Origin of the sequence: Clostridium disporicum, assembly GCF_001405015.1 — a bacterium.
Lineage (GTDB): Bacteria > Bacillota > Clostridia > Clostridiales > Clostridiaceae > Clostridium > Clostridium disporicum_B.
In genome coordinates, this window is record NZ_CYZX01000020.1 from 1 (window position 1) to 57,671 (window position 57,671).

Consider the following 57,671-nt stretch of genomic DNA (forward strand, 5'->3'; position numbering starts at 1 on the left):
ATCCTATTTGTTGCATAGGAATCACATTTTTTGTGAAGTTTTTCATATTATTACTATGCGCAAAAAAGGAAGTTCAAATTCGAACTTCCTTTTCTTTATCGGCAAATATCAAATTTTTTTTGATACAGCCCCTTTTTATTTCAAAAAATATTAATCAATAACTTTAATGAAAAAGGTTATATATTTGAATCCATAAAGACCATTTACTTTTAGATTCGCTTAATAATATTGAATTAAAGAATAAACCTCTCATACAAAACATCCTTTCAAACATCTTTATATTTATAGTATATAGGAAAGGATAAAAATATAATATTCACATCAATGTTTAAGTTAAATGTACAATGAGGTTATTCTTACTTAATGGTTATATATAGAAAAGACAAAAATAACATAAAAATAAAGTTTTAATGTGTTATTTTATATTTTTTAATAATATAAGTTTAGCACCGTACCCCTTTAATTCTGTAATTATATTTAAAACTAAACTCTTTTTACTATATTTGAATTCAATTTTAGGATATGAAGCTTTATATAAAATCTCTTTTTCTTCTTTGTTTAGCCTATCTGGAGATCCCATAGATAACCAATAATTATAAGATGAACCTATTTTTTCATTTATCTCATAGGTTGTAATTCTTGTATCGTTTTTTAAGTTTACTATGTTAAGAGAAAATTTCTTTTCAAATGATTTTTTTAAGCCCTTGCTTGAGTAAATATCCTCATAATTAGCTAAATCATCAACATCATTTCCGTGAGAATATAAAAGTATCGCGTATTCATCGTCATTCTTAGTTACAATATAACCATCATCAAATGATACAATCTCCTTGCCTAATTTGCTTAATAAGTAATATGCATAGTAAGATGGTTTTTTTATGGCCATATCATTAATAAGTCCTGGTGCACCAATAAATACCTCATTAGTTATATTCATAGCTTTTTCAAGAACATCAAAAGCTCTTAAAAAATCTAGGGATTTCTCTTTAATAACTGTATTATGAATAATATAAGGTAACATATATGCAGTATCATAAATAGGGTTTAAAGAGTTAACTGAAAAAAATGTTTCTTCTAAAATCTCAATATCAAAATTATCATTTATAAATGATTTCAAACTATCTTTAATTTCGCAGGATAAATCAGATGCAAATTGGAAACAAAAATCAGTTATATTAAAATAATCAATTTGAGAAAAATAATCAATAAAGCTTGTAAGTATATTTTGATATTTTTCTAGTGAATACTCTGTTGAATCTAAAAGTATTAGAGGTTTAAGCGAGATATCTGTTAAAAATTCTAATACTGCTTTAGCCTTATTCCAATTGTAAAATTCTGAATCTATGAATACGCCCATATCATTATGGAACATTTTTTCAAGTCTACCATAATCGAAATGTATTTCATCTTGTATTTCCTCTAAAATATCTTTATTATCTTCTATTAATAAATCAAAAGCTTCACCTATATTAATTATATGACCAAAGTCTGGATTAAAAGTTTTTAGAGTTTCATCCATATCAATATGAATATTCCATAGTTTGTTTTCAAAGTTATATCTATTATACTTCTCTAAAGTATGAGATAAAAATTCTAAAGATTCCTCTAATGGTAAAGGATAAAGAACCTTTTCAAGTTCAAATTCTTTTTCAGTAAGAGAGAATTTCTTTCTATATTGAAGAGGAGTGCAATTATAATATTCTTTGAAATTTTTATTGTAATATCGTACATGTGAGAATCCTACTTCATCAGAAATTTCTGAAATACTTATATCACTATCTAACAAAAGTTTTATGGACTCTTCAACACGAGTTTGATTAATTAAATCTGTAAAGCTAGACCCGGTTGCATACTTTATTTCATGAGAAAGATAGTGAGGACTTAAAAATTCTTTTTTTGCTATATCTTTTAATGTTATGTTGTTATTATAATTATTAAAAATATATTTTGAAATTCTATGATATCTATCAAGCTGTTCTGTTTTCTCTTTAAGCTCTTCTTTTTCAGTAGTTAGATAGTGAAAGTTATTTATTAAATGATATAGTAAATGAATTAAAATATCTTCAATTTCTTCATCATAATCTTCAAGTTTTTGAACGTACTCACATAGTAGTTTAGCTAAAAATGCTTTAAGATCATCATATTCTTCACCTACTTGAGTGGAGTTAGAGGTAGTATAGAAAAATACATTTTTAATATCTTTATAATATTTCTCAAAAAAACTTGGATCTATATTAAAGATTAAAATTTTATTGTCTTCTTTACTATAAAATTTATGTGCTTCATCTACGTTTATAATTTCTACTTCCTTTTCATTAAGAGTAAAGGAGTCAGAATCAATAGTTATATCTATGGAACCTTTTATCACATATACGATTTCGATAGAATTATGCCAATGTATTGGATAATTTCTAATATTAAAATATGATATTTTAATTGGTAAATCTAATGGATAATTTATAAATTCCCTTCTCAAATTCTCACCTCAGATTCTTATAAGTTTACGCCTATAATATTTATTATACCAATAAGTAGGTATAAAAACAAAAGGATAAGGAATATTAATGAAATAGTTGCAAAATTATATATTAATCAATATTAAGCTTTTATTTGGTAAATAATAAAATGAAAAAAATAATAAATTTACTTTGACTTTCTTTGACTTTTGTATTATTATTTTATTAAAGATAAAAACATTAAATGAGGTGAATAGAGTATGAACGTTGAAAAAATGACATTAAGAGTACAACAAGCATTAAATGATGCTAATTTAACAGCTGTTAAGCACAATCATCAACAAATTGAAATAATTCATCTGTTTTCTGCTCTAGTAGAACAAGAAGATGGATTAATACCAAACATCTTTACAAAGATGGGAATAAATATAAAAATGATGAAGTATGATATAGATCAGGCTTTAAACAATATGCCTAAAGTAACAGGTGAAGGGGCTAATAATTCATCAGTTTATATAACAAGACAACTAGAGGAAGTTTTGGTAAAAGCAGATTCAATAGCTAAAGATTTCAAGGATTCTTATATAAGTGTAGAACATTTAATGTTAGCTATTATGGACGTAGATAAAAATGGACCAACAAAGAAAATATTAGATAAATATAATGTAAACAAAGATAGTTTTATGAAGGTTCTATCGGGAGTAAGAGGAAGTCAAAGAGTAGATACACAAGATCCAGAGGGTACTTATGATGCATTAGCAAAGTATGGTACAAATTTGGTAGAACTTGCAAGAAAACATAAACTAGATCCTGTGATAGGAAGAGATGAAGAAATAAGAAGGGCAGTTAGAATACTTTCTAGAAGAACTAAGAATAATCCTGTATTAATTGGAGAGCCTGGTGTAGGTAAAACTGCTATAGTTGAAGGATTGGCTAATAGAATAGTAAATGGAGATGTACCTGATGGATTAAAAGATAAGATTATTTTCTCATTGGATATGGGTGCATTGATAGCCGGAGCAAAATATAGAGGTGAATTCGAAGAAAGACTAAAAGCTGTTCTTAAAGAAGTTCAAAGTAGTGAAGGAAGAATAATTCTATTTATAGATGAAATTCATACTATAGTTGGAGCAGGAAAAACTGATGGCGCAATGGATGCAGGTAACTTAATTAAGCCTTTACTTGCAAGAGGAGAATTACACTGTATAGGGGCAACAACTTTTGATGAGTATAGACAATATATTGAAAAAGATAAAGCGCTTGAAAGAAGATTCCAACCTGTTATAGTTAATGAACCAACTGTTGAAGATGCTATATCAATTTTAAGAGGATTAAAAGAGAGATTTGAAATTCATCATGGTGTAAGAATTCAAGACTCAGCTATAGTTGCAGCAGCAAAACTTTCAGATAGATATATTTCTGATAGATATTTACCAGATAAAGCTATAGACTTAATTGATGAAGCAGGAGCAATGATAAGAACTGAAATTGATTCCTTACCTGCCGAATTAGATGAGGTTAGAAGAAAGCTTATACAACTAGAAATAGAAAAAGAAGCATTATCAAAAGAGAAAGATGAAGGGTCAAAGAAAAAACTTAATGCATTAGAAAAAGAGTATGCAGAGCTTAAAGCTAAAAATGATGAAATGACTGCTAAGTTCGAAAGAGAAAAAGGAGCTATTGAAAAGTTAAAAGACTTAAAGTCTAAACTTGATATTGCTAGAGGTGAGCTTGAAGCAGCTCAAAGGGCTTATGATTATAATAAAGCAGCGCAAATACAATATAGTGAAATTCCTTCATTAGAAGAATCTATTAAGCAAATGGAAATAGAAGTTAAGGAAAATTATGAAGGAGCATTATTAAAAGAAGAAGTTACTGAAGAGGAAGTATCACAAATACTTTCTAAATGGACTGGAATTCCTGTAACTAATCTATTAGAAGGTGAAAGAGAAAAACTTCTAAGATTAGAAGATGAGATGAGCAAGAGAGTAATAGGGCAAGAAGAAGCTGTAACTTCTGTAACATCTGCTATTTTAAGAGCAAGGGCAGGACTTAAAGATGAAAATAGACCAATAGGTTCATTTATATTCTTAGGACCAACTGGGGTTGGTAAGACAGAACTTGCAAAAACATTAGCTAGAAACCTATTTGATTCTGAAGATAATATTATAAGAATTGATATGTCTGAATATATGGAAAAGCATACTGTATCTAGATTAGTTGGAGCGCCTCCAGGATATGTAGGATATGATGAAGGTGGTCAATTAACAGAGGCTGTTAGAAGAAAACCATATAGTGTTATTCTGTTTGATGAGATTGAAAAAGCTCATGAAGATGTATTTAATATATTCTTACAAATCTTAGATGATGGTAGATTAACAGACAATAAAGGTAAAACTGTAGATTTTAAAAATACTATAATTATAATGACATCTAATATAGGAAGTAACTATCTTCTAGAAAATACATCAGAAGATTATATAGAACCTTCTATAAGAGATTCTGTAATGAATGAAATGAAGATGAGATTTAAACCAGAATTCTTAAACAGAGTTGATGATATAATTATGTTTAAGCCTTTAAGTGAAACTGGTATAACTAAAATTATTGATATATTCTTAAAAGAAGTGTCTACAAGATTAAAGGATAGAAATATTACTTTAGAAATTACACCGGAAGCTAAACATGTTATGGCTACAGAAGGATATGATCCTGTTTATGGTGCAAGACCACTTAAGAGATATATTCAAAATACTCTTGAAAATAAACTTGCTAGAAAGATAATAGCTGGTGAAATAACTTATGGTTCTAATGTTATTATAGATGGCGAGAATGAAGAAATTGTAATAAGAACGAATTAGTATTATGTAGGGAGCTGATGAATAAATCAGCTCCTTATTTATTTGCGATGAAATATATTTATGAAAAAGAGGTTGTTATTATATTCTAGAATAAAATCATGACAATAAATTAAAATAGAAATATGCAAAATTAGTATACACTGTAGAAATACTATATGTTAAAATGATTTTTAGATTAAATCACTTGAGAAGAATTATTAAGTTGGGGGATGCGATGGTTAAGAATGAAAAAGTAGAAAATTTAAAAAAATATGGAACTATAGTAGCAGGGGCATTTCTTTTTTGTTTAGGAATAAATTTGTTTATTGTACCTGTAGGATTATATAATGGAGGAGTAGTAGGAATATCTCAAATTATACGTACTTTAGTTAATGATTATTTGTCATTACCAGCAAATTTCGATATATCAGGTATTATAAATTTTCTTTTAAATGTACCTCTGCTATTTTTAGCTTATAAAAGTATATCAAGAAAGTTTTTTACTGGAACGGTAGTCAGTATAGTATTTCAGACTATATTCTTTTCTATTATAGCTATTCCTAATGTACCTATAATAGATGATAGATTAGCAGCTTGCTTAATCGGCGGTATTATTACTGGGACAGGTATAGGTATAACTCTAAAAGCTGGTGGTTCTGGTGGCGGAATAGATATATTAGGCGTATACTTTGCTAAAAAATATTCTGATTTTAGTGTTGGAAAATTAGGAATTATTATTAATGCATTTATTTATGGGGGATGTGCAATATTATTTGAATTACCAATAGCTATATACTCTATTATTTATACAGCATTTTTTGGTTTAATAGTGGACAGGATACATTATCAAAATATTAATACAACAGCTACGATTTTTACTAAGAAGCAAAACATAGAAAAAAGTATTATGTCTGAAATGGGAAGAGGGGTTACTTGCTGGAAGGGATATGGTGCTTATACTGGAGAGGATACATTAGTATTAGTTACTGTAATATCTAAATATGAAATAAACCAATTAAAGAAAATAGTATATGATATTGATGATAAGGCATTTGTTATATTTAATGAAGGGATGAATGTTACAGGAAATTTTGAAAAGAGATTATAGAGAAGAGTGATTTGATTACTTGTATAAGGCATTGTTAAGCTTGAATGTTTAACAATGCCTTATTTATATGAAAATATTTAATTATTATTATGAAACTTATTGATATTATTGCATATTATGTACTATGAAGTAACAGATGGTGTGAACTTTTATGAAGAAATTTACAAAAGATTATTTTGATTAGTTATGAAGTGGCTTTGAAAGAAGTGTGCATCATCAATTAAAAATATAAAATACGGAGGATAAATTTATGAGTAATTCATGTAATGAATATTATAGTGAAGAGTATAATGAAAATAACAATGATAATTGTAACGAAAATTATAATGATAATTGTAACGAAAATTATAATGATAAACACGTACACGAATTTACAGGAAGTGTGAAATTGGCAGAAACAGGAGATGATAGGCATAATCATCGTACTGCAGGAATTACAAGTGAGCCTAGATATTGTGAAAATGGACGTCATTATCACTTAATAAAAGCACAAACTGATTCAGCTCCAGATGATCATCATCATCCTATAATTATTAGAACAGGATTAGATATAAAAATTAGAGGAACTAATAAACACGTTCATGCTATAAAAGGAGCAACTAGGGTTGTGGATCAACATTGTCATAATTTTGAGTTTGCTACTTTAACTGAAAGACCTTTGAAATAGTAAAATTGGGAGTTATATCCACGTTATTTTAATTACTGGTGGAGGTAACTCCTTTGAGTAAAAAGTCTAATATAGAGTTACATCTATATTAGACTTTTTTATATTAGCAGTTCAGTTATAGTTTTATAAATAAAAAAATATAAAAAAATGTTGACAAATGATGATAAAGATAATATACTAAATGACGTGGTCGAGAGGTGGACAAATTTACTACACTTAATCACGATGAGGTTACTATGTTAAGTAGATTGTTTAATTAGAATCTTATAACATTATTTATGCGGGTATCGTATATCGGTAATACTCCAGCCTTCCAAGCTGGAAAGGTGGGTTCGATTCCCACTACCCGCTCCATTATGCGTGTTTAGCTCAGCTGGATAGAGCAACGCCCTTCTAAGGCGTGGGCCAGGAGTTCGAATCTCTTAACACGCACCAGATGTAGGGATATCGCCAAGCGGTAAGGCACCGCACTTTGACTGCGGTATTCGTAGGTTCAAATCCTGCTATCCCTGCCACTTATGGTTTACTAGCTCAGTCGGTAGAGCACTTGACTTTTAATCAAGGTGTCCGGGGTTCGATTCCCCGGTAAGCCACCAAGTATTTTGGAAAAACTTAAAGGATGATATCATATGATATCATCCTTTAATTATTTTGAGAAAGTATTTGTTATTTCATACCTTGTTCATATTGTTGAACCATTCTCTTAACCATTTCTCCGCCGACGCTTCCGTTTTGTTTTGCTGTTAAGTCGCCGTTATAATCGCTTAGTGGAACTCCTAGTTCACTTGCTACTTCTTTTTTGAATTGAGCTAATCCGTTTTTTGCTTCTGGAACTAATTTTTGTGCCATAATATTATCTCCTTTTATTTTTATTATTTGTAAAGTGTATCTTCACTTTACAGTATTATTTTACGTAGTTTAGTTGTTAATAAACTATAATATTAAAGGGAAAAAAGGCAAAAGAAATAAGAAAGGGTACAATATGGCAATGAGTTATATTATAAAAAAATAAGATATCCTTTTTGGGGATATCTTATTTTTTTATTATTTAGTTTTTTTACTTCATGCCTTGTTCGAATTGTTCAACCATTCTCTTAACCATTTCTCCACCAACGCTACCGCATTGTTTTGAAGTAAGATCACCGTTGTAATCTGTAAAAGGAACGCCCATTTCATTTGCTACTTCGTTCTTAAATTTTGCTAATCCGTTTTTTGCTTCTGGAACTAATTTTTGTGCCATATTAGACCCTCCTTAATAAATTAAAAGTTTATTTATGTAAAGCTTCTTTGCTTTACAATAGTATTTTGCGTAGAAAAGGTTTTAATAAACTATAAAAATGAGACCAAAATAGGAAAAATAAATATCGAAATGAATAAAATTACTTATAATCTAATTGTTCCAAGAAGAGGATAAGCTAGTAAATTTATTTTAGTTGTAAAAATAAATTTGTAGTATTTCGTTATTGAAAAAATATAAATGCTGTTATATATTTTATATAACAAATAAATTGAGAGGTGAAGTAATGCTACTTAAAATAGATTTCGATTCTGATATACCTATATATAATCAGATAAAGACAGAAATAATAAAAGGAATTGCTAGAGGAGAAATAGAAGAAGGTGAGATATTACCTTCGGTAAGAGGTTTAGCTTCAGATATAGAAGTTAATATGCATACTGTTAATAAGACTTATAGTATCTTAAAAGATGAGGGCTATATAAAGATTGATAGGAGAAAAGGAGCTTTTATAAGTTTAAATTTAGATGAATCAAATAATAAGTTTAGAAGAAGTTTTGAAGAAGAGTTAGAGTATTATATAGCAGAGTGCTGTAATAGAGGTATATCAAAAGATGAAGTGTATAAAATCATAGAGAAAAAATATAGTTTATTTAAGGAGAAAGAATAAAATGGAGGAATTAGTTAAATATTTTATATTCCCGTTTATTACAATTATATTATATATTCAAGTATTTAATTTAAATAGATTTTCTAATAATGGAATATATTTCGGTATTAGAGTGCCGTTAGAATATAAAGATGATAAAGATATATTAGAATTAGAAAAAATATATAAGAAGCAAAATATTATCTTAATATTGCCGATAATAATATTAGTAAATATAATATACTTTTTAAATATGAAGATGTGGCTATTTTTAACATACATATTTATATTGATTGGGATCATTAATATACTACCTATAATTTATTGGATAAAGATGAGAAATCTTAAAAATAAAAAAGGTTGGAAAGTTTTAAGTAAAAATGTTGTTATTGTAGAAACCGGGTTAAGACAACCACAGAAGAATTCAAGAGTTAAGGCTGTAGATACAAGATATTATTTAATTCTTTTGATTATACCATTAATTATATCTATATTAACGTTGATTAATTATAATATTATACCACAATTAATTCCTGTTCATTATAATGTTTCAGGAGTTGTAGATAAAGTAGTAGAAAAAGGGACAATTGCTGCTTATATGAATTTAGCAGGGATACCTTTCATGCTTGTTTTAATGATATTTTTCTTTATGTTTATAAACAATATTACAGTAAAATCTAAATCAGATTTATTTAGTGGAAAGATTAAAGAAACAATTGAGAAGAAGTTGTTATTTAAAAAGTATGTTTCAATATTTACATGGATTTTAGCCTTAGAAACATTAATTATAATGGCTATTCCGCAAATTTGTATAATTTTTAATTTAAGTATAGAAATAATGACTATTCCGATGATAATATTGTTTATTAGCATAGTAATATTTTTAGTGATGAGCTATTATTTGGGTCAAGGTGGACGAAATATAAAAACAAATGAAGAGGGGGAAGAGAATTATAGAGATGATGATGATAAGTATATTCTTGGAGCATTATACTATAATAAAAAAGATCCTGCGTTGATGGTTGAAAAACGTATAGGAGTTGGATGGACAGTAAATTTAGCGCATCCGTTAGGCAAAATAGTAATGATATTACCATTTATAATAATAGTAGGTATGATAATATTTATGTACTTTTACGAGAAGACTAATCCGATATTTTAAAATATTAAGCTATGAGCATGCATAGCTTTTATTTATAGAGAAAAAACAAAAATATCTTGATGAAAAATAAGGAAATGATATACAATTAAAAAGAACAAAAGAGAAAAAGGAGAAATGAAGTATGGAATTGTTTAAAATTAAAGATTTAGAATTTAAAAGTGAGGAATTTTTAGATAATATTGACGAATATGAAGATTTAATACCTATAATACAAGATTTGCAAGAAAGTTTAAGTTATGAAGAGATTAATTGTGTAGGTGAAAATGATTGCTGTAATAGTACTGATAAAAATTATATTGTAGAAATTCAAGGGTACTTAGATAGCGAAGATGAATTTTACACAAAAGAAGAATTAATTCAACATGGGACTAATCTAGAAAATGGTAACCTAGATCCGTTTATAATAAGAATTTATAAATGTGTAGAATGTGGAAAGTGGATAATTGATATTTTAGAATAGGTGTAAAATAATGAGAGACAGGTTTATAGAGAAGATATCTATATTTAATGATAGTTTTAGAGCGAAAATAAATAAATTTATGAATTTGAGTATAGAGAAGAGAATAACCATTATTTCTATGCTTATATTGATACTTTCTATATTTGTTATGATATCCATGTCCAGTGGTATATCTACGAAGGAAGAAGTAATAAGCAATTTTAAGACAGCCATTGAAAATAAAGATGTAAAATTGTTATCAAAAACTTTAAAAGTTGATAACAAAAGAGTAAATTATGAAAATTTAATACCGATTATGAATTATTATCATGATAAGATGGATACATTACTTGATGTAACTAAAAAATTAAGAGCTGATAATAAAAGTGGTATGTTACAGATTGAAAGCAAAAAAAATATATTAGCTGAAGAGTACTACCTAAATATTAACAAGGTATCTGTGGAAGTAAAGTCGAATTTTAATGACACTGAAGTAACTATAGATAATAAAACTATTAAATCAGGTGAAATATTGGAGAATATTATACCAGGAAATTATGTAGCTAGTTATAAATTAAAAACGGATTTTGGTTTTGTAACTGGAGAGAATGAAGTAACCATTACTGATCAGGATGTTATCAATATAAGTGTTGATGCTGGGAATATAACTATATATTCAGATTACAAAGATGCTGATGTTTTTATAGGTAATAAAAATATTGGTAAAAAGGTAGAAAGTGTAGTTAATTTTGGGCCTATTCCACTAAATAGAGATATTAGCATATATATAGAGAAGGAGTTTCCTTGGGGAAAAATAAAAAGCGAAACACTATATATAAATGATAGTGGAATTATTAAGTTAAATATTGATATGGTAAATGAAAAGCTAATGAGTGATATTGATATATTGTTAAATGATTTCTTTGACTCAGTTTTTAATGCACTCAATGAAGAAGATGAAAGTTTAATTATAAATGCGAATGAAGATACTAAAGATAAAATATATGATGATATTTTTAAGAAAACTTTATTTTTTACAAATAATTATAGAATTTCAGATATGAATTTAAATATAGAAAAAAGTGACTTTGAATATGAGGATGAGATTTATAAAGGTAATGTAGTTGTTAAAGTGAATTATGACATTTATAAGAAGTTATTACCCTTTATAAAAGAAAGTCATGAAGAGATGTTTTTAGTTAATTTACAATATGAAAATGATACTTGGATTGCTTGTGGCATTCAAAGATTTAACCTATATGAAGAAGATAATGAGAGTCTGTAAGTATTTGTATAGAAAAATAGGCTTTGAAGAATGACAAAATATTTATTCTTTAAAGTCTTTTTGTTACTTAAATTAAATAGATTTTGTTTGAGGGTAAAAAAAACCTGCACTATTGTGCAGGTTAAAGGGTTTATGTTCATTTAAGAAAGGGAATAAACGAACATATGTGGGGTTTTATTATAACTCTCTAATAAAATTATTAAAGAGTGGTATGGGCTTTTTTTATGTAATTTGTGTTACAATGACATTATATATCATATTTCAACAAATTCCAATAGTTTTTTGAAAAAAATTAATAAAATTCATATTTTTATGACAAAGATGTGTAAAAACACATATAAGTATATAATAGAAAGAAGAAAAGGGAGGCTAATTTATATGGATAAATATAAAGAAATTCTAAAAAATACACCAGATTATGAAGAGTATACAGCTAATGAAGCTAAGCTGTCAATTGATGAAATGAGGGAATTAGGGCTATTGAAATGTGGAGGGTGTTGTAGTTCAAAAAATGGATGTTCAAAGAAAACTAAGTGTTGTAAGGCAAAAAAATAAAATGTCGAAAAAACACGAGGTAAATAGTTACAGTGTAAATAAATAGAAATTATAAGTCGGATTTTGGAGGTGGATATGAGAAAGCCAAGTATATTTAGTAGAGATTACGAAAGAATAATGAGAAGACGTAAGAGGATATTTGTAACCTCAATTTCTTTAATAATTATATCTGTGGTTTTAACTGTTACTTTTATAAGCAGATATAAATTTACGAATATTGAAAGCTACTTAACAACTTGGATTAAAGATAAAGAAAAGAGTGAAAAAGAACAAAAAGAAGAAATCTTAAATGAAGAGAAAGAAATAGATATTTTAGAAACATACAAGAATATAAATATATTATTAAACGAAAATGAATTCGAATTAAAGTTATCTGATAATAATGGAGAAAAGTTTATTGAAGGTGTTGAAAATTTAGAAAAAGATAAATATTGTATAGATAGCTTAGGTAAAAAAGTTATTATATTAGATAAAAATCAAAATATATTTTTGGCTGATATAGAGGGAAATGTAATAAATTTAACCTTAAATAAGTATGTATCTCCTTATGGTGAAGTTTTTGAGAAAGATGAAGTTTTATCTATTTATAATGATTATATATGGCATTCTCAAGTTAAATTTTTAGATAATAATAAGCTTGCTTATGTAAGTAATTTACCTTACTTTGGTTATGAGTTAAGTCAATATGTAAATTTGATAGATTTAGACACAAAGGAACATGTTACGATATGGGAACTTAAGGGTGGTAATATTATTTTAAAAGAAATTATAGATGGTGGATTAGAAGCTGTAATAGATGGAAATATTAAGTATGTAAAGTAAAATTAATATAATAACATTGGGAAATTTAATTTTGTGAAACAAATATTTGAAAATATTTAAATGTTTATGTTATAATAACTTAGTCGAAATAAGCATACAATAGCTTAGTTTTAGGAGGAATATATACAATGGAAGCTAAAATGGAAAAAAAAGACGTTAATGTTGTTAAGTTTGAAGTAAAAGTAGAAGCACAAAAATTCAACGAAGCTTTAACTAGATCTTATAAGAAGAACATGAATAAATTTAATGTACCAGGATTCAGAAAAGGTAAAGTGCCAATGGCAGTAGTTAAGAAGTACTACGGAATAGAAGTGCTTTTAGAAGATGCTATAAACTTTGCAATCGATAGTTCATATAAAGAAGTATTAAAAGAAAACAATATAATACCTGTAGACTATCCACAAATCGATGTTGTTGAAGTTGGAGAAGGTAAAGATTTCATATATACTGCTGAAGTTACTGTTTATCCAGAAGTTAAGCTAGGTGAATACAAAGGATTAAAAGTTGAAAAGAATTCTTATGAAGTAACTGAAGAAGAAGTAAATAAGAAGTTAGTAGAAATGCAAGAAAGAAATGCTAGAGTTGAAACTAAAGAAGAAGGTATCGTTGAAAATGGAAACATAGCTGTTATCGACTTTAAAGGATTCATTGATGGTGAAGCATTCCAAGGTGGAGAAGGAACTGATTATGAATTAGAAATAGGTTCAGGAACTTTCATCGGAAACTTTGAAGAGCAATTAGTTGGAAAGAATGTTAATGACAATGTAGAAGTAAATGTAACATTCCCAGAAAACTATGGAAGAGAAGAATTAAATGGTAAGCCAGCTAAATTCGAAGTTACAATAAAAGGAATCAAGGTTAAAGAATTACCAGCATTAGATGACGAATTTGCTAAAGAAGTATCTGAATTTGATACATTAGCTGATTTAAAGGCTGATATTACTAAAAAATTAGAAGAAACAAATGCTTCAAGAATTGAAAGAGAATTTGAAGAAGCAGTTATTTTAGCAGCAACTGAAAATGCAAATGTTGAAATTCCAGCTGTAATGATTGAAAAAGAAATAGATAAAATGGTTCAAAATCTTGAGCAAAGATTACAATACCAAGGTTTAACTTTAGAACAATATTTCCAATTCACAGGTAGTGATGCTGAAAAAATGAGAGAATACATGAAAGAAAATGCTGAAAGAAAAGTTAAGACAGACTTAGTATTAGAAGCTATTGAAAAAGCAGAAAATATAGATGCTACTGAAGAAGAAATAAGAGCTAAAGCTGAAGAAGTTGCTAAAATGTATTCAGCAAACAGCGATGAAAAAATGGTTGATTTATTAATCAACAGCCAAAGAGAAGCTTTAAAGAGTGATGTTATCACAGCTAAAGCTGTTAAATTATTAATCGAAAATAATTAATAAGTATTAAGTTAATTGCCAGAAAAGTTTTTTCTGGCAATTATTTAAAATATTTCTTTAACAAAATAATGTAGATTAGATATAATTTAAGTATAATTACTTTTGTCTATTTGGATATATTATTAAAGAAGGGTTTAAAGAGAAAGAGGAGGGAGTTTTACATGAGTAATTACGTTCCAATGGTTGTCGAACAAACAGGAAGAGGAGAAAGATCTTATGACATCTTTTCTAGACTTTTAAAGGATAGAATTGTAATGTTAAGTGGTGAAGTAAATGATGTTACATCAAACTTAATAGTAGCTCAATTACTTTTCTTAGAAAGTGAAGACCCAGATAAGGATATATATTTATATATTAATAGTCCAGGTGGGTCAATTACTGCAGGAATGGCTATTTTTGATACTATGAATTATATAAAACCTGATGTTAGTACTATATGTATAGGTATGGCTGCATCTATGGGAGCATTTTTACTTTCTGCGGGAGCACCAGGAAAAAGATTTGCGTTACCAAATAGTGAAGTTATGATTCATCAACCACTAGGAGGATTCCAAGGGCAAGCAACAGATATTGATATACATGCAAGAAGAATTTTAAAAATTAAAGAAACATTAACTAGAGCTATGGCTGAATCAACAAATGGAAAAGTTGACTACGAAACTATGGTTAAAATGTGTGAAAGAGATAACTTTATGTCTGCACAAGAAGCTAAAGAAATAGGATTAATAGATGATGTTATAGTTAGAAATGATATAAAGAAAAGCTAAAAGAGTCCAGAGCTAAAGTGAGGTGAAGTTATGGCTAAATTTGATGATAAAAAACAGTTAAAATGCTCTTTCTGTGGTAAAAATCAAGACCAAGTAAAGAGATTAATTGCTGGGCCAGGTGTGTATATATGTGATGAATGTATAGATTTATGTTCAGAGATTATACAAGATGAATTTGAGGAAAGCGTAGAAATAGATACAACTTCATTACCAAAACCAGCAGAAATAAAAAATTATTTAGATCAATATGTAATAGGTCAAGATAAGGCTAAAAAGGCGTTATCTGTTGCTGTGTATAATCATTATAAAAGAATTCAATCAAATATGATTGAAGATGATGTAGAGCTACAAAAAAGTAATATTTTACTTTTAGGACCAACTGGTTCAGGAAAGACACTTTTAGCTCAAACTTTAGCAAAGTTTTTAAATGTTCCATTTGCTATTGCTGATGCTACTACATTAACTGAAGCTGGATATGTTGGAGAAGATGTAGAAAATATACTTTTAAAATTAATTCAAAATGCTGATTATGATGTTGAAAAGGCTGAAAAAGGAATAATTTATATTGATGAAATAGATAAAATTGCTAGAAAGTCAGAAAATCCTTCTATCACTAGAGATGTATCTGGTGAAGGCGTTCAACAAGCTTTATTAAAGATATTAGAGGGAACTACAGCCTCTGTACCACCACAAGGTGGAAGAAAACATCCACATCAAGAGTTTATTCAAATAAATACTTCAAATATATTATTTATATGTGGAGGAGCTTTTGATGGTGTTGATAAAATAATAGAAAAGAGAACTCAATCTAGCTCAATGGGATTTGGTGCTGATATTAAATCTAAAGCTAATAAAGATGTTGGAACTCTTTTAAAATCTATTTTACCTGGAGACTTATTAAAGTTTGGATTAATTCCTGAATTCGTAGGTAGATTACCTATAGTAGTTACTTTAGAATCTCTAGATCAAAATGCTTTAATCAATATATTAAGTAAGCCAAAAAATGCTTTAGTTAAGCAATATTCAAAATTATTTGAGATGGATAATGTTGAGTTAGAGTTTACTGAAGATGCACTTAAAGCTATTGCTGATGAAGCTATAGCAAGAAAAACTGGTGCTAGAGGTTTAAGATCTATAGTTGAAGATATGATGATAGAAATTATGTTTGATATACCTTCTGATGAAAATATATCAAAGATAATTATTAATGAGGATACTGTAAAGAATAAAGAATTGCCTGAAGTTGTTAGATTACCTGAAAATGAAAAGCGTTTGGTTTTAAAACCTAAAAAAGCTAAAAAGAAAAAGGGTATGGAAACAGCCTAAAAAAAATCACCCATGATTTAGGGTGATTTTTTTTGTTAAAAATATTAAAAATATAAATTACTTCTGGAATATAACTATTTGAATAAGTCAATAATACAAATAGTTTTATTAAAGGGAGGGATAGTCTTTTAGGTAGCTAAAAGGAATAAGATATGAATGAAATAATGATGATATTACAATTAATAATGATAGTTCTTTTTATTGTATATTTATTTAACAATAATAAGGCTAATAGGTCAAAAACTGTAGTAATAGATAAAGAGAATAAAAAAGAAATGGATAAATTATTAAAATTAAGATCAATAAAATTAACTGAACCATTAACTGAGAAAAGTAGACCAAAAGAGTTTGAGGAGATAATAGGTCAAGAAGAAGGAATTAAAGCATTACAGGCAGCTATATGTGGACCTAATCCTCAACATGTAATAATTTATGGACCTCCTGGTGTAGGGAAGACTGCAGCTGCTAGGTTGGTTTTAGACAAAGCAAAGAAACAAGCAAATTCACCATTTAGAAGTGAAGCTAAATTTGTAGAGATAGATGCAACTACAATACGTTTTGATGAAAGAGGCATAGCAGATCCTCTTATAGGTTCTGTACATGATCCGATATATCAAGGAGCAGGATCTTTAGGTATAGCAGGGATTCCACAACCTAAACCAGGTGCGGTTACTAAAGCGCATGGAGGAATACTTTTTATTGATGAAATTGGGGAGTTACATCCAATAGAATTAAATAAACTTTTAAAAGTTTTAGAAGATAGAAAAGTATTTTTAGACAGTGCATATTATAGTTCAGAAGATAGTAATATGCCAACCTATATCAGAGAAATTTTTGAAAATGGATTGCCTGCTGATTTTAGACTCATAGGGGCTACGACTAGAAGTCCTGAAGAAATTATTCCAGCTATAAGATCTAGATGTGTAGAAATATTTTTTAGATCACTTCATACAGATGAAATTAAGAAAATAGCTGAAAATTCAATTAATAAAATTGGCTTAACTGTTTCTGATAAAGGTTTAGATATAATAAGTAGATATTGCAGTAATGGAAGAGAAGTTGTAAATCTAATTCAATTATGCTCTGGAATAGCAATAAATGATAATAGAAGTGAAATTTCAGAAGATGATATAAAATGGGTAATTGAAAATGGGCAATATTCAGAGATTCCAGATGTAAAGTTAAAAGAAAACCATAATAGAATTGGAGTTGTAAATGGGTTAGCTGTATATGGAGCAAATATAGGAATGATTATGTCTTTAGAAGCAACTGCTAAAAAAATTACAAATAGAAAAGGTGAGATAAAGATATCTGGTATTATTGAAGAAGAAGAAATTACTTCTAATAATAGAAAGATAAAAAGAAAAAGTACAGCTTATTCTTCAGTGCATAATGTATTAACTGCATTAAATAATGTATTTAATATAAATAGTGATAGCTATGACCTTCATATTAATATACCAGGAGGTGTTCCTGTAGATGGTCCATCCGCTGGTATTACAATAGCTACAGCTATATATAGCTGTATAATGAAAGAACCAGTAGATAATATGATTGCCATGACAGGAGAGATAACACTATTAGGTGATGTTAAGCCTATTGGTGGAGTTAGTGCTAAAATATTAGCAGCGAAAAAAGCTGGAGCGACAAAAGTTATAATTCCAGAAGAAAATTGGAGTGATAGTTTCGAAAACTATGAAGGAATAGAGATAGTACCTGTAAAAAATATAAAAGAAGTAATAGAGTTAGCTATTATATCTCAAAAGCTAAATGGAAATATAGATGTTTTATCAGCGAAAGCAGAATAAATTTTTTAGACCACCCTTTGGGTGGTTTTGTATTTTTTACATAAATAGAAAAGTTGAAAAAATATATATTTATGTGTATACTAAATTGGTTAGATAAATTTTAACAGTAAAGAAGAATGGAGGGGGAAAATGGAAAGAAGTCAAATAACTTTAGCTGTTATTCCGTTAAGAGGCATTACGATTTTTCCCAATATGATTATACATTTTGATGTTGGTAGGGAAAAATCCATAGCAGCTTTAGAAGAAGCAATGAAAGAAAATGGGGAGATTTTTTTAGTATCACAAGTAGATCCTGAGATAGAAAATCCGACTAAGGATGATGTTTACTTCATTGGAACTATATCAAAAGTTAAGCAAATATTAAAAATGCCTAAAGGTATTACAAGAGTATTAGTTGAAGGTATTGAAAGAGCTGAAATTGTTGATATATTAGATGAAGAAAAATTTATGAAAGCTAATATTGTTAAAATAGAAAATGAATATGTTAAAGGAGACGATGCTAAGGAATCAGCATATAGAAACCTTTTAACAAAGTCATTTAATCAATATATAGAAGCGGCTGATGTTGAAGGGAATAAAGCACCATTAGCAATAACTAAAGAAGAAAGCTTAAGTAAAGTAACTGATTTAGTGGCATCTTTTATTGAACTTGAAGATGATAAAAAGCAAGAAATTCTTGAAACACTTGATGTTTACGAAAGAATTGAAAAGTTAATTCTTTATATTACAGAAGAAATAGAAATTATTAATATTGAAAAAGAAATAGGGAATAAGGTTAAGGATAAAGTTGACAAGGCTAATAAGGAGTACTTCTTACGAGAACAGGTTAAAGTAATTCAAGAAGAACTTGGTGAAGATGAAGAGAAAAATGAAATAGAAAACTATAAAGAAAAAATAGCCAAGTTAAAAATGCCTAAGGATGTAAAAGAAAAGGTTGAATATGAACTTTCTAGATTAAAAACATCTAATTCTGGAGATGGTAATAATATAAGAACTTATCTAGATTGGATTATAGCCCTTCCTTGGAATAAGAGTACAAGGGATACTTTTAATATAGAAAAGGCAGAAGAAGTGTTAAATGCAGAACATTATGGTTTAGATGAAGTAAAAGAGAGAATATTAGAATATCTTGCTATAAAACAATATACAAAAAGTATAAAAGGACCTATTTTATGTTTAGTTGGTCCACCAGGAGTTGGGAAAAGCTCTATAGCAAAATCAGTAGCAAATGCAGTAAATCGTAAATTTGCAAGAATTTCTCTTGGAGGAGTCAAAGACGAAGCAGAAGTTAGAGGGCATAGAAGAACTTATATTGGAGCAATTCCAGGTAGAATTGTATATGCTTTAAAAGAAGCTGGATCTAATAATCCATTAATTTTACTAGATGAGATAGATAAGTTAAGTTCAGATCATAAAGGAAGCCCTGCAGATGCTTTGTTAGAAGTATTAGATCCTAATCAAAATATGAACTTTAGAGATAGCTTTATGGAAGTAGATATTGATTTATCTAATGTATTGTTTATTACTACAGCGAACTCTTTAGACACTATACCTAGACCATTATTAGATAGAATGGAAATTATAGAGATATCAGGCTATACTTATGAAGAAAAGTTTAATATAGCTAAAAATCATCTTATACCTAAGACTTTAAAAGAGCATAACTTAGACAAAGATACCATCAAAATTTCTGATAATGTAATAAAAGAAATAGTAAATAGTTATACTATGGAGTCTGGAGTTAGAACACTTGAAAGACAAATAAATAAAATTGTTCGTAAAGCTATAACTGATCTTATAAAGAACAATAATAAGAGTATTACTATATCAGCTAATAAAGTTGAAAAGTATCTAGGTCCTAAAATATTTGAATATGAAAAAATAGATAGAGAAGATAAGGTTGGAGTTGTAACAGGTTTAGCATGGACAGCTTATGGTGGAGATACTTTACCGGTGGAAGTTAGTGTTATGAAAGGATCTGGTAAATTAGATCTTACAGGACAATTAGGTGATGTTATGAAAGAATCTGCAAAAGCATCATATAGTTATGTAAGAGCTAATGCAAAGAAATATGGAATACCAGAAGACTTTTATAAGGAAAATGATATTCATATACACGTTCCAGAAGGTGCAGTACCAAAAGATGGTCCTTCAGCTGGCGTTACTATGACTACAGCACTTGTTTCAGCTTTATCAAATAAAAAGGTTAAGAGCAATGTTGCTATGACTGGGGAGATAACATTAACTGGAAGAGTACTAGCTATTGGGGGAGTTAAGGAAAAATGCTTAGCTGCTCATAGAATAGGAATAGATACTATAATATTACCAAAAGAAAATGAAAAACATGTAGATAAAATACCTAAATCAGTTAAATCTAAATTAAACTTAGTTTTTGCTGATAGAATTGATAAGGTATTAGAGAATGCATTAATTGGAGTTGAAAATAATGATAATTAAAACATCAGAATTTATTACATCAGCAGTGAAAAGAAATCAATACCCTGTAGATGTAAGACCAGAAGTTGCCTTTGTTGGAAGATCAAACGTAGGTAAAAGTTCTATAATAAATGCCTTAACTAATAGAAGAAAGCTAGCTAAGGTTTCTCAAACGCCTGGTAAAACTAGACTTATAAATTTCTTTTTAATAAATGATGAAATGTATTTAGTTGATTTACCTGGATATGGATATGCGAAAGTATCTAAAAAGGAAAAAGAGAGTTGGGGAAAAACAATTGAAACTTATCTAATGGAAAGAGAACAATTGAAAAAAGTAGTTTTATTAGTTGACTCTAGGCATAAACCTACTGCAGACGATATTCTTATGCATGAATGGATAAAACATTTTGGATATAAGGTTATAGTAATTGCAACAAAAAGTGATAAACTATCTAATAATGAAATTGGGAAAAGTAAGAAATTAATTAAAGAAACGCTGAAGCTAGGACCTGAAGACGAGTTCTATTTATTCTCATCAGTAAAGAAAAATGGGAAAGAAGAGTTAATAGATAATATCTTTGGAGATTTAGTAGAAGAATAAATAAAAAAACTGCCAAAAAGGCAGTTTTTTTTGTTATAAAATTTTTTATCAAAAATAAAACTAGTGTCAAATTATAAAAATTAGAATAGTATATAGTATAAAAATAAAAAAACAAAATCCTTAGGAGGAAGTAAGTATGCAAATGAATGACATTATTGATGGATTAAATTCTTGTGATTGTCCAACAGGCTTACAAGGTACAAATTTCAATAGCGTATCAGGTTGTGGTTTTGGAAGCTGGATATGGATATTGTTAATTTTATTCTACACTAATCAAGGAGCTAATTATGGTGGCGGAGGATGCTGCTGTAAGCCACGTAAAAATGATTGCTGTTGCTGTGGAAATAGTGGATACAATAACGCTGGATATGGTAGCGGATGTGGAGGATATTTATTCTTATTAGTTATCTTATTCTTATGTGGCGGTTGTGGTAATAACTTTGGAGGATGTAATACTTTTGGAAGTGGATTCGATCAAGGCTTTGATGCTTTGGGCGGATGCTGCTAGGTTATAGGAAGGAGGAGAGTATAAATGTCAAAGAAAAAAAATAGATGTTGTTGTGAAGAAGTATGCTGTTGCCCAAGTAATAATGCTGGTTATGGCGGAAATGGATGCTGTGGAAGTCAATTTGCAGGATTAAACAGCTGTGTTTCTCCAATTATATTCCTATTGATAGCATGTGGATCAGGTCTTTTAAGAAACAATAGATCTTTCTTGATAATACTATTATTCTTACTATGCGGAGGCTGTTTCGGTAATTTATTTGGAACAAATAATGCCGGTGGAAACGGATGTTGCTGCGAAAGCGATTGTTGCTGCTAGTATAGAGGATGGAGGGCCTTATGGGCCCTCCAAAAAAATATCTAAAATTATAACATAAATAATTAAAATACATATAATGAAAGTAAAGAAATCTCTAGGAGGAGGGCTTATGTCTAAAAAAAGACATAGAAAGAGGCAAGAAGTAAGTAGCACAAATAATAGTAATAACAATAATAATAGGCAACAGCAGATGAATTATAATAATCCTTTTGGAATTAATCCAAATCAATTACTAAGTATGTTTGGTAATATAGATATGAATCAAATAAATAGCATGTTACAATCTATGGGAGCAGATGGGTTTGATTTCAATAATTTTAATTTAGGATCTTTACAAAATTTAATGAATGGTATGGGAAGAAGCCCAGCACAACAACAAGGTCAACAAAATAGTAAACAAAGTCAGACAAATGCGCAAAGCAATAATAGAGTTGATAACCAGAATCAAAGCTTTGATGATTTAAAAGATTTAGAGTATGAAGATGATAACATACAATTACTAAATTCCTTTAGAAATATAGTAGGGGAAGAGAAAAAAGAGTTTATAGATAAAATTATAAAACTATATAATGATGGTGCATTTGAAGATTAATTTATTTAAAATGTATAAAAGCAGGGAATAGGGTTAATAATATAATTGTACCGGAGAAGTATTCTCCTATAGCAAATGAAGATTACATCTTCATTAAAGCTAAACCCCCCCATCCCCCTTTTAGGCCGCGTTGAGCGGCCTTTTAATTTTCTTTCTTTATACTAGATATCTTATATTCTCCGTATTGATTAATATCTGTTTTTACATTAAAAATAATTTCTTCTTTAGGTTTCGTAGAATCAGAAGAATTGACTTTTTCGAAAGATAGTCGCCAAATAATAGAGGAAGGGAGAGCGTTTTTATCCCAATTTATATCATAGAAATACCCATTTTGGAATGAATACCTATAATTTTCTTTGCTTAGATTCCAAAGAATTCCTAGTTCATCAGAGTTTATATATTCGGTGAAAATTCCAGGAGCATCTTCAATTTCATAATCTAGTTGAATCAAATCAATGAATTTTTGTATAACTCCTAATCCAGGAATTTGAAGTTTTGAAAATGTTATATCTTTAATTGTTTTACCATTAAAAATAAAAGATTCTGTTGACTCATCTCCTTTTTCTGAAAGTGCATATAAAATTTTAGGTGTTCTAGAATTTTCAGAGTCTACAATTCCAAAAATATTTTTTGAACAAGAGAAAACTTCTTTAAACTCATCATCGCACCATTGATAAATATAAGTTATAGGTTTTTGATTTTTAAAGCCAGTTAAAATTATTTCTGGAATACCATCTCTAGATAGGTCTAAGGATGTAATTTTTATAGATACAGAATCATATAAATCGATTAAAGCATCTCCATATAAGTCATTTTTTAGCACATATTCATTTTTAGAGGTTTTTACTTTTATAATATAATGTGAATTTTTTTTATCAACTACTATACTATCTAAAATTCCATCACCGTTATAGTCCTTATCATTTGAATTATGTATAGTTGATGAGATAAAAGATTCGAGAGAATCATTTTTAAAGAAAATTGAAAAAAATATAATTAAGAAGAGTGCTAAAAGAATAATTATAAAAAGCCATCTAAAGATTTTCTTTTTTTCTAATACAATAAACTTTACCATAATATCACCTCAATAAATTATATGAGAGGATATAAATATAAATTCATAATAAAAAAACAGTAAGTATTAAATAATACTTACTGACAACTTTCACAAACACCGTAAAAGAAAAGTTTATTCCATTTTATTTCGTACTTAGAATTTTCGGCTGCTATCTGATTTAAATTTGGGAATGAATCAATTTCTAAATCATCAACTCTACTACATTTTAAGCATTGAATATGGGCATGATCATTTACTGTAGCATCGTATCTAAAATTACCTTCACCTACATTAATTTCTTGTACTAAACCAACTTCAACTAAAGTTTTAAGTGCCTTATAAACTGTAGCTAAGCTCATTGTAGGATATATAGGTTGAAGAGCTTTGTAAATCGCTTCTGCAGAAGGATGATCCTTAGTTCCCATTAAGTATTGATATACAGCAAGTCTTTGAGGTGTAAGTTTAAGCTTCTTTTCTTTAAATATAGAAGTAATATTATCCATGTATATACTTCCACCTTTCTATTTTATTTAATTATATTATATGTTGGGAAATAGATATTTGTCAATAATTAATATTAATAGAGAGTAGTTTATAGAGTAGAAAATAATTAAATAATATTTTAAAAATTATTAATTATACGAATATGTTTAAGTAAAAATAATATTTATTATTATATAGATATATTTATAGGAGGAAGTATTATGTCAAAGTATAAGGTCGGAGATGAATTAATAATAGTAAATGATCCAAATGAAGAAAGACAAAAACTTAAAAATATGACTAAGCTTGTTGTAGATGGTGAATATGCAGAAATATCTTGGGGATTAAGAATAGTAAGTGTAGATTATGATAAACCGTATGTTACATTAACTTATAGGAATATAGATGGAAAATTAAATAAAGTTTTTGCTGAATGCTTAGATGCAGATAATTTTGATGCTGAAATGGTATTAGAAAAGGCATTATTAAAGGCTTTTCAAAATGAAATTATAAATATATCAGTATCAAAAAATACATTTAGAGTTAATAAGTAATTATTAATAAATTGTAAAATGTTAAAAATTTTATATTTTTGCTAAAAAATGCTTTATTTTTGTTAAAAAATAGATTATAATGGCCTTGTGATTTCGATTACAATTATTGGGGGTGGGGTTTGTGAGTAAATGTCCATTTTGGTCTTCAAAAAAAGAGAAAGTAAACTGTTATAACGAGTGCCCAATGTACCCTGTATCTAAAGATGACGAGGTATGTCCGTTTATAGAGCACTTAAATCACAATAAAGTAAGTATAAATGATTTTGATGATTTTGAGTATTCTCAAAATAATATTTATGATTTGTCTTATATGGGTATTAAAAATTATGATTAATGGATAATTAAGGAGTTGCTGATAATAGCAACTCCTTTTTCTTATTTTGACTGATTTAATAATAGTTTTTGTTTTAAAGACCATAGCTTAGTTGAAAGATCTACATAATATGTATGAGGATTTTCAAATCTTAATATTTCAGGCCATAATTTATTAGTTTCTACTTTCGCAAATTCCTTTATTTCTAGAACAGAAGGAGAAGTATATACTAGTGTACCTTTATCAAAGATTTTAACTAATAAATCTTTAACATAGAAATTAGTAACTTTTTTTCTTTTCCAAGTATGGATAGGATCAAAGATTTCATACTCTTTACTGTCATCTATAACTTCATCACTTAATGCTAATACGTCAGCTATAGCTATATTAGTATCCCTATCAAATAATCTGTAAATCTTTTTAAAACCTGGATTTGTTATTTTTTCATTGTTTTCTGAAATTTTAATTTTAGGAATTATAACATCTTCTTTTTCAACAGCAACTAATTTATAAACACCACCAAAAACAGGCTCAGATTTTGCTGTTATAAGTCTTTCACCAACACCAAAAGAATCTATACAAGCGCCTTGATTTATAACATCTCTGATAATATGTTCATCAAGGGAGTTAGAAATAATTATTTTACAGTCAGAATATCCAGCCTCATCAAGAATTTTTCTACACTTTTTAGTTAAGTAAGTAATATCACCTGAATCTATTCTTATTCCCGTTGGTCTCTTACCAAGTGGTTTTAATACTTCATCAAATACTTTTATTGCATTTGGTAAACCAGATTTTAATACATTATAAGTATCGATAAGAAGAGAGCAATTATCTGGATAAGTTTCAGCCCAAGCTTTAAATGCTTCAAATTCTGTATCAAAAAGTTGTACCCAACTATGTGCCATAGTACCAACTGCAGGAACATTGAAGTATTTATCTGCAATTGTACAAGCAGTTGAATCACATCCACCTATTATTGAAGCTCTAGCACCATAGATAGCACCATCATAACCTTGAGCTCTTCTTGAACCAAACTCCATAACAGTTTTACCTTCAGCTGCTCTACATATTCTATTAGCTTTTGTAGCAATTAAAGTTTGGTGATTTATTGTTAAGAGAATCATTGTTTCCACAAATTGCGCTTGAACCACAGGACCTCTTACTATTACTAGAGGTTCATTTGGGAATACTGGATTACCTTCAGGAATTGCCCATACATCACAGCAGAACTTGAAATCCTCTAAATACTCTAAAAATTCTTCTGAAAAAATATTTTTACTTCTTAAATAATCTATATCAGATGATGTGAATTTTAGATTGCTTAAGTATTGAATTAATTGTTCAACACCAGCCATTATGCAGTATCCACCACCATCAGGAACTCTTCTAAAATACATATCGAAGTAGGCTATTCTGTTTTCAACACCTTTATTAAAGTAGCCATTTGCCATTGTTAGTTCATAGAAGTCAACTAGCATTGTTAGATTTCTTTCGTTCTGAACATCAAATTTAATTAAAGTTTCCATAATTAGTCTCCTTTTTGAATTCTTAAAAATATTGTACATCTATATAGAAATTATTACAATATAGTAGTTAATAGAAAAAAGATTAAAGGTAATACTTTAGATAAATATAATGTTAAGAAGGAGAATATATTTTGAAAATAACCTTAGATAAATATCAGCAAGAAGCTGTTTATACAAAATATAAAAATGCTTTAATAGTTGCGGCTCCAGGATCAGGAAAAACTACTGTAATTATAAATAGGGTAAATCATCTTATAGAAGTTAGAAAAGTTAAGGTTGGAAATATTATAGTTATAACTTTTACCAGAGCTGCAGCTGAAAATATGAAAAATAGATACAAAAATACGTTTAATAAAGATATTGCACCATTCTTTGGAACATTTCATGGATTGTTTTATAAGATACTTTTAAGAGAAGGCTATGAGATAAATATAATTAATGATAATAAATGTAGCAATATAGTTAAAGGTGTATTAGGAAAATATTTTGATGATGTAAATGAAGATAAGGTTAAAGAAGTAGTTAATAATATATCAGGATTTAAAACTTCAGGAAAAAGCATAGAAGAATTTAAGTGTAGTATTTCTAAAGATATATTTATGGAATGCTTTAATGCCTATGAAAATTATAAAAAAAGAGAAAATTTGTGGGATTTTGATGACTTATCTATTAATGCTCTTCAACTTTTAAAAGGTAATAAAGAAATATTGATGAAATATAAAAATATTTTTAAATATGTACTAGTAGACGAGTTCCAAGATTGTGATGAATTACAAATAGAGTTTTTAAGGTTAGTAAACGGGGAAAATGAATTATTTGCTGTTGGTGATGAGGACCAATGTATTTATTCTTTTAGAGGATCTAAGCCACAGTATATGGTTGATTTCTGTAATACTTTTATAGATGGAAAAAAACTTTATTTATCTATAAATTATAGAAGTAGTAAAAATATAGTTAATATTTCTAAAAAAATAATATTAAATAATGAGAATAGAAATATTAAAAAGATTGAAGAATTTCATAACAAAGATGGGATAGTAAGATATTTAACTCCATATAACGAATTTATGCAAGGCGAGGAAATTGCTAATATAATAAGCGGTTTTAAAGAAGGTCAATATATGGATAATGCAGTTTTATATAGAACTAATATGGAAGCTAGAAGCTTAATAGATACTTTTACGCGAAGAAAAATACCTTTTGTGCTCTTAGATAAAGGATATAACTTTTTCAATCATTTCATATCAAAAGATATAATAAATTATCTTAAGCTATCTATAGATATAAAAAATAAAGAGTTGTTTTTAAGTATTATAAATAAACCGTTTAGATATATAAGTAAAGCTAATGTAAGTTATATAAATAATTTTAAAGAACATATGGATCCATTTGAGATACTTATAAACAAAGAGGATACTCCACCTTTTCAGTGTAAAAAGTTAGATGAGTTAAGAAGAGAAATTTTATATTTAAATAAGATATCTTTAGGTAGTGCAATTCAATATGTAATTTCAAGCTTAGGATATATAGATTATTTAAGGGAGTATGCAAATAAATATGGGCAGAATTTTGAAGAACTTGAGGATATGTTAGAAGAGTTTAAAGGAGCAGCTGAAGGGTTTAAAACTATAACAGAGTTTTTAGTTCATGTAAAAAATGTTGAAGAAGAGATAGAAAAATCAAAGGGAGATAAAAATGGGGTAATTCTTAGTACCATTCATGGTGTAAAAGGTATGGAATTTAAAAATGTATTTATTATAAATTGTGATGAAGAAACTATACCACATAAATCATCAATTGATGAAAACCTTGAAGAGGAGCGTAGATTGTTCTACGTGGCGGTTACAAGAGCTATACATAATCTTTATATATTTTCTCCTAAAACTATTAGAGGGAAGTTTTACGAGGCTTCTAGGTTTATTGCAGAAGGAGGATTTACTGAAGAAAGTCTTAAAGTAGAATATGGAGTAAAAAAAGGAGATTCTATATACCATAGAGCTTACGGAGAGGGTATAGTTAAAAGTTTAAAAGATGATAAGATAAGTATAAAGTTTAAAGATGGAGAAGAGAGAGCATTTTCTATTAGAGTATTAATGGAAAATAATTTGATAATAATTATGAAATAGAAGACGTAAAAATTATTTAATCAAAAATATAATTATTTTATCAAAATTTAGACATACTAATAATAGTTACAGTATGTGTGGAGGTATACAATGATAAAAGGTATTATATTTTTAATAATGTTATTAAATTTTTGTAATGTTCCATATACTTCAGAATATGAGGAGAAAGTCGAAAGTAGTTTTAATATGAATGAATATTATTCTCCAAAAGAAGTAATAAAGATTGATGAGATATTAGAAGATAAATCTGGTTCGTTGTCTGAGCAAGAAAAAGAAGCCTTAATAGAGTTAAAGGATAAACTTAATAGTTATCAAGCCTTAAGTCAAGAGGATATAGATTTTATAAGAGATTGTGATTTGAAAATTATAAGAAGTAAGCTAGGGGATGCAAAATTTGAAGAATATTTTAAGCTTATAAGTAAGAGAGCTACAAAAGAAGAATTTAGTCAGGATGAAAGATTAAGACTATTTCAATTAGAAAAAGAAATAAAAGGAATAAATTAATGCTGAATATTATTATAGTATAGTAGGGCTTTTTGACCTGCTATACTATTTTTATTTGGAGGAAGTTATGGATTTTAAAAATGATATAATAGACATTAAAGACGAGATTGTAAGGTTGAGGAGAATGTTTCATATGAAGCCAGAGTTAGGATTTGAAGAATATGAAACATCAAAAGAAATTAAAAAGTATCTCAATCAAGAAGGAATAGCTTATGAGAGTTATGCGAAAACTGGAGTCTGTGGAATTATTAGAGGGAATTTAGAAAGTAATAAAGAAAGAGTTATAGGATTAAGAAGTGATATAGACGCATTACCAATAGATGAAAATAATAAATGTAGCTATAAATCTACTGTAAAAGGGAAAATGCATGCATGTGGCCATGATGGACATATGGCAATACTTTTAGGTGTTGCAAAAATTTTAAATAAAAATAGAGATTTATTTGGAGGAACAGTAAAATTAATATTTGAACCAGCAGAAGAAACAAAAGGTGGCTCTAGATTTATGATAAAAGAAGGAGTTTTAAAAAATCCAGATGTAGATATTATGTGCGGCTTACATGTAGATGAAAATATAAATTCTGGCCAAATAGAAATAAAGCATGGAGCTGTAAATGCTGCATCGAATCCGTTTAAAATAGAGGTAATAGGCATAGGAGGGCATGGTGCTTATCCAGCTGCTTCTATAGACCCAATAGTAATTGCAAGTAATATAGTAACTGCGTTACAAAGTATAGTAAGTAGAGAAGTAAATCCGTTAAATCCAGCTGTAATTACAGTAGGTAGTATAAATGGTGGGACAGCTGCTAATATTATTCCAGAGAAGGTTACCTTAACAGGTATAATTAGGACTTTAAATAAGAATGATAGACAATTAGTTACAAGAAGAGTAAAAGAAATAGCAGAAGGTATAGGTTTAACATTAAGAGGAAAGGTAAATATAGAAATAGAAGAATCTTACCCTATGTTAATAAATGATAAAAATGCTGTAAGTAAGTTGAAGAATGCTGCCATAAAGATAATTGGAGAAGAAAATGTTTTAGAACAAGAATATCCTCATATGGGTGTTGAAAGTTTTGCTTACTTTGCAAATGAAGTGCCATCAGTATTTTATTTTTTAGGATGTAGAAATGAAAAAAAAGGAATAATACACCCTGCGCATAGTAGTCTCTTTGATATAGACGAAGATGCCTTAGTGATAGGGGTAGCTATTCAGTGTCAAATAGTATTAGATTATTTGACAAGTTGACGAAATAATATTAATCTAATAAGATGGGGAAATTAAATTAAACACAAAAGAAGGAGTTGTTTTTTTGAAGATAGAAATAGGTGCTAATGAAGCAGGGCAAAGATTAGATAAATTTTTAAGAAAGTATTTAAAAGATGTGCCACTAAGTGCAATATTTAAAGCTATGAGAAAAGGTGATATAAGAGTTAATGGATCAAAGAAAAAAGAAAATTATAAATTAGAGCTTGATGATGTTATCGAAATTAGATATATCCAAAGTAAAAAGGAAAAGAAAGATGATAGCTTCATAAAAGTTAATGCTGGATCATTAATGATTACTTATGAAGATGATAATATAGTTGTTGTTGAGAAGTGGCCAGGAGTATTGGTTCATCCAGATCAAAAGGGTGCAGAACCATCACTTACAGATTATGTACTTTCATACTTAAATGGAAAAGGAGACTATATTCCAGAAAAAGAAATTACATTTACACCAGCACCATGTAATAGATTAGATAGAAATACATCTGGTGTTGTAATATTTGGTAAGAACTTTGAAGCGCTAAGAGGCGTTAATGAGATGATAAGAGAAGGTAAAGTTAAAAAATATTACCAAGCTCTTGTAAAAGGCAGAATAAAAGATGGATTATATAAAGGTTATATTTCTAAGGATGAAAATGAAAATATATCTAAAGTATATGATAAACAAGTGCCTAATACTAAAGAAATATCTATGGAAGTTAAAACACTACAAAGTAATGGTGCATTCTCACTTTTAGAGATAGATTTAATTACTGGTAGAAGTCATCAGATAAGAGCTCATCTTTCACATTTAGGAAATCCTATTATAGGAGATTTTAAATATGGAGATAAGAAGATAAATTCATATTTTGATAATAAGTTCGGGTTAAATTATCAATTTTTATATGCATATAAACTTATATTTAGAGGCGGAGAAGGAAAACTTGAATATTTAAAGAATAAGACTATAGTTGAAGCACTTCCACCAATGTTTAAAAAGGTAAAGAACGAAGTATTTAAATTTACGATATAGTATAAAAGGGGAAAGTTATGGAAGAGAAGTCAGTGGGACGAAGTTTTTTAATCTTATCATTAGCAGGGGTGCTAGTGAAGGTATTATCAGCTGTATATATACCACTTTTAACTTTAATAATAGGTTCTGCAGGATATGGTATATATTCTAGTAGTTATAGTGCTTTTGTTTTCATATTAGCTGTAACTAGTATGGGAGCACAGCCAGCTATAACTAAGGTAGTTGCTGAATTAAAAGCTCTAGGATACCATAAGGATGCCTATAATGCTATGAAAATAGCTAGAAATTATCTAGCTATTTTTGGCTTTGCATTTATGGTTATTTTTATAGCCTTTGGAGATGGTATTGCTAATGGAATGAACTCACCTTCATCTGCACTATCACTAAAGTTTTTAGCACCGACTATATTATTATCTGCAATGCTTGCGGCATATCGTGGATATATGCAAGGTGTAGATTCAATGAAGGAAATAGCAATTTCTCAAGTTGTTGAACAGATTTTTAATGTAGTATTTAGTTTGATTTTTGCATTTTTATTAAAGAATATTAGTCTAGAATGGGGAAGTGCTGGAGGAACTGTTGGTACAACCATAGGGGCACTAATAGCAATAGTTTATATTATTTATATTTTTAATAAAAATAATTATTATGATGACGCGGTTAAAAACAATGAAGAAAATAAGAGAATAAGCAGAAAGAGGATTATTAAAAAGTTAATTCAGTATGGATTACCAATAACTATGGTTGCAGCAGTACAAAACTCTGCAGGATTATTAGATGCAATAATAGTAAAAGGTAGACTTTTAGCAGCTGGATTTGAACAAATGAGAGTAGATGAGTTATTTGGTACTTTAAATTATTTTAATACATTGATTTATGTACCATTAACTATTGTTACTGCATTATGTACAGCTATCTTCCCAAGAATAATTGCATCGTATGTTCAGAAGAATAGAAAAGAACTTAAAAACCAAATAAGTTATTCTTATAGATTAACTTATTTGATTACTATTCCTGCAGCTGTAGGTCTTGCTGTATTAAGTAGAGAAATCTTTCTATTCTTACTAAATGATTCTTATGGATATCAAATGCTTACATACGGATCGATAGTACTTATATTTATGTCAATTACATCAATACAAAATACTATACTACAAGGTGTTAATAAATTATACTTAGTATTAACTACAGCAAGTATAGGTATTTTAATAAAATTTGTAGTTAATTTTATTTTAGTAGGAATAAAAGATATAAATATCTTTGGAGCAGTAATAGGAACAGTATTTGCATTTTTAATACCTGCTATAATAAATCATAAAAGAATTCAAACGTTATTTAAGATAAGAATTCCTATAATTAGACAAGGGATGATTCCACTAATATCATCAATAATTATGGGAGTAGCAGTAGTTTTATGCAAAGGGCCACTTTTAAGATTAGTAAATATATTTGAAGGTGGAAGAATTGCTATAGGTTTAGTAGTTATTGTTTCTGTAGCAATAGGTGGATTAGTATATTTAATATCAATGATTCTTCTTCAAGGATTAAAAAAAGAAGACTTAGATTTAATATCACCAAGATTATATGAACTTATGCCAAGAATTTTACGTAAAAAAATTAAATAATTTTTAAAAAGACAACTAAAACTAAAGAGGATAAGTTGTCTTTTTTTTATTTACTAATTTTAGAGATTGTGAATAGAAAAGATAAAAAATAAACACCCTATTGTTATGGGTAAACGTAAGATGAGGTGAAAAAAATGGGAATCAAATTAGATAAACTTGTAGTGAAATTTGGTGATTTTACTGCTATAAATAATGTTACTTTGGAAATTCCAAAAGGAAAATTGGTTTCGCTATTAGGACCATCAGGATCAGGTAAATCAACAACTTTATTTACTATATCTGGAATTCATAAAGTGCATTCAGGGAAAATATATTTTGGAGATAGAGATGTAACGGGATTAGAACCAGAAAAATTGGGAATAGGACTTGTGTTTCAAAATTATGCATTATATCCACATATGACAGTAAGAGAAAATATAATGTTTCCACTGAAAAATTTAAAATGGGATAAGAAGAAGGCTGAAGATAGAGTAATAGAAGTGGCTAAGATAGTAAAAATAGATGCCCTTTTAGATAGAAAGCCAGCTCAATTATCAGGAGGTCAACAACAAAGAGTAGCTATTGCAAGAGCAATTGCTAAAAAACCAGATATATTGCTTTTAGATGAACCTTTATCTAATTTAGATACAAAGTTAAGAGTTGAAACTAGGCAAGAGATTAGAAGAATACAAAAGGAAACAGGAGTTACTGCAATATTTGTAACTCATGATCAAGAAGAAGCGATGAGTATATCAGATGAAATAGTACTTATGAAAGATGGAGCAATTCAGCAAGTATCTACTCCAAGTGAGATATACTTAAATCCGGTAAATAAATTTGTAGCTTCTTTTATAGGAAGTCCAGAGATGAATTTTATAGATGTTGATGTTATAGATGGAGAAGCATTTTTAGACAATCATAAAATAAGTAATTTGCCAGAAAATAAGAAAAAAGTTACTTTAGGTTTTAGGGCAGAGGATCTTGAATTATGTGATGATGGACTTGAAGTTGAAGTGATTACTGTAGAAATATTAGGAAGAGAAAGATTATTAACTTTAAAACATAGAGAGAATACGTATAAAATGCTGGTTGAAAACACTTGTGATATTGCAGAAGGAGAAAAGATAAGAATACGTCCTAAAGAGGGAAAAGCTTATGTTTTTGATTTAGATAGTGAGGAGTTTTTAAAGAAATGTTAAAGAAAAATTATAAGGGATATTTATATCTATTACCAGCATTAATAATACTAGGAGTTTTTGTGTTTTATCCAATAATAAATACTATAATTTTTAGTTTTGATGAAACTAAGGCAAGCGGTTTTAAGTTTGGATTTGGATCTTATAAATATCTATTTACAGATAAGAGATTTTTAACATCTTTATTTAACACTGTTATTTATGCTGCTATAGTACCAATAATATCTGTAGTTATTTCACTACTATTAGCCAATACACTAGTAAATTTGAAAAGTGAAAAGATAAGAGGAATGTTTCAAAGCATATATTTTTTACCATACGTAACATCTCTAGTTGCAATAGGAATAGTATGGTCATGGTTATTTAATAGTGAATATGGAGTAATAAACTACTTGTTAAGTTTTATAGGTATAAATCCTATAAATTGGTTAGGCAATCCTAAATGGGCTATGACAGCGCTTATAATATTTGCAGTATGGAAGAGCTTAGCTTTTAATACTTTGATACTAACAACAGGAATAGCATCCATAAATCCACAGTATTATCAAGCAGCTAAATTAGATCAGGCATCTAAGGGAACCATATTTAGAGAGATAACAGTTAAACTAGTATCGCCTATAATAGCATACACTTATATGATAAGCTTGATAGCTGGATTTAAAGTTTATACTGAAGTATATGTTTTATTTGGAGGACGAACTTTAGATGGGGCTGTATCTACAGTTGTAAGATATATAATAGATAGATTCTATGGAGATCAAGACTTTCCATTAGCTTTTGCAGCAGCAGTCGTATTATTGATAGTAATATTGACTGTAACAATGGTTCAAAGAGTTGTTTCCAGAAATAAAATTCATTATTAGGAGGTGAAATAATGAATAAGAATAGTTTAGGTTCAGTATTAAAGTATTTAGTGTTAATATTATTTGCTATAGTAACTTTATTTCCTTTTTATTGGATGATAGCATCATCATTAAAATCATCCTTTGAGGTAATTCAAACACCTCCTACATTATTTCCAAGTAAAATAATGTGGCATAATTATAGTGTTGCTTTAAAAATGGCACCTTTTGCAAGATATTTCTTTAATACAATTATAGTTACTATTTTAAGTATTATTAGCACAGTAATAATAGCTATTTTAACTGCATTTGCATTCTCGCACTTAGAGTTTCCTGGAAGAGATATGATTTTTTCTATCTTTTTAGCATCTATGATGATTCCAGGAGAAGTTTTAATAGTTACAAACTTTAAAACTATTTCTGCTCTAGGATGGATTGATACGTACCAAGCACTCTTTGTGCCATATATGGCAAATGTACTGTATATTTACATGCTTAGAGAGTTTTTCTTTAAAATACCAAAGCAATTATATTATGCAGCCAAAGTTGATGGAGCAAGTGATTGGAAGTTTCTATGGAAAATTGTAGTTCCTATGGCAAAACCATCAATTATAACTATTTGTATTTTAGTAGGTATTAATTCTTGGAATGCTTTTTTATGGCCACTACTTGTAACAAATAGTGAAAAAATGAGATTACTAGCAAATGGACTAACTGCCTTCCAGTCTGATGCAGGAAATCAATATGAGTTATTAATGGCTGCATCAACAATAATTACTATGCCAATAGTTATAGTATATATTTTCCTACATAAAAAAATTATGAGTGGAGTTTCTATTGGAGGTATTAAAGGATAAACTTTAATAAAAACTAAAGATAAATAAATTTTAAGAGGTGAAAATATGAACAAAAGAATTTTAGCTACAATTTTAACAGCTACTTTAGGAGTAGGTATGTTTGTTGGATGTGGTAAAAAAAATAATGCTACAGCTGAAATAGTAAAAGAATTAAATAATCCTGTTTCTATAGAAATGTGGCACTATTTAAATGGAAAACAAGCAGAGGTACTAGACTCAATAATACAAGATTTTAATAGCAACAATAATATGGGAATTACTGTTACTGCAGTAAATCAAGGTAATATTGGAGATTTGAATAAAAAGGTAATTACAGCATCACAATCAAATTCTTTACCTGCAATAATAAATGTATATCCAGATATAGCGACCGGCTTAATAAATCAAAATAAAATAATAGATTTATCACCATATGTTAACGATTCAACTGTAGGAATGAAAAGTGATATAGAAAATGATTTCTATAAAACTTTTATAGACGAAGTATCTCAATGGGGTAAAGATGCTGTTTATGGTATTCCTATGACTAAGTCTACTGAAGTTTTATATGTTAATAAAACTATGCTAGAAAAGTTAGGATATACTATGGATGATTTGAAAGATTTAACAGTAGAAAAGTTAGCTGAGATATCTAAAAAGTGTAAGGATGAATTAGGGGTTGTTGGATTTGGATTTGACTCAAGTTCCAATGCATTTATTTCTTCTTTAAAGATGGATGGTAAGGATTTCGTAACTATTGATGGAAAAATAAATGTTGATAATGATTGGGTAAAAACATTTATGAACTATTATAAAGACGAAGTAGGTTCAGGTTATTTCCGTATTCCTGGTGAAGATACATATCTTTCAGGACCATTTTCAAATCAAAAGTTATTAATGTACCAAGGTTCATCAGCAGGTGCAGCACATATTAAAACAGATGGAGCATTTGAAGTTGGTGTAGTAGAAGTTCCTGTATTCCAAGGAAAAGATAAAGCTGTAATTCAACAAGGGGCATCATTATTTGTAACAAGTGATGTTTCTCCAGAGGCACAATTTGCAGCTTATGAATTTATAAAATATGCAACAAATACAGAAAATACAGCTAAGTTTGCAGTAGCAACAGGATATTTACCAGTACGTAAATCAGCAGCAGATACTCAAATAATGAAGGATGCATTGAATGATCCAGAAGCATTATTTACAAAGATTTATCCAGTAGCTCAAAATAGTTTAGAATATGCATACTATACTCCAGCAGTTAATAATGCACAATCAGCTAGAACAATAATACAAGAAAAGTATGATGCATATGTAAGTGGAAGTATAAAAGATATAGATACATTCATTAAAGATACAACTTCTCAAGTTGAAACTTCAATACAACGTCAATAAAATAATGTAAATATAATTTAATATAAGAAATCAGAATAAACATAATGGTTTATTCTGATTTTTTATTTATCCAAAATTAAATTAAATCAATTTTTTTAAGGAAATTTCCTATTATCTCATCGTATTTATCTGGATTTGATGTTAAAGCTTCTGCATGTTTAGCATTTTTAGCAATATATAGCTCCTTAAATCCAGTAGTTTTTGAATTGAATAAATCATATACCATATATGTAGGTACATAATCATCCATATCACCATGGATAAAGAGTATTGGAATATCAATATTTTTTATATATGTTAATGGAGAAGCGGATTTAAAACTCCATTTATACCTAACTTTCATAATTATATCAGCTATAAACAATAGAGGTAAAAAGTTTATTTTATAATCTTCTTTAAGTCTATGTTTAAATAATTCAAAAACATCAGAGTATCCGCAATCTTCAATACAAAAAGAAACTCTATTATCTATAGCACAATATTGAAGTACAGTAGCAGCTCCCATTGACTCGCCTAATACTCCTAAATTAATATCAGGTCCTAGTTTATTGAAAAGAAAATTAGCACAAGTTTTAAGGTCATACTTTTCAAAATATCCCATGGAAGTATAGGTTCCACCACTTAATCCATGATTTCTATGGTCATACATAAAAACTGAGAATCCACGATTATAAAAAGGTTTTATATATTTAACAGAATAGTTTGTATTTACGGTAATCCCATGGCAAAGTATAATACATTTCTTTGAATTAGAGTTTGGAATAAATATTCCTTTAATATCATAACCATAATCTGATTTTAGTGTTATGTGTTCCTTTTCTAAGTTATTATAAAAGTCTTCAAGGTTTAATTTTTTTATTTGATTTTCATATCCATCTTCATAACTTTTTTTCTTAGGATAAATTACTATTTTACATAATTTGTTTGCATAAATAATTAAAATAAATAATGCAATAATAATTAAAACTATAAATATATAACCAAGCATAAAATCTCCTTTAAAATATTATTAATTATATTGTATCATATGAAATTTATATACGCTAAAGCTAATTAAAATGTTGTTTGATTATTCTTTAAAATAGAAAATCCAGCTAGTGCTGGATTTGTTCTTATGCTATTAACTTTTAATTAATTTACTCTTCCTCTATTCCAAAGCCACTAAAGTATGCAAATAATCCGAATGTTAGTATAATAATTATAATATTTTTAACTATAAATAAATCACTTAATATTGTGTTAGTTAATAATCTTAAAAGAAGGTAAGTTAGTAGACCAATAAGTGAAAAAATTATAATATTTATAGAGGATAATGATATATCTATATGTTTTTTTATTTCATGTAGATTTATTATTAAACTTATAATAGATGTAATAAATAGAGTTATAGCAGTTGAAAATACATTTATACTTTTTATCCCTGTAAGTATATATAAAGAAATAAGTTCTATTGAAGAAGTTATAAGAGAGTTTCTTAATATTATGCTTTGTCTATTTAATCCATTTAGAATTCCAAACATAGTACTTGAAGTAAAAAATAATGGAGCAGATAAAGCACAAACTTTAATATACAAACCTAGGTCATCTCTACCGTAAAACATTTTCCCTAAAGAGTCAGGAATAAGTAGACAAATTATACAAGTAGCAATACCAAGTAAAAAAGCAATTTTCAAAACTTTACGTATTCTAACTGATGCACTATAATATTCACCTTTGCTTAAAGTTTCAGAAAGATCAGGCATTAAAAGCGTACTAATAGAATTAACAACTATAAGTGGAAAAGTAACTATTGTTAACGCCATACCATTAAACTTACCTATCATAGCAATTGCAGTTGAATATTCAAGTCCAATTGATACAAGCCTTCGTGGAACTACTAAAGTAGACATAGCTGAAAATATATTTCCCATAAATCCATTTAAACATAATGGGAATGATACTGCTAAAACATTAAAAAGTAATTGAGCTTTGCGCTCAGGCTTTTCATAAGAAGGAGGAATCTTTTTTACTATGTGCTTATAATAAGCGTAAAGTAATAAAAGGCTTTGAAGTTCTCCAATAGCTAATGAAACATAAGCAAGGGTAACTAAAGATGATAGTGTATTAGCTTTAAATATAAATATAAGTAAGGCAATTGTTATTATTCTCATAGCTTTTTCTAATATATCTATAAATGCAGGAACTGTGATTTTTGATGTACCATAAAAAAAGCCTTTTAGTATATTAGATAAGGCTATAAATACCATTGCAGGACAAGTTACCCTTATAGCATTTAATGTTCTCATATCTTTAACACCGTATTCACTTATGTATGGAGCTAATATAAAAACTAAAACACCTATTGCTACTGACCAGATAATATTAAAAAAAGCTACAGTATTTATAGTTTTAAAAAGGTTATTATATTCTCTTTTAGAAGTATATATGGCAGCTCTTTGAGAAATAGCAGCTATAATTCCAGCTGTCATAAGGCTTATAAATAAATTGTATATAGGCATTACTAGCCCATATAGTCCTATACCTTCTGGACCTATCAACTTGGATAAATATATGGAGAATATAAATCCTAAGATACCAGTTGTGATATTTGCTGCTGTTAAGAAAAACGAATTTTTAAAGAAATTATCTTTTTCCAATTAATTCACCTCTTCGATTTACATTAAACGAAACTCAAAATCTAAGATTTGTTTAAAGTGAAATTATGTCTATAAACAAATATGGTAGTGAGTTTCCTTAATACATATTCTGGAAAAATAATAATTATGTTATATATAGAGTTTCTTTAATAGAAAAAATAATAATATTATTCAAAATATTAAGAAAATTGTTACAATAACTGGAAAATATATACTGTATTGTGATAAAATTAACGTATATTAAATTTATAATAATGAAGGGAGGCAAAAAGTATGTGTATTTCTAATGTTAACAAAGAAAAATTTAATGAGTTAGGCGATTATATTGAAAAAAATGATTTAAAGGAGAATGACTTAATAGCAGTACTTCACAAAGCACAAGAATTGTTTGGATACTTAGGAGAAGAGGTACAGTTATTTGTATCAGAAAAGTTAGGGGTACCAGTATCAAAAGTTTATGGAGTAATTACGTTTTATTCATTTTTTACTACTGAACCAAAAGGTAAATATGTAATAAATGTATGTGCTGGAACAGCTTGCTTTGTTAGAGGCGCAGGAGAGATAATAGAGGAGTTTAAAAAGAACCTCAATATCGAAGTAGGTGAAACTACTGAAGATGGATTATTTACTCTAGATACATTAAGATGTGTAGGGGCTTGTGGACTTGCACCAGTAGTTATGGTAAATAATAGGGTTTATGGACATTTTACTAAGAAAAATGTTGAAGAAGTTATAAACGAACATAAACGTTTGGAGGTTTAATATGAGAAAAATTTCATCTTATGAGGAGTTATTAGATAAAGCTGAAAAATATAAAAAGTATATAAATTTAAGAGTAGATAAAAGTTGCGTAAATGATAACGGAGAAAAACATATACTTATTTGTGGAGGGACTGGATGTAAATCAGCTAATGCAGATAAAATTTTGAGTGAATTAAATAAGTTTATTGACAAATATAGTTTAAAAGATAAGGTAAAAGTTATTATGGCAGGATGCTTTGGATTTTGCGCTAAAGGCCCTATAGTCAAAATAGAACCAGATGATACTTTCTATGTTCAAGTAACTCCAGAAGATGCTGAAGATATAATTAAAAATCATATTATTGATGGAAATGTTGTAGAAAGATTATTATTTACTGATCCAAGTGAAAATATAAAAATAAAATCACAGCATAATATACCTTTTTATAAAAAGCAGATGAGAATAGCTTTAAGAAATTGTGGGGTTATAGATCCAGAAAATATAAAAGAGTATATTGCAGTAGAGGGATATAAGGCATTAGGAAATGTCCTTAAGAATTATGAACCTATTGAAGTTATTAATGAAATAACTAAATCAGGATTAAGAGGAAGAGGGGGCGGAGGATTCCCAACAGGAGTTAAGTGGAAGTTTGCACGTGAAAGTAAGAGCGATGTTAAGTATATAATTTGTAATGCAGATGAGGGAGATCCAGGTGCATTTATGGATAGATCTATATTAGAAGGAGATCCTCACTCAGTTTTAGAAGCTATGGCAATAGCAGGATATTCTATAGGAGCTTCTAATGGATATATTTATATTAGAGCAGAATATCCTTTGGCAGTAAGTAGATTATTAATTGCTATAAAGCAAGCAAAAGAAGTTGGTCTTTTAGGTGAAAATATTTTAAATTCAGGGTTTAATTTTGATATAGAAATAAAATATGGGGCAGGAGCATTTGTATGTGGAGAAGAAACAGCTCTTATAAAATCAATAGAAGGGTCAAGAGGAGAGCCAACTAATAAACCACCATTCCCAGCAGTATCTGGACTATGGAGTAAGCCAACATCAGTTAATAACGTAGAGACATTTGCAAATATTCCAGCAATAATTAATAGAGGGGCTGATTGGTATAGTTCTATAGGAACAGAAAAATCAAAAGGGACTAAGGTTTTTGCTTTAGCAGGAAAGATTAATAATGTTGGGCTTGTAGAAGTTCCTATGGGAATTACATTAAGAGAAATCATTTATGAAATAGGTGAAGGTGTAAAAGATGGTAAAAAGCTAAAAGCAGTTCAAACAGGTGGACCATCTGGAGGATGTATTCCAGCTGAATTATTAGATGTTCCAATAGATTACGATTCATTGCTAAATATTGGATCTATGATGGGATCAGGTGGAATGATAGTAATGGATGAAGATAACTGTATGGTAGATATAGCTAAGTTCTATATGGAGTTTATAGTAGATGAGAGCTGTGGAAAATGTACACCTTGTAGAGTAGGATGTAAGAGATTACTTGAAATGTTGCAAAAGATAACTGAAGGAAAAGCTACACTAGTAGATTTGAAAAAACTTCAAGTTTTATCTGAATCAATAAAAGATACTGCACTTTGTGGCCTTGGTCAAACTGCAGCAAATCCAATAATATCGACTATGAAATATTTTATGGATGAATATGAGGCACACGTTAAAGAGCATAAATGCTATTCAGGAATTTGTAAGAAATTATTAAAATATAGAATTACTGATAAGTGCTTTGGCTGTACTAAATGTGCAAAAGGATGTCCAGCTGGCTGTATAAAAGGAAAACCAAGAGAAAAGCATGTTATAGATCAAAATAAATGTATTAAATGTGGTGCTTGTGAGGCTATATGTCCATTTAAAGCAATAGTTAGAGAATAGGAGGTGTTAGTATGAATATGGTATCAGTAAATATAAATGGTAAGAATATTTTAGTTGAAGATGGTTCTATGATATTAAAAGTTGCGGAGCAGATGAATATAGAAATACCAACACTTTGTCATATGTATATGCAAGATGGTAAAAGTGAGAATTGTAAAGGTACTTGTAGGGTTTGCGTTGTAGAGGTTGAAGGAAGAAAAAATTTAGCACCAGCATGTTCGACTCCTGTATTTGATGGGATGGTAATAAAGACAAATACACCAAGAGCGATTCAAGCAAGAAGAAATATTGTAGGATTATTACTTTCAAATCATCCTATGGATTGTTTAAAATGTGAAAAAAATTTAAAATGTGAGCTTCAAAAGATGGCTGCAGATTTAGGTGTATATGAAATAAAATATGAAGGTGAAAGAAATACCTATGGTAGAGATTATTCTTCACCAGCGATAGTAAAAGATATGGAGAAGTGCATATTATGTAGAAGGTGTGTAACTGTATGTAACGATATCCAAAAAGTTCATGCTTTAACTCCTATAGATAGAGGATTTGATACTACTATATCTACATTTTTCTCAAAACCATTAAGTGAAACTGAATGTACTTATTGTGGGCAATGTGTTTCAGTATGTCCAACAGGAGCTTTAAGGGAAGTTTATGACTATGATAGAGTATGGGATGCATTAAGTGATGCTGATAAATATGTTATAGTAAGTACAGCACCGGCAGTAAGAGCTGCATTAGGTGAAGAATTTGGAATGAAACCAGGAACATCTGTAACAAAACTTATGGTAGGAGCTTTAAAAGCTTTAGGATTTAAAAAGGTTTTTGATACAGATTTTGCAGCAGACTTAACTATAATGGAAGAGGCTAAAGAGTTTATTGACAGAGTGACTAAAGGTGAAAACTTACCTATGATTACTAGTTGTTGTCCAGGATGGATAAATTTTATAGAAAAGAATTACCCTGATCATCTAAGTTTACCATCAACGTGTAAATCACCACAACAAATGTTTGGTGCTATAGCTAAGACATATTTAGCAGAAAAATTAGGGATTCCAGTAGAAAAGATAGTAGTAGTATCAGTAATGCCGTGTACTGCTAAAAAATATGAAGCATCAAGAGAAGAGATGGGAAGAGATGGTATACAAGATATTGATATAGTTATCACTACTAGAGAATTAGCAAAGATGATAAAAGAAGCTGGAATGGATCTTAGAAATATGAAGGAAGAGGAATTTGATAATCCTTTAGGAGAATCTACAGGTGCAGGAGTTATTTTCGGAACATCAGGAGGAGTAATGGAGGCAGCATTAAGAACTGCTTATGAATGGATAACTGGTGAAGAGTTATATAGAATAGATTTTGATAATATTAGAGGGTTAGATGGTATTAAAGAAGCTAAAATAAAAATTGGAGATAAAAATGTTAGTATAGCTGTAGTTAATTCATTAGGTAATGCTAAAAAGATAATGGATGATATTGAAGAAGGTAAGAACAAGTATGATTTTATAGAAATAATGGCATGTCCTGGTGGTTGTATAGATGGTGGTGGGCAACCATTTATTAGAGCAAACAGAGATATATTGAAGAAGAGAATGGAAGCTTTATATAAAGAAGATAAAGATAAGAAGCTTAGAAAATCTCATAAAAACCACGAAATATTAAGACTTTATGATGAGTATTTAGGTGAACCAAATAGTGAAAAAGCTCATAAACTTTTGCATACTCATTATAAAGATAAAAGTAAATAAAAAATGAAGAAAAAAGAAACTGTTTTTTAGTAGGCAGTTTCTTTTATTATTTTAGAAATTTAGGTGATGCTTAAGAATTTTTTATTAAGTAAAATTAATTTAAAGTGAAATTTAAGTAATAATTTATATAGGTAACTAAATATAAATTAATTAGAGAGGGAGTGAGATATTATGAAAAGATTTTTGAAGTTTTTAGTATTTTCAACACTTGTTGTATCCATATCTTTTGGAATTTACGAAATAAATAATAAATATACTATAGACATAATAAATAAAAATATTGGATGGAGTATAAATAATAAAGGAATAAAAGATGCAAAAAGTTTTGACTTTGATGAAAATGGCAATTTATACATAGCATTTAGTGATTCTTTGAAAATTATAAAAGAAGATAATAAAGAAGAAACTTTAATAAAGAAAAAAGATTTTAATATTTACGATATGGTTATTTACAAAAATGAAATAATACTTGCTACAGGAAGAGATATAGTTAAGTACAATTATGAAAATGATGAAATATTGGAACTTATAAAAGATCTGCCTAATTTAGGTGAAAATAAGTATACAAAATTATTAATAGAAGATGATATTCTTTATATAACTATAGGAACAAATACAAATTCAGGAATATTAGATAAAGATAGTACAGATTGTGATGTGCCATCTTTCGAATGGATTTTATCAGGTGAAAACTATGGAGATAACAACACTGGAGCTTTTGTAGAATATGGAATACAAAATAAGAGTGGAGAAAAGGTGAAGGAAGGAATAATAAGTAATGGAACTATTTTATCGTATGATTTTACATCAGGCAAGATAAGTACCTTTGCTACCGGAATTAGAAACATTGAAGGATTAGATTTTAATAATGAGGGGAAGATAATAGCTATAGTAGGTGGAATGGAAGATAAAGGAAGTAGGGCTGTTAAAGATGATAAAGATTATATTTATGAAATAAAAGAAAATGCATGGTACGGATGGCCTGATTATAGTGGAGGAGATTCAATTACATCACCGAAATTTTCAGATGGTACAAATAAATTAGAACCAGTTATTAGTAATCCACCAACAAAAACTCCTTATGGGCCAATATATCAGCATTATAATTTATCTTCTTTAAAAGGACTAGCAGTAGATAGGGAAGGTAATATATTAGGACAAGATGTAATTGTTTTTGCTGATAATAAGGAAAACTATTTATACTCTTTAGGAAAAAACAATGTAGCAAATAAAATTGTTGATTTAGGCGATAATAGTAAGGTTGAAGTGATAAGGTGTTATAAAGATGGTATATATGTTTTAGATAGTAAAGTAGGTGTTTTATATAAGTTAGAAAGTACAGGTAATAAAACTATATTTAAATTACCAATAATAATATGGGGATTTATTATTGTTTTCATTATAGCTTTAATAATAGCAGAAGTATTGAAATATAATAAGAAGTATAAAAAGAACTAGTAAATAAGGCTAGTTCTTTTCATTTAAAAAATATACAATAAACTAAATCCTAGATTTAGATTTTCACTTATAGTAAAATTGTTTTAAAGGGGATGAGAAATTATGGGTAAAACAATAATATTAAATTTATCTGATGTAATTCTTGAAGGAGATATTTTAGATGTTGGAGAAAGTTATGGAGTAATTTACAACCTATCTAAAGAGGTCTTTGATGAATTAGCAATAGATTATGTAGAAGATAATAATAAAGATATATTGTTATCAGAGGGATATGATACGTGTACAATATTCTTTTATCTAAGCGATATTTGGAGAGAAGGTGGTAGGGCTAAACTTATTGAGGATGTGACAAGGTTTGTTAAAAAGGGTGGTAATATTTATATATGGGATATTAATAAAGAGATAGGAAAAGTCTTTAATAATAAGATAAGAGCTGTATTACCATCAGAAAAGATTAAAGAATTTGAGTTTAAAAACTTAAATATAATGTCTAAGTCAAACTTAGAAGATACAAAAAAGCTATTAGAGCCCAACTATAAGATTACAGAAGAAAAAATATGGGAAGATATTTACTTTGTAAAAGGTAAAAAACTATAGCCCAAGAGAAAGGAAGAAGAAATATGAAGATTTTACTTACAGCTATAAACTCAAAGTTTATTCATAGCAATTTAGCTGTTAGATACCTAAAAGCATTTACGGAGGATTTATCTTATGAATGTTCTATAAGAGAATTCTCTATAAATGATAGAGATGAAAAGATACTAGAGGAGATAATTAAAGAAAAACCGAATGTTGTAGCATTTTCAACTTATATATGGAATATAGAGATGGTTACTAGACTATCTAACTTAATAAAATTAGTAGATAAGGATATAGAAATTCTATATGGAGGACCAGAAGTTTCTTATGATAGTCTAAATATTTTAAAGGAGTTAAATGGAGATTATATTATTCAAGGTGAAGGTGAAAAAACATTTAGAGAGTTTGTAGAGTATAAATTAGGTAATAAAGATTTAGAATCTATTAGAGGATTATACTTTAAAAAAGGTAATGAAGTTATATTTAATGGAAATAGACCTCTTATGAATATGGATGAAATAGTGTTTCCGTATAAAGAAGATGAAAATTTAGATAATAAAATAGTATATTATGAAGCATCTAGAGGTTGTCCGTTTAATTGCAAATATTGTTTATCATCTACAACTCATGGAGTTAGATTCTTAGATATAGAAAGAGTAAAGAGAGAATTACAATTTTTTATAGATAAAAAAGTTAGACTAGTAAAGTTTGTTGATAGAACTTTTAACTGCAATTTTAAATTTTCTACAGCTATTTGGGAGTTTTTAATAAATAGTGATACTAAAACTCAATTCCACTTTGAAATTTCAGCAGATATATTAAAACCACAAGAATTAGAGATTTTAAGAAAGGCACCTAAAGATAGATTCCAATTTGAAGTTGGAGTTCAAACTACTAATGATGATGTCTTGAGACAAATTAATAGATTTGTAAATTTTAGTGATATAAAAGAAAAAGTATTAGAACTTTTAGCAATAAAAAATATAAAGCAGCATTTAGATTTAATTGCAGGGCTTCCAGGAGAGGACTATACATCTTTTAAAAAATCTTTTAATGACGTATATAGTATAGGGCCTGAAGAAATACAACTAGGGTTTCTAAAATTGCTTAGAGGTTCTTCGATGAGAGAAGAAGCAGAGCTTTATGATATGAAATATTCACCATATCCACCTTATGAAATTCTTTCTACAAAAGATATTTCTTATGATGAATTATTAGTTCTTAAAAAAGTTGAGCATATGGTAGATAAATATTATAATTCACAAAAATTTAATAATATAATTAATTTCTTTGTAGATAAGTTTGAAACGCCTTTTGACTTCTTCTTAAGATTAGGAGAGTTTTTCGAAATGAAGGATTATTTTAATAGAAATATAGGAAATAGCGAATACTATAAAGTGTTCCTAGAATTTAATAACGAAGTATTAAAAGATGATAATACTATTTTAAGAGACATAATAAAATACGATTATCTTACTTTTAATAAAAGAAGAGGTATGCCAGAGTTTTTAGAAAATAGAATGACTAGGGAGGAAGAAAGAGAGATAAAAGATAAGCTAAGAGATGAGTATTCGTTCAAAGAAAACTATATTGAAAATTTCTGTATAGACATAAAAGAGTTTATAAAACATAAAAAAATAATTAATAAAAATACTTATTATATTTTTGGATATAATGGTGGAAATTTAGATATAACGGATAAAATATAGCGGTTTATAGATAAAAAAGAGAGTATTAATCGTTTACTTGTTATATAATTTAAATTATTAGAATAATTTCTTTGGTAAAAGTTAGTTGATTAATAAAGAAAACAGTGTATAATTATAGATAATAAAAAGTAATTAATACTATATAAAGTATTAATATTTATATCATTAGAAGTTAATAAAAGGTGGTGAGATTTTGGCGTTAGAAGCAATTAAGGAAATAAAGAATGCAGAACAAAAAGCTGATGAGATGATCAATGAAGCAAAGAAAAATGCAGCAGAGATGATTCAAAAAGCTAAAAGTGAAGCTGATTCTAAGTATAATGAAATTCTAAAAGAAGCTAGAGCAAAAGCAGATGAGATAATAAATCTTGCTATTGAAGAAGGAAATTTTGAAGCTAAGCCTATATTAGAAAAAGGTGAAAAGGAAGTTTATGCTATTAAAAATGTAGCTAATGATGTTAAAGAAAATGCTGTAAATATAGTTGTTGAGAGGATAGTGAAGAGTTATGGCAATAGTTAAGATGAATAAATTCACTTTGCTAACTTTTAAATCTCATAAAGAAGAACTTCTTCGTAAACTACAGGAATTTTCAAAAGTTGAATTCATAAATTTACAAGATGAAAATATCTTGGAGAAAAATGAGGAGTTACAAGATCTTGCGAAAGATGAGATTAGTCCAGAAAGTGCAGAGCTAGAGGAAAATTTATCAAAAGCTAAATTCGCTCTTGAATTTTTAAATAGCTATATGCCTAAAAAGTCAGGAATTAAGGCTCTTGAAGATGATAAAGAGTATGTAACTATCGATGAATTAGATAAAAAAGTAGAATCATCTAATTGGCTTGATATTTATACTAAGGTGAAGAAAGAGGAAGAGAAGCTAACATCATTAGAAAATAAAATAGTTAAGCTTCAAGGTGAAATAGACATATTAACTCCATGGCAACCACTTGATATTCCATTCAAAGCTTTAGAAGAGTTAAAAAAGACTTCTTACTTTTTAGGTAGTATTGCTAAACAATATGAAGAAAAATTACTTGAAGAGTTACAAGATTCATATGTTGAGATTATATCAAGGAATTCAAATGGTACGAACATACTAGTAATAGCAAACAAAGAAAAAGAAGATGAAGTATTAAGTACTATTAGAGGGTATGGATTTAGCCCGTTTAAAACAGAACATAAAGATAGTCCACAAAAATTAGTTATGGACTATACAGCAGAAATTGAAGAGATAAAATCAGAAATATTCTTCGTAAAAGAAGAGATATCTTCTTTAGAAGATGAAAATAAAACCTTAAAGTTAGTATATGATTATTATTCTAACAAGTTAGGAAGAAAAACTGTATCTACTAATTTCTTAAAGACAAATAACACTATAACAATTCAGGGGTGGTGTCCTGTTGAAGATAACGAAAAATTAAAAGAAATATGTAATGAACAATTAAAAGATGATTATTATATAATTTTTGAGGATGTAAAAGAAGAAGAAATAGATGATGTGCCTATAAAACTTAGTAATCATAAGTTAAGTAGAACATTTGAATCTGTTACAGAAATGTATAGTTATCCAAAATATAATGAGGTAGACCCAACACCATTGCTTGTACCTTTTTATCTAGTGTTTTTTGGGATGATGGTAGCAGATGCAGGATATGGAATTGTAATGCTTATTGTAGCATTTTGTGCAATGAAATTTATAAAACTTACAAAGAAAAATGAGGATTTTGCAAGATTCTTTTTCTATTTAAGTTTTCCAACTATCTTTTTTGGATTAATCTATGGTTCGTTCTTTGGAGATGCAGTAAAAATACCAGGGCTTATAGATCCTTCAAGAGATATTAATACAATATTAGGGATGTCAATAGTTTTAGGAGTAATTCAAATATTCTTTGGACTTGGTATAAAGGCATATGTTCTTATAAAAGATGGTAAGAAAAAAGATGCATTTTATGATGTAGGAGCATGGATTATAACGTTAGTATCAATAGGATTATTAGCAGGAAGTATCATGCTAAAATGGCCACCGATTATGAAATATATAAGTATAGGTGGATTAATAGTTGGTGCTGTAATTATAGTTTTAACTGGTGGTAGAACTGAGAAAACTAAGGGAGCACAAATTGGCCAAGGCCTATATGCATTATATGGAATTACTGGGTATGTATCAGATTTAGTTTCATATACAAGACTTATGGCTTTAGGTTTAGCTGGTGGAAGTATTGCAGGAGCATTAAATATGCTTATTGCACAATTACCACAAGGCATAGTAGCTATAATAATAGGTCCAATAATTTTTGTTTTAGCTCACATATTTAATTTATTATTGGGATTATTAGGAGCATATGTTCATACAGCAAGATTACAATATGTAGAATATTTTTCAAAATTCTACGAAGGTGGAGGAAAGCCATTTACTCCATTTAAATCATCAGAAAGATATATTAATTTAAAGAATAATTAGGAGGAATAAAAAATGAATAATATGACATGGATACAATTTTTAATGGAAAATAGTGGGGGAATAATCTTCGCGGCTTTAGGTATTGCTTTAGCAGTTGGATTATCAGGAATAGGATCAGCAAAAGGTGTTGGATTAGTAGGGGAAGCAGCTACAGGACTTGTAACAGAAGAACCAGAAAAGTTTGGTAAAGCATTAGTTCTAGAACTATTACCAGGTACTCAAGGTTTATACGGTTTCGTTGTTGGATTTCTAGCATTTACTAAATTATCAAGTGGTATGACACTTTCTCAAGGATTATATATTTTTGGAGCTTGTCTTCCAATTGCTTTAGCAGGATATTTCTCAGCTATAGCTCAAGGTAGAGTTGCAGCAGCTGGTATTCAAATATTAGCTAAGAGACCAGAACATAATACTAAAGGTATTATATTATCAGCTATGGTTGAAACATATGCATTATTAGGATTCGTTATTTCATTTATGTTAGTTATGAAAACATTCTAGGATTGGAGATATAAAACTATGTCAGATGTGAAGAATATTACTTCTAAGATCCTAAAGGATGCTGAAGTAGAAAGGGATAGTATTTTAGCTGCTTCAGAGGATGAGAAGAATAAAATAATTTCTAAGAGAGTTAATAGTGCAAAAGCTTTAGAAGATGAAATATTATCTAAGGCTGAGCAAGAAGGAAAATCTAAAAAAGATAGAATAATTTCTTCAGCAAAATTAAAAGTAAGAAATGATAAGTTAGCTCAAAAACAATCAGTAATAGATGATGTTTTTGATGAAGCTTTAAATAAATTATGTACGTTATCTGCAGACGAATTAAGTAACTTTATTAGAAGAAGCATTCTCTCTATGGATATAGAAGGTGATGAGAACTTAGTTTTAAACCATGAGGGATTAAAGGTGATTGGATTAGAATTTATGGATTCATTAAATGCTGAATTAAAAGATAAAGGACTTAAGGGTGAAATAAGACTTCTTAAGAAAGAAGGAAGTTTTAGAGGTGGATTTATATTAGAAAAGAATGGTATAGAAATTAATAACACATATGAAGCTTTAATAAGCTCATTAAGAGATGAATTAGAATTTGAAGTTGCAAAGGTGTTATTTAGTTAAGGAGGGTAACTATGGATGTAATGCAGTTTACTCAAGCTCTTTCAAGAATTTGGGTATTTGAAACAAGACTCCTTGATAGAACTAAAATTGAAAGAATGATCGAAGCACCTTCAGCAGAAGAAGCTTTAAAAATTCTTAATGAAACGGAATATTCTAATATATTAAGTAAAGCAAAAAGAGTTAATGATTATGAAAATATTTTATCTTATGAATTAAAGAGAGTTTACGAATTAATGTATGAACTTTGTCCAGTTAAAGACGTAGTAGATTTAATGAGCGTAAAATATAGATATCATAACTTAAAAGTATTACTAAAAGGAAAGTTTCTTTCAAAGGATTTATCTAATCTTTTAATAGATTTAGGGATAGAAGATTTAAAGGAATTAAAAAGTATAATTGATTTAGATAACTTTGATGATTTAAAAGGATATACTAAAAAAGCTGTTATTGAAGTTGTAAAAGATTTTGAAGAAAATAAAGATCCACAAAAAATCGATATTATTGTAGACAGATATATGTTTGATGAAATGCAAGATATAAAGAAAAAATTAGACTATAAATTTACTGATAAACTTGTTTTGGCAACAATCGATCTAACTAATATTAGAACTTTAATTAGACTTAAGAAGCAAGGGCAAGGAAGAGAATTTGCATCAAAAGTATTAATTTCTGGTGGAGCTATTGATAAAGATACTTTAATATCAATTATAAATGAAACTCCTGAAAATATAATAACTAAGTTAAGCACTACAATATACTCAGATATTATAAAAGAAGGAATAGAAAACTTTAAGGAATCTAACTCTGCAAGTCTTTTAGAAAAATTAAGTGATAATTATATTATGGATTTAATGAAGGGTGCTAGATTAGTTACTTTTGGACCAGATAGAATATTATCATATATCTATGCAAAAGAAACAGAGATTAAAATTATTAGAATTATTATGGTAGGTAAGCTTAATAATATTTCTCAGGAAGTAATAAGAGAAAGGCTGCGTGATAGTTATGTATAAGAAAATTGGAGTAGTTGGAGATAAGGACTCGGTTTTAGCTTTTAAAGCATTAGGAATAGATGTATTTCCAGTTGTTGATGCAGATGAAGCTAGAATAGCAGTAGATAAGATGGCTATGAATGATTACGCAGTTATATTTATAACAGAACAAGTTGCAGTTACAATAGAAGAAACAATAGAGCGTTATAATAAACAAGTACTTCCTGCTGTAATATTAATTCCAAGCAATCAAGGAACTTTAAATATAGGTTCAAAGAGAATAAGTGATTCAGTGGAGAAAGCTGTAGGAGTCAATATATTATAGGAAGGCAGGTTAGAGTGTTGAAGACTGGAAAGATAATTAAAGTTTCAGGTCCTTTAGTTGTAGCTGAAGGAATGGATGAAGCTAATATATATGATATGGTTAAAGTTGGAGAAAAAGGTCTTATCGGAGAAATTATCGAGATGAGAGGAGATAAGGCATCTATCCAAGTTTACGAAGAAACAACAGGTATAGGTACTGGTGACCCAGTTGTAACAACTGGAGAGCCTTTAAGCTTAGAGTTAGGACCAGGACTTATTGAATCAATGTTTGATGGAATTCAAAGACCATTAGATGCTTTTGAAAAAGCTGCTAATTCACCTTTCTTATCAAAGGGGATTTCAGTTAATTCATTAAACAGAGAAAGAGTATGGGACTTTAAACCTACTGTTCAAATTGGAGATGAAGTATCAGCAGGAGATATAATTGGTACAGTTCAAGAAACTACAGTTGTATTACATAAGATAATGGTTCCATATGGAGTAAGTGGTAAAGTTAAAGAAATAAAATCAGGTGAGTTTACAGTTGTTGATACAGTTTGTGTATTAGAAACTGAAAAAGGGGATAAAGAACTTACTATGATGCAAAAATGGCCTGCAAGAAAAGGTAGACCATATGAAACAAAATTAAAACCAACAGTTCCAATGACAACAGGACAAAGAGTTATAGATACATTCTTCCCTGTAGCAAAGGGTGGAGCAGCTGCAGTACCAGGGCCTTTCGGAGCAGGTAAGACAGTTACTCAACACCAAATTGCAAAATGGGGAGATGCTGAAATTGTTGTTTATGTTGGATGTGGAGAACGTGGAAATGAGATGACAGACGTTCTTAATGAATTCCCAGAACTTATTGACCCTAAAACTGGGGAAAGCTTAATGAAAAGAACAGTTCTTATAGCTAATACTTCAAATATGCCAGTTGCAGCTAGAGAAGCTTCAATATATACAGGTATAACTATAGCTGAATACTTTAGAGATATGGGATATTCAGTATCAATAATGGCTGATTCAACATCAAGATGGGCAGAAGCATTAAGAGAAATGTCTGGTAGACTTGAAGAAATGCCAGGAGATGAAGGATACCCTGCATACTTAGGATCAAGACTTGCTGAATACTATGAAAGAGCTGGTAAGGTTATTTGCTTAGGTAAAGATGGAAGAGAAGGATCAGTAACTGCAATAGGAGCAGTATCACCTCCAGGTGGAGACCTTTCAGAACCAGTTACACAATCAACTTTAAGAATAGTTAAGGTATTCTGGGGATTAGATGCTCAATTAGCATATAAGAGACACTTCCCAGCAATAAACTGGTTATCATCTTATTCTTTATATGCAGATACTATAGATGCTTACTTTAATAAAGAAGTTGCTGAAGACTGGTCAGAATTAAGAATGGAAGCTATGGCTTTATTACAAGAAGAAGCTAGCCTTGATGAAATAGTTAGATTAGTAGGTATAGATGCTTTATCTGAAAAAGATAGATTAAAGTTAGAAGTTGCTAAGTCAATAAGAGAAGACTATTTACAACAAAATAGTTTCCATGAAATTGATACGTATACTTCACTAGAAAAGCAATATAGAATGTTAAAATTAGTTTTATTATTTAAGAAAGAAGCGGAAAGAGCCCTTGAAGCTGGAGTATACTTAAATAAAATTTTAGAATTAGAAGTAAGAGATAAAATAGCAAGAGCTAAGTATATTCATGAAGATGATATAAATAGAACAGATGAAATTGCAGAAGAGCTTAAGATTGCTATTGATGATTTGATACGCGAAGGAGGGGTTCTAAATGCTTAGAGAATACAGAACTGTAACCGAAGTTGTAGGGCCTTTGATGGTTGTTGAAGGAGTTAGCGGTGTAAAGTTTGATGAGCTAGTAGAAGTTGAAATACAAACTGGCGAAAAAAGAAGAGGTAAAGTTCTTGAGGTAAATGGATCTAGAGCTATGGTTCAGTTATTTGAAGGTTCTTCAGGGATAAATCTAAAGGGTACAAAAGTAAAATTCTTAGGAAAGCCTCTTCAACTAGGGGTATCTGAAGATATGTTAGGAAGAGTATTCGATGGTATGGGTAACCCTATAGATAAAGGACCAAAGATTATTCCAGAAGCTTATAAAGATATAAATGGTGAAGCTATAAATCCAGTATCAAGAGATTTTCCAGCTGAATTTATTCAAACAGGAATATCTGCTATAGATGGATTAAATACTCTTGTTAGAGGACAAAAGTTACCAGTGTTCTCAGCAGCAGGTCTTCCACATGCGCAATTAGCTGCTCAAATAGCAAGACAAGCGAAGGTTTTAAATTCAGATTCTAACTTTGCTGTTGTATTTGCAGCTATAGGTATAACTTTCGAAGAATCTCAATTCTTCGTAGATGAATTTAAAAAGACTGGTGCAATAGATAATGCAGTTCTATTTATGAACTTAGCATCTGACCCAGCTATCGAGAGAATAGCTACTCCAAGAATGGCATTAACAGCTGCTGAATTCTTAGCATATGAAAAAGACATGCACGTTCTTGTAATTATGACTGATATAACAAACTATGCAGAAGCTTTAAGAGAAGTATCAGCTGCAAGAAAAGAAGTACCAGGAAGAAGAGGATATCCAGGATATCTATATACTGACCTTTCTACATTATATGAAAGAGCAGGAAGAATTAGAGGTAGAAAAGGATCTATAACTCAAATTCCAATACTTACAATGCCAGAAGAAGATAAGACGCATCCAATTCCAGACTTAACTGGGTATATTACAGAGGGGCAAATAATTCTTACAAAAGAGTTATACAAAAAAGGTGTAATGCCTCCAATAGATGTATTACCTTCACTATCAAGACTTAAAGATAAAGGTATAGGTAAAGGAAAAACAAGAGAAGACCATGCAGATACAATGAATCAATTATTCTCAGCTTATGCGCAAGGTAAGCAAGCAAAAGAATTATCTGCTATCTTAGGAGAATCAGCTTTATCAGATACAGATAAGAAATTTGCTAAATTTGCTGAAGCTTTTGAAGAAGAATATGTTTCTCAAGGATTTGAAACTAATAGAACAATAGAAGAAACATTAAACTTAGGATGGAAATTACTTAAGATTCTTCCAAAGACAGAGCTTAAGAGAATTAGAGATGAATATCTTGAAAAGTATATGCTAAGAGAGGAAGAGTAGAATATGGCAAGATTAAATGTCAATCCTACTAGAATGGAACTCACAAAGCTGAAGAAAAGACTAACTACAGCTACAAGAGGACACAAACTTCTTAAGGATAAGCAAGATGAGCTAATGAGACAATTTATTAATCTTGTTAAATATAATAATGAACTTAGAAAGTCAGTAGAAAAAGAACTTGAAGGTTCATTTAAAGATTTCGTTATGGCAAGTGCTGTAATGAGCTCTGAATTCTTAGAGGAAGCAGTAGCTTATCCTAAGGAAAGTATATCTGTTGAAGTAGGAACTAAGAATATAATGAGTGTTAATGTTCCAGAAATGACTTTCCGTAGACAACTTCAAGATGATGAAGGAAGTATATTCCCATATGGATTTGCAAATACTTCAAGTGAATTAGATGATGCCATAACAAAGTTATATACAATATTACCTAAATTACTTGAACTTGCAGAAGTTGAAAAATCTACTCAGCTTATGGCTGATGAAATTGAAAAGACAAGAAGAAGAGTTAATGCTCTTGAATATATGACTATACCTCAACTTCAAGAAACTATTAAATATATAAGAATGAAGTTAGATGAAAATGAAAGAGGAGCCTTAACTAGATTAATGAAGGTTAAGGATATGATTCAATCAAGAGGATAATAAAAAGCTGTGGAAACACAGCTTTTTCCATTGTAACACTTTTGTAATTGCTAAAGATAGAAAACAATAGTATAATTCTTATATACAATAGACGATTGACAAAAGTTATATACTAAATTAATTAAGGAGTACTATTGATGAAATATTTACTAGCGATGATTATTGCATTTTCTGTAGTGTATTTTATTACACCTATGCTAATGAAAATGTCATTTAAATATAATTTTACAGATAAGCCGACAAAGAGAAAAATACATAGGGGAGAAACTCCATTATGTGGAGGTATAGCTATGTATATAGGATTCTTTATTGCTTACTTTATTTCTTTTTGGAATCATCCTTTTGATGAAAAATATGGAATATTTATTGGAGCAACTTTAATTGTTGGAATAGGGCTTATTGATGATTATTATAAAAGTGTAGGAAAAGAATTTGCAATTATGCCAAGACTTATAGTACAGTTACTTGCAGCTACAATAGTAT

53 protein-coding genes and 4 tRNA genes (1 of these 57 running past the window's edge) are annotated in these 57,671 nt (G+C 28.8%); 49 read left to right on the forward strand and 8 right to left on the reverse strand.

What is annotated here, in order from left to right:
• Nucleotides 1-415 precede the first annotated feature (415 nt).
• The gene (locus ARA56_RS12690) at nucleotides 416-2,476 is read right to left on the reverse strand and encodes a helix-turn-helix domain-containing protein (protein WP_055267249.1); all 2,061 of its coding nucleotides are present in this window, start codon (nucleotides 2,474-2,476) and stop codon (nucleotides 416-418) included.
• A 240-nt stretch (nucleotides 2,477-2,716) separates the two neighbouring features.
• Here ARA56_RS12690 and clpB point away from each other — a divergent pair, with 240 nt between their 5' ends.
• From clpB to ARA56_RS12725, 7 genes are all read left to right on the forward strand, one after another.
• Nucleotides 2,717-5,317, forward strand: coding sequence for an ATP-dependent chaperone ClpB (gene clpB / locus ARA56_RS12695; protein WP_055267251.1), 2,601 nt, complete (start codon nucleotides 2,717-2,719; stop codon nucleotides 5,315-5,317).
• A 214-nt stretch (nucleotides 5,318-5,531) separates the two neighbouring features.
• Complete coding sequence (locus ARA56_RS12700) at nucleotides 5,532-6,404, forward strand: YitT family protein (protein ID WP_055267253.1); 873 nt, start codon at nucleotides 5,532-5,534, stop codon at nucleotides 6,402-6,404.
• 250 nt (nucleotides 6,405-6,654) lie between these two features.
• On the forward strand, nucleotides 6,655-7,071 hold the full coding sequence (locus tag ARA56_RS12705) for a YmaF family protein (protein ID WP_055267255.1): 417 nt from the start codon (nucleotides 6,655-6,657) through the stop codon (nucleotides 7,069-7,071).
• Nucleotides 7,072-7,351: 280 nt separating this feature from the next.
• A tRNA-Gly gene (locus tag ARA56_RS12710) sits at nucleotides 7,352-7,425 on the forward strand.
• Nucleotides 7,426-7,429: 4 nt separating this feature from the next.
• Nucleotides 7,430-7,506: transfer RNA gene (locus tag ARA56_RS12715), tRNA-Arg, on the forward strand.
• 5 nt (nucleotides 7,507-7,511) lie between these two features.
• Nucleotides 7,512-7,586, forward strand: a tRNA-Gln gene (locus ARA56_RS12720).
• A 5-nt stretch (nucleotides 7,587-7,591) separates the two neighbouring features.
• Nucleotides 7,592-7,667: transfer RNA gene (locus tag ARA56_RS12725), tRNA-Lys, on the forward strand.
• A 70-nt stretch (nucleotides 7,668-7,737) separates the two neighbouring features.
• On the opposite strand, the gene ARA56_RS12730 is transcribed toward ARA56_RS12725, so the two are convergent.
• Nucleotides 7,738-7,920 (reverse strand): alpha/beta-type small acid-soluble spore protein, encoded by a 183-nt coding sequence (locus ARA56_RS12730; protein WP_055267257.1) that lies wholly within the window; start codon nucleotides 7,918-7,920, stop codon nucleotides 7,738-7,740.
• 208 nt (nucleotides 7,921-8,128) lie between these two features.
• Complete coding sequence (locus ARA56_RS12735) at nucleotides 8,129-8,311, reverse strand: alpha/beta-type small acid-soluble spore protein (protein WP_055267259.1); 183 nt, start codon at nucleotides 8,309-8,311, stop codon at nucleotides 8,129-8,131.
• 283 nt (nucleotides 8,312-8,594) lie between these two features.
• On the opposite strand from ARA56_RS12735, the gene ARA56_RS12740 reads away from it, so the two are divergent.
• From ARA56_RS12740 to ARA56_RS12805, 15 genes are all read left to right on the forward strand, one after another.
• Nucleotides 8,595-8,978: a GntR family transcriptional regulator gene (locus tag ARA56_RS12740; protein WP_055267261.1), complete on the forward strand. Its 384-nt coding sequence runs from the start codon at nucleotides 8,595-8,597 to the stop codon at nucleotides 8,976-8,978.
• 1 nt (nucleotide 8,979) lies between these two features.
• A complete protein-coding gene (locus tag ARA56_RS12745; RefSeq protein ID WP_055267263.1) occupies nucleotides 8,980-10,119 on the forward strand; it encodes a DUF5808 domain-containing protein in 1,140 nt (379 codons plus the stop codon).
• Nucleotides 10,120-10,240: 121 nt separating this feature from the next.
• Nucleotides 10,241-10,579, forward strand: a complete 339-nt coding sequence (locus ARA56_RS12750; RefSeq protein WP_055267265.1) for a hypothetical protein — start codon at nucleotides 10,241-10,243, stop codon at nucleotides 10,577-10,579.
• Nucleotides 10,580-10,589: 10 nt separating this feature from the next.
• Nucleotides 10,590-11,843 (forward strand): TcaA 3rd/4th domain-containing protein, encoded by a 1,254-nt coding sequence (locus tag ARA56_RS12755; protein ID WP_055267267.1) that lies wholly within the window; start codon nucleotides 10,590-10,592, stop codon nucleotides 11,841-11,843.
• Nucleotides 11,844-12,221: 378 nt separating this feature from the next.
• The gene (locus tag ARA56_RS16720; RefSeq protein ID WP_172675770.1) at nucleotides 12,222-12,398 is read left to right on the forward strand and encodes a hypothetical protein; all 177 of its coding nucleotides are present in this window, start codon (nucleotides 12,222-12,224) and stop codon (nucleotides 12,396-12,398) included.
• 75 nt (nucleotides 12,399-12,473) lie between these two features.
• Nucleotides 12,474-13,220 carry a hypothetical protein gene (locus tag ARA56_RS12760; protein ID WP_055267269.1) on the forward strand — a complete coding sequence of 249 codons (747 nt, stop codon included), beginning with the start codon at nucleotides 12,474-12,476 and terminating at the stop codon, nucleotides 13,218-13,220.
• A gap of 128 nt (nucleotides 13,221-13,348) precedes the next feature.
• The gene (gene tig / locus ARA56_RS12765) at nucleotides 13,349-14,629 is read left to right on the forward strand and encodes a trigger factor (protein WP_055267271.1); all 1,281 of its coding nucleotides are present in this window, start codon (nucleotides 13,349-13,351) and stop codon (nucleotides 14,627-14,629) included.
• Between the two features lie 161 nt (nucleotides 14,630-14,790).
• On the forward strand, nucleotides 14,791-15,396 hold the full coding sequence (gene clpP, locus ARA56_RS12770; RefSeq protein WP_055267273.1) for an ATP-dependent Clp endopeptidase proteolytic subunit ClpP: 606 nt from the start codon (nucleotides 14,791-14,793) through the stop codon (nucleotides 15,394-15,396).
• A 30-nt stretch (nucleotides 15,397-15,426) separates the two neighbouring features.
• Complete coding sequence (clpX, locus tag ARA56_RS12775; RefSeq protein ID WP_055267275.1) at nucleotides 15,427-16,722, forward strand: ATP-dependent Clp protease ATP-binding subunit ClpX; 1,296 nt, start codon at nucleotides 15,427-15,429, stop codon at nucleotides 16,720-16,722.
• Nucleotides 16,723-16,874: 152 nt separating this feature from the next.
• Nucleotides 16,875-18,530, forward strand: a complete 1,656-nt coding sequence (gene lonB, locus ARA56_RS12780) for an ATP-dependent protease LonB (RefSeq protein ID WP_055267277.1) — start codon at nucleotides 16,875-16,877, stop codon at nucleotides 18,528-18,530.
• A 129-nt stretch (nucleotides 18,531-18,659) separates the two neighbouring features.
• A complete protein-coding gene (lon, locus tag ARA56_RS12785; RefSeq protein ID WP_055267279.1) occupies nucleotides 18,660-20,987 on the forward strand; it encodes an endopeptidase La in 2,328 nt (775 codons plus the stop codon).
• On the forward strand, nucleotides 20,977-21,567 hold the full coding sequence (yihA, locus tag ARA56_RS12790; protein ID WP_055267281.1) for a ribosome biogenesis GTP-binding protein YihA/YsxC: 591 nt from the start codon (nucleotides 20,977-20,979) through the stop codon (nucleotides 21,565-21,567). Before lon ends, yihA begins: the two co-directional genes overlap by 11 nt.
• A gap of 136 nt (nucleotides 21,568-21,703) precedes the next feature.
• Nucleotides 21,704-22,075 carry a hypothetical protein gene (locus tag ARA56_RS12795; RefSeq protein WP_055267282.1) on the forward strand — a complete coding sequence of 124 codons (372 nt, stop codon included), beginning with the start codon at nucleotides 21,704-21,706 and terminating at the stop codon, nucleotides 22,073-22,075.
• Nucleotides 22,076-22,099: 24 nt separating this feature from the next.
• Complete coding sequence (locus ARA56_RS12800) at nucleotides 22,100-22,390, forward strand: hypothetical protein (RefSeq protein ID WP_055267283.1); 291 nt, start codon at nucleotides 22,100-22,102, stop codon at nucleotides 22,388-22,390.
• Nucleotides 22,391-22,499: 109 nt separating this feature from the next.
• Nucleotides 22,500-22,982 (forward strand): hypothetical protein, encoded by a 483-nt coding sequence (locus ARA56_RS12805; protein ID WP_055267285.1) that lies wholly within the window; start codon nucleotides 22,500-22,502, stop codon nucleotides 22,980-22,982.
• Between the two features lie 142 nt (nucleotides 22,983-23,124).
• On the opposite strand, the gene ARA56_RS12810 is transcribed toward ARA56_RS12805, so the two are convergent.
• Nucleotides 23,125-24,057 carry a hypothetical protein gene (locus ARA56_RS12810; protein ID WP_055267287.1) on the reverse strand — a complete coding sequence of 311 codons (933 nt, stop codon included), beginning with the start codon at nucleotides 24,055-24,057 and terminating at the stop codon, nucleotides 23,125-23,127.
• 77 nt (nucleotides 24,058-24,134) lie between these two features.
• Nucleotides 24,135-24,542 (reverse strand): transcriptional regulator PerR, encoded by a 408-nt coding sequence (gene perR, locus ARA56_RS12815; RefSeq protein ID WP_055267289.1) that lies wholly within the window; start codon nucleotides 24,540-24,542, stop codon nucleotides 24,135-24,137.
• 201 nt (nucleotides 24,543-24,743) lie between these two features.
• Here perR and ARA56_RS12820 point away from each other — a divergent pair, with 201 nt between their 5' ends.
• Both ARA56_RS12820 and ARA56_RS12825 read left to right on the forward strand, forming a co-directional pair.
• Nucleotides 24,744-25,076, forward strand: a complete 333-nt coding sequence (locus tag ARA56_RS12820) for a hypothetical protein (protein ID WP_055267291.1) — start codon at nucleotides 24,744-24,746, stop codon at nucleotides 25,074-25,076.
• A 121-nt stretch (nucleotides 25,077-25,197) separates the two neighbouring features.
• Nucleotides 25,198-25,410 (forward strand): hypothetical protein, encoded by a 213-nt coding sequence (locus tag ARA56_RS12825; RefSeq protein WP_055267293.1) that lies wholly within the window; start codon nucleotides 25,198-25,200, stop codon nucleotides 25,408-25,410.
• Between the two features lie 41 nt (nucleotides 25,411-25,451).
• On the opposite strand, the gene ARA56_RS12830 is transcribed toward ARA56_RS12825, so the two are convergent.
• Nucleotides 25,452-26,918: a nicotinate phosphoribosyltransferase gene (locus tag ARA56_RS12830; protein WP_055267295.1), complete on the reverse strand. Its 1,467-nt coding sequence runs from the start codon at nucleotides 26,916-26,918 to the stop codon at nucleotides 25,452-25,454.
• Between the two features lie 131 nt (nucleotides 26,919-27,049).
• Between ARA56_RS12830 and ARA56_RS12835 the strand changes: the two genes are divergently transcribed.
• From ARA56_RS12835 to ARA56_RS12875, 9 genes are all read left to right on the forward strand, one after another.
• Nucleotides 27,050-29,044 (forward strand): ATP-dependent helicase, encoded by a 1,995-nt coding sequence (locus ARA56_RS12835; RefSeq protein ID WP_055267297.1) that lies wholly within the window; start codon nucleotides 27,050-27,052, stop codon nucleotides 29,042-29,044.
• 90 nt (nucleotides 29,045-29,134) lie between these two features.
• Entirely contained in the window at nucleotides 29,135-29,548 is a 414-nt protein-coding gene (locus ARA56_RS12840) for a hypothetical protein (protein ID WP_055267299.1), read from the forward strand.
• Nucleotides 29,549-29,615: 67 nt separating this feature from the next.
• On the forward strand, nucleotides 29,616-30,797 hold the full coding sequence (locus ARA56_RS12845; protein ID WP_055267301.1) for a M20 metallopeptidase family protein: 1,182 nt from the start codon (nucleotides 29,616-29,618) through the stop codon (nucleotides 30,795-30,797).
• A 64-nt stretch (nucleotides 30,798-30,861) separates the two neighbouring features.
• Nucleotides 30,862-31,830, forward strand: a complete 969-nt coding sequence (locus ARA56_RS12850; protein ID WP_055267303.1) for an RluA family pseudouridine synthase — start codon at nucleotides 30,862-30,864, stop codon at nucleotides 31,828-31,830.
• Between the two features lie 17 nt (nucleotides 31,831-31,847).
• Nucleotides 31,848-33,455, forward strand: coding sequence for a putative polysaccharide biosynthesis protein (locus ARA56_RS12855; protein WP_055267305.1), 1,608 nt, complete (start codon nucleotides 31,848-31,850; stop codon nucleotides 33,453-33,455).
• Nucleotides 33,456-33,589: 134 nt separating this feature from the next.
• Nucleotides 33,590-34,633: an ABC transporter ATP-binding protein gene (locus tag ARA56_RS12860; RefSeq protein WP_055267307.1), complete on the forward strand. Its 1,044-nt coding sequence runs from the start codon at nucleotides 33,590-33,592 to the stop codon at nucleotides 34,631-34,633.
• Nucleotides 34,627-35,493: a carbohydrate ABC transporter permease gene (locus ARA56_RS12865; RefSeq protein WP_055267309.1), complete on the forward strand. Its 867-nt coding sequence runs from the start codon at nucleotides 34,627-34,629 to the stop codon at nucleotides 35,491-35,493. The genes ARA56_RS12860 and ARA56_RS12865 overlap by 7 nt, the downstream gene beginning before the upstream one ends.
• A gap of 11 nt (nucleotides 35,494-35,504) precedes the next feature.
• Nucleotides 35,505-36,329, forward strand: coding sequence for a carbohydrate ABC transporter permease (locus ARA56_RS12870; protein ID WP_055267311.1), 825 nt, complete (start codon nucleotides 35,505-35,507; stop codon nucleotides 36,327-36,329).
• A gap of 45 nt (nucleotides 36,330-36,374) precedes the next feature.
• Entirely contained in the window at nucleotides 36,375-37,703 is a 1,329-nt protein-coding gene (locus ARA56_RS12875) for an extracellular solute-binding protein (protein ID WP_055267313.1), read from the forward strand.
• Nucleotides 37,704-37,779: 76 nt separating this feature from the next.
• On the opposite strand, the gene ARA56_RS12880 is transcribed toward ARA56_RS12875, so the two are convergent.
• Nucleotides 37,780-38,691, reverse strand: a complete 912-nt coding sequence (locus ARA56_RS12880; protein ID WP_055267315.1) for an alpha/beta hydrolase — start codon at nucleotides 38,689-38,691, stop codon at nucleotides 37,780-37,782.
• A gap of 148 nt (nucleotides 38,692-38,839) precedes the next feature.
• Complete coding sequence (gene spoVB / locus ARA56_RS12885; protein WP_055267317.1) at nucleotides 38,840-40,339, reverse strand: stage V sporulation protein B; 1,500 nt, start codon at nucleotides 40,337-40,339, stop codon at nucleotides 38,840-38,842.
• A 273-nt stretch (nucleotides 40,340-40,612) separates the two neighbouring features.
• On the opposite strand from spoVB, the gene ARA56_RS12890 reads away from it, so the two are divergent.
• From ARA56_RS12890 to ARA56_RS12965, 16 genes are all read left to right on the forward strand, one after another.
• Nucleotides 40,613-41,101 carry an NADH-quinone oxidoreductase subunit NuoE family protein gene (locus tag ARA56_RS12890; protein WP_055267319.1) on the forward strand — a complete coding sequence of 163 codons (489 nt, stop codon included), beginning with the start codon at nucleotides 40,613-40,615 and terminating at the stop codon, nucleotides 41,099-41,101.
• 1 nt (nucleotide 41,102) lies between these two features.
• Nucleotides 41,103-42,983: an NADH-quinone oxidoreductase subunit NuoF gene (gene nuoF, locus ARA56_RS12895; protein WP_055267321.1), complete on the forward strand. Its 1,881-nt coding sequence runs from the start codon at nucleotides 41,103-41,105 to the stop codon at nucleotides 42,981-42,983.
• A gap of 11 nt (nucleotides 42,984-42,994) precedes the next feature.
• Nucleotides 42,995-44,734: an NADH-dependent [FeFe] hydrogenase, group A6 gene (locus tag ARA56_RS12900; RefSeq protein WP_055267323.1), complete on the forward strand. Its 1,740-nt coding sequence runs from the start codon at nucleotides 42,995-42,997 to the stop codon at nucleotides 44,732-44,734.
• Between the two features lie 171 nt (nucleotides 44,735-44,905).
• Nucleotides 44,906-46,192 carry a PQQ-dependent sugar dehydrogenase family protein gene (locus ARA56_RS12905; protein ID WP_055267325.1) on the forward strand — a complete coding sequence of 429 codons (1,287 nt, stop codon included), beginning with the start codon at nucleotides 44,906-44,908 and terminating at the stop codon, nucleotides 46,190-46,192.
• 102 nt (nucleotides 46,193-46,294) lie between these two features.
• Nucleotides 46,295-46,789, forward strand: a complete 495-nt coding sequence (locus tag ARA56_RS12910) for a hypothetical protein (protein WP_055267327.1) — start codon at nucleotides 46,295-46,297, stop codon at nucleotides 46,787-46,789.
• 23 nt (nucleotides 46,790-46,812) lie between these two features.
• Nucleotides 46,813-48,480: a B12-binding domain-containing radical SAM protein gene (locus ARA56_RS12915; RefSeq protein ID WP_055267329.1), complete on the forward strand. Its 1,668-nt coding sequence runs from the start codon at nucleotides 46,813-46,815 to the stop codon at nucleotides 48,478-48,480.
• Nucleotides 48,481-48,673: 193 nt separating this feature from the next.
• A complete protein-coding gene (gene ahaH, locus ARA56_RS12920) occupies nucleotides 48,674-49,000 on the forward strand; it encodes an ATP synthase archaeal subunit H (protein ID WP_055267332.1) in 327 nt (108 codons plus the stop codon).
• A complete protein-coding gene (locus ARA56_RS12925; RefSeq protein WP_055267334.1) occupies nucleotides 48,987-50,942 on the forward strand; it encodes a V-type ATP synthase subunit I in 1,956 nt (651 codons plus the stop codon). The genes ahaH and ARA56_RS12925 overlap by 14 nt, the downstream gene beginning before the upstream one ends.
• Before the next feature lie 12 nt (nucleotides 50,943-50,954).
• Nucleotides 50,955-51,443 (forward strand): V-type ATP synthase subunit K, encoded by a 489-nt coding sequence (locus tag ARA56_RS12930; RefSeq protein ID WP_055267336.1) that lies wholly within the window; start codon nucleotides 50,955-50,957, stop codon nucleotides 51,441-51,443.
• A gap of 18 nt (nucleotides 51,444-51,461) precedes the next feature.
• Nucleotides 51,462-52,061, forward strand: coding sequence for a V-type ATP synthase subunit E (locus ARA56_RS12935; protein ID WP_055267338.1), 600 nt, complete (start codon nucleotides 51,462-51,464; stop codon nucleotides 52,059-52,061).
• A gap of 11 nt (nucleotides 52,062-52,072) precedes the next feature.
• Complete coding sequence (locus ARA56_RS12940) at nucleotides 52,073-53,074, forward strand: V-type ATP synthase subunit C (RefSeq protein WP_055267340.1); 1,002 nt, start codon at nucleotides 52,073-52,075, stop codon at nucleotides 53,072-53,074.
• Nucleotides 53,067-53,378 carry a V-type ATP synthase subunit F gene (locus ARA56_RS12945; RefSeq protein WP_055267360.1) on the forward strand — a complete coding sequence of 104 codons (312 nt, stop codon included), beginning with the start codon at nucleotides 53,067-53,069 and terminating at the stop codon, nucleotides 53,376-53,378. The genes ARA56_RS12940 and ARA56_RS12945 overlap by 8 nt, the downstream gene beginning before the upstream one ends.
• Before the next feature lie 17 nt (nucleotides 53,379-53,395).
• A complete protein-coding gene (locus ARA56_RS12950; RefSeq protein ID WP_055267361.1) occupies nucleotides 53,396-55,171 on the forward strand; it encodes a V-type ATP synthase subunit A in 1,776 nt (591 codons plus the stop codon).
• The gene (locus tag ARA56_RS12955; protein WP_055267342.1) at nucleotides 55,164-56,543 is read left to right on the forward strand and encodes a V-type ATP synthase subunit B; all 1,380 of its coding nucleotides are present in this window, start codon (nucleotides 55,164-55,166) and stop codon (nucleotides 56,541-56,543) included. The genes ARA56_RS12950 and ARA56_RS12955 overlap by 8 nt, the downstream gene beginning before the upstream one ends.
• 3 nt (nucleotides 56,544-56,546) lie before the next feature.
• The gene (locus ARA56_RS12960; RefSeq protein ID WP_055267343.1) at nucleotides 56,547-57,188 is read left to right on the forward strand and encodes a V-type ATP synthase subunit D; all 642 of its coding nucleotides are present in this window, start codon (nucleotides 56,547-56,549) and stop codon (nucleotides 57,186-57,188) included.
• Between the two features lie 137 nt (nucleotides 57,189-57,325).
• On the forward strand, nucleotides 57,326-57,671 hold the 5' end (the start) of the coding sequence (locus ARA56_RS12965) for an MraY family glycosyltransferase (protein WP_055267345.1). 608 nt of this gene lie beyond the right edge of the window; the window shows 346 of its 954 coding nt (coding positions 1-346); it begins with the start codon at nucleotides 57,326-57,328; the stop codon falls past the right edge of the window.

Coding starts and splice junctions, on each gene's coding strand:
- clpB (WP_055267251.1), top strand. CDS start 2,717: ATGAACGTTGAAAAAATGACATTAAGAGTACAACAAGCATTAAATGAT.
- ARA56_RS12880 (WP_055267315.1), bottom strand. CDS start 38,691: ATGCTTGGTTATATATTTATAGTTTTAATTATTATTGCATTATTTATT.
- ARA56_RS12870 (WP_055267311.1), top strand. CDS start 35,505: ATGAATAAGAATAGTTTAGGTTCAGTATTAAAGTATTTAGTGTTAATA.
- nuoF (WP_055267321.1), top strand. CDS start 41,103: ATGAGAAAAATTTCATCTTATGAGGAGTTATTAGATAAAGCTGAAAAA.
- ARA56_RS12945 (WP_055267360.1), top strand. CDS start 53,067: ATGTATAAGAAAATTGGAGTAGTTGGAGATAAGGACTCGGTTTTAGCT.
- ARA56_RS12795 (WP_055267282.1), top strand. CDS start 21,704: ATGCAAATGAATGACATTATTGATGGATTAAATTCTTGTGATTGTCCA.
- ARA56_RS12915 (WP_055267329.1), top strand. CDS start 46,813: ATGAAGATTTTACTTACAGCTATAAACTCAAAGTTTATTCATAGCAAT.
- ARA56_RS12910 (WP_055267327.1), top strand. CDS start 46,295: ATGGGTAAAACAATAATATTAAATTTATCTGATGTAATTCTTGAAGGA.
- ARA56_RS12875 (WP_055267313.1), top strand. CDS start 36,375: ATGAACAAAAGAATTTTAGCTACAATTTTAACAGCTACTTTAGGAGTA.
- clpP (WP_055267273.1), top strand. CDS start 14,791: ATGAGTAATTACGTTCCAATGGTTGTCGAACAAACAGGAAGAGGAGAA.
- ARA56_RS12905 (WP_055267325.1), top strand. CDS start 44,906: ATGAAAAGATTTTTGAAGTTTTTAGTATTTTCAACACTTGTTGTATCC.
- ARA56_RS12865 (WP_055267309.1), top strand. CDS start 34,627: ATGTTAAAGAAAAATTATAAGGGATATTTATATCTATTACCAGCATTA.
- ARA56_RS16720 (WP_172675770.1), top strand. CDS start 12,222: ATGGATAAATATAAAGAAATTCTAAAAAATACACCAGATTATGAAGAG.
- yihA (WP_055267281.1), top strand. CDS start 20,977: ATGATAATTAAAACATCAGAATTTATTACATCAGCAGTGAAAAGAAAT.
- ARA56_RS12955 (WP_055267342.1), top strand. CDS start 55,164: ATGCTTAGAGAATACAGAACTGTAACCGAAGTTGTAGGGCCTTTGATG.
- ARA56_RS12740 (WP_055267261.1), top strand. CDS start 8,595: ATGCTACTTAAAATAGATTTCGATTCTGATATACCTATATATAATCAG.
- lon (WP_055267279.1), top strand. CDS start 18,660: ATGGAAAGAAGTCAAATAACTTTAGCTGTTATTCCGTTAAGAGGCATT.
- ARA56_RS12705 (WP_055267255.1), top strand. CDS start 6,655: ATGAGTAATTCATGTAATGAATATTATAGTGAAGAGTATAATGAAAAT.
- ARA56_RS12730 (WP_055267257.1), bottom strand. CDS start 7,920: ATGGCACAAAAATTAGTTCCAGAAGCAAAAAACGGATTAGCTCAATTC.
- ARA56_RS12940 (WP_055267340.1), top strand. CDS start 52,073: ATGGATGTAATGCAGTTTACTCAAGCTCTTTCAAGAATTTGGGTATTT.
- tig (WP_055267271.1), top strand. CDS start 13,349: ATGGAAGCTAAAATGGAAAAAAAAGACGTTAATGTTGTTAAGTTTGAA.
- ARA56_RS12830 (WP_055267295.1), bottom strand. CDS start 26,918: ATGGAAACTTTAATTAAATTTGATGTTCAGAACGAAAGAAATCTAACA.
- lonB (WP_055267277.1), top strand. CDS start 16,875: ATGAATGAAATAATGATGATATTACAATTAATAATGATAGTTCTTTTT.
- ARA56_RS12935 (WP_055267338.1), top strand. CDS start 51,462: ATGTCAGATGTGAAGAATATTACTTCTAAGATCCTAAAGGATGCTGAA.
- ARA56_RS12960 (WP_055267343.1), top strand. CDS start 56,547: ATGGCAAGATTAAATGTCAATCCTACTAGAATGGAACTCACAAAGCTG.
- clpX (WP_055267275.1), top strand. CDS start 15,427: ATGGCTAAATTTGATGATAAAAAACAGTTAAAATGCTCTTTCTGTGGT.
- perR (WP_055267289.1), bottom strand. CDS start 24,542: ATGGATAATATTACTTCTATATTTAAAGAAAAGAAGCTTAAACTTACA.
- ARA56_RS12760 (WP_055267269.1), top strand. CDS start 12,474: ATGAGAAAGCCAAGTATATTTAGTAGAGATTACGAAAGAATAATGAGA.
- ARA56_RS12810 (WP_055267287.1), bottom strand. CDS start 24,057: ATGGTAAAGTTTATTGTATTAGAAAAAAAGAAAATCTTTAGATGGCTT.
- ARA56_RS12700 (WP_055267253.1), top strand. CDS start 5,532: ATGGTTAAGAATGAAAAAGTAGAAAATTTAAAAAAATATGGAACTATA.
- ARA56_RS12735 (WP_055267259.1), bottom strand. CDS start 8,311: ATGGCACAAAAATTAGTTCCAGAAGCAAAAAACGGATTAGCAAAATTT.
- ARA56_RS12855 (WP_055267305.1), top strand. CDS start 31,848: ATGGAAGAGAAGTCAGTGGGACGAAGTTTTTTAATCTTATCATTAGCA.
- ARA56_RS12900 (WP_055267323.1), top strand. CDS start 42,995: ATGAATATGGTATCAGTAAATATAAATGGTAAGAATATTTTAGTTGAA.
- ARA56_RS12750 (WP_055267265.1), top strand. CDS start 10,241: ATGGAATTGTTTAAAATTAAAGATTTAGAATTTAAAAGTGAGGAATTT.
- ARA56_RS12745 (WP_055267263.1), top strand. CDS start 8,980: ATGGAGGAATTAGTTAAATATTTTATATTCCCGTTTATTACAATTATA.
- ARA56_RS12845 (WP_055267301.1), top strand. CDS start 29,616: ATGGATTTTAAAAATGATATAATAGACATTAAAGACGAGATTGTAAGG.
- ARA56_RS12930 (WP_055267336.1), top strand. CDS start 50,955: ATGAATAATATGACATGGATACAATTTTTAATGGAAAATAGTGGGGGA.
- ARA56_RS12925 (WP_055267334.1), top strand. CDS start 48,987: ATGGCAATAGTTAAGATGAATAAATTCACTTTGCTAACTTTTAAATCT.
- ARA56_RS12805 (WP_055267285.1), top strand. CDS start 22,500: ATGTCTAAAAAAAGACATAGAAAGAGGCAAGAAGTAAGTAGCACAAAT.
- ARA56_RS12755 (WP_055267267.1), top strand. CDS start 10,590: ATGAGAGACAGGTTTATAGAGAAGATATCTATATTTAATGATAGTTTT.
- ARA56_RS12800 (WP_055267283.1), top strand. CDS start 22,100: ATGTCAAAGAAAAAAAATAGATGTTGTTGTGAAGAAGTATGCTGTTGC.
- ARA56_RS12820 (WP_055267291.1), top strand. CDS start 24,744: ATGTCAAAGTATAAGGTCGGAGATGAATTAATAATAGTAAATGATCCA.
- ARA56_RS12860 (WP_055267307.1), top strand. CDS start 33,590: ATGGGAATCAAATTAGATAAACTTGTAGTGAAATTTGGTGATTTTACT.
- ARA56_RS12890 (WP_055267319.1), top strand. CDS start 40,613: ATGTGTATTTCTAATGTTAACAAAGAAAAATTTAATGAGTTAGGCGAT.
- ARA56_RS12840 (WP_055267299.1), top strand. CDS start 29,135: ATGATAAAAGGTATTATATTTTTAATAATGTTATTAAATTTTTGTAAT.